This window comes from Flavobacterium sp. CSZ (assembly GCF_015350725.1).
Taxonomy (GTDB): Bacteria; Bacteroidota; Bacteroidia; order Flavobacteriales; family Flavobacteriaceae; genus Flavobacterium.
This window is the reverse complement of record NZ_JADKPQ010000022.1, coordinates 57,672-115,342: the sequence shown is the minus strand read 5'-3', so window position 1 is coordinate 115,342 and position 57,671 is coordinate 57,672. Positions and strand designations below refer to the sequence as shown.

At 33.6% G+C, this 57,671-nt stretch carries 59 protein-coding genes and 1 tRNA gene (1 of these 60 only partly in view); 30 read left to right on the top strand and 30 right to left on the bottom strand.

Going from position 1 to position 57,671, the window contains the following annotated elements; genetic code table 11:
* The 3 genes from IRZ78_RS21875 to IRZ78_RS21865 all read left to right on the top strand — a co-directional run.
* Positions 1-1,368, top strand: partial view of a M1 family metallopeptidase gene (locus IRZ78_RS21875; RefSeq protein ID WP_194618813.1) — the 3' portion only. It extends 870 nt beyond the left edge of the window; 1,368 of the gene's 2,238 nt are visible here — the last part of the coding sequence; the start codon falls outside the window, past its left edge; its stop codon occupies positions 1,366-1,368.
* Positions 1,369-1,471: 103 nt separating this feature from the next.
* Positions 1,472-1,831, top strand: a complete 360-nt coding sequence (locus tag IRZ78_RS21870; RefSeq protein ID WP_194618811.1) for a twin-arginine translocase TatA/TatE family subunit — start codon at positions 1,472-1,474, stop codon at positions 1,829-1,831.
* The gene (locus IRZ78_RS21865) at positions 1,831-2,394 is read left to right on the top strand and encodes a phosphatase PAP2 family protein (protein WP_194618809.1); all 564 of its coding nucleotides are present in this window, start codon (positions 1,831-1,833) and stop codon (positions 2,392-2,394) included. Before IRZ78_RS21870 ends, IRZ78_RS21865 begins: the two co-directional genes overlap by 1 nt.
* Positions 2,395-2,891: 497 nt before the next feature.
* Here IRZ78_RS21865 and IRZ78_RS21860 read toward each other — a convergent pair whose 3' ends face one another.
* The 7 genes from IRZ78_RS21860 to IRZ78_RS21830 form a co-directional block, all read right to left on the bottom strand.
* On the bottom strand, positions 2,892-3,635 hold the full coding sequence (locus IRZ78_RS21860; RefSeq protein ID WP_194618807.1) for a phytanoyl-CoA dioxygenase family protein: 744 nt from the start codon (positions 3,633-3,635) through the stop codon (positions 2,892-2,894).
* A gap of 89 nt (positions 3,636-3,724) precedes the next feature.
* Entirely contained in the window at positions 3,725-4,366 is a 642-nt protein-coding gene (locus IRZ78_RS21855; protein ID WP_194618797.1) for an O-methyltransferase, read from the bottom strand.
* Positions 4,367-4,476: 110 nt separating this feature from the next.
* On the bottom strand, positions 4,477-4,875 hold the full coding sequence (locus tag IRZ78_RS21850) for a hypothetical protein (RefSeq protein WP_194618795.1): 399 nt from the start codon (positions 4,873-4,875) through the stop codon (positions 4,477-4,479).
* A gap of 255 nt (positions 4,876-5,130) precedes the next feature.
* Entirely contained in the window at positions 5,131-5,682 is a 552-nt protein-coding gene (locus tag IRZ78_RS21845; protein WP_194618794.1) for a YceI family protein, read from the bottom strand.
* A gap of 8 nt (positions 5,683-5,690) precedes the next feature.
* Positions 5,691-7,073, bottom strand: a complete 1,383-nt coding sequence (locus IRZ78_RS21840) for a hypothetical protein (protein ID WP_194618792.1) — start codon at positions 7,071-7,073, stop codon at positions 5,691-5,693.
* A 7-nt stretch (positions 7,074-7,080) separates the two neighbouring features.
* The gene (locus tag IRZ78_RS21835) at positions 7,081-7,647 is read right to left on the bottom strand and encodes a YceI family protein (RefSeq protein WP_194618790.1); all 567 of its coding nucleotides are present in this window, start codon (positions 7,645-7,647) and stop codon (positions 7,081-7,083) included.
* 208 nt (positions 7,648-7,855) lie between these two features.
* Positions 7,856-8,422: a YceI family protein gene (locus IRZ78_RS21830; RefSeq protein WP_194618789.1), complete on the bottom strand. Its 567-nt coding sequence runs from the start codon at positions 8,420-8,422 to the stop codon at positions 7,856-7,858.
* Between the two features lie 319 nt (positions 8,423-8,741).
* Between IRZ78_RS21830 and rlmN the strand changes: the two genes are divergently transcribed.
* The 8 genes from rlmN (at position 8,742) to dnaG (ending at position 18,604) form a co-directional block, all read left to right on the top strand.
* Positions 8,742-9,791 carry a 23S rRNA (adenine(2503)-C(2))-methyltransferase RlmN gene (gene rlmN / locus IRZ78_RS21825; protein WP_121322813.1) on the top strand — a complete coding sequence of 350 codons (1,050 nt, stop codon included), beginning with the start codon at positions 8,742-8,744 and terminating at the stop codon, positions 9,789-9,791.
* A gap of 302 nt (positions 9,792-10,093) precedes the next feature.
* Positions 10,094-11,071: a polyprenyl synthetase family protein gene (locus IRZ78_RS21820; protein ID WP_194618787.1), complete on the top strand. Its 978-nt coding sequence runs from the start codon at positions 10,094-10,096 to the stop codon at positions 11,069-11,071.
* Between the two features lie 60 nt (positions 11,072-11,131).
* Positions 11,132-11,686: a LemA family protein gene (locus tag IRZ78_RS21815; protein WP_194618785.1), complete on the top strand. Its 555-nt coding sequence runs from the start codon at positions 11,132-11,134 to the stop codon at positions 11,684-11,686.
* A gap of 12 nt (positions 11,687-11,698) precedes the next feature.
* On the top strand, positions 11,699-13,615 hold the full coding sequence (locus IRZ78_RS21810; protein ID WP_194618783.1) for a DUF2207 domain-containing protein: 1,917 nt from the start codon (positions 11,699-11,701) through the stop codon (positions 13,613-13,615).
* A 321-nt stretch (positions 13,616-13,936) separates the two neighbouring features.
* Complete coding sequence (locus IRZ78_RS21805; protein WP_194618781.1) at positions 13,937-14,497, top strand: RNA polymerase sigma factor; 561 nt, start codon at positions 13,937-13,939, stop codon at positions 14,495-14,497.
* On the top strand, positions 14,484-15,200 hold the full coding sequence (locus IRZ78_RS21800) for a hypothetical protein (RefSeq protein WP_194618779.1): 717 nt from the start codon (positions 14,484-14,486) through the stop codon (positions 15,198-15,200). The genes IRZ78_RS21805 and IRZ78_RS21800 overlap by 14 nt, the downstream gene beginning before the upstream one ends.
* A 166-nt stretch (positions 15,201-15,366) precedes the next feature.
* Positions 15,367-16,410, top strand: a complete 1,044-nt coding sequence (locus IRZ78_RS21795) for a hypothetical protein (protein ID WP_194618777.1) — start codon at positions 15,367-15,369, stop codon at positions 16,408-16,410.
* A gap of 127 nt (positions 16,411-16,537) precedes the next feature.
* The gene (gene dnaG, locus IRZ78_RS21790) at positions 16,538-18,604 is read left to right on the top strand and encodes a DNA primase (protein ID WP_194618775.1); all 2,067 of its coding nucleotides are present in this window, start codon (positions 16,538-16,540) and stop codon (positions 18,602-18,604) included.
* Here dnaG and IRZ78_RS21785 read toward each other — a convergent pair.
* Complete coding sequence (locus IRZ78_RS21785; RefSeq protein ID WP_026730588.1) at positions 18,601-19,230, bottom strand: response regulator transcription factor; 630 nt, start codon at positions 19,228-19,230, stop codon at positions 18,601-18,603. The two genes, dnaG and IRZ78_RS21785, sit on opposite strands and share 4 nt — an antisense overlap.
* Before the next feature lie 93 nt (positions 19,231-19,323).
* On the bottom strand, positions 19,324-20,130 hold the full coding sequence (gene nadE / locus IRZ78_RS21780) for an NAD(+) synthase (RefSeq protein ID WP_194618773.1): 807 nt from the start codon (positions 20,128-20,130) through the stop codon (positions 19,324-19,326).
* Between the two features lie 99 nt (positions 20,131-20,229).
* Between nadE and gldB the strand changes: the two genes are divergently transcribed.
* Together gldB and gldC are read left to right on the top strand one after the other, a co-directional pair.
* On the top strand, positions 20,230-21,189 hold the full coding sequence (gldB, locus tag IRZ78_RS21775) for a gliding motility lipoprotein GldB (protein WP_194618771.1): 960 nt from the start codon (positions 20,230-20,232) through the stop codon (positions 21,187-21,189).
* Positions 21,189-21,524 carry a gliding motility protein GldC gene (gene gldC / locus IRZ78_RS21770; protein ID WP_065452158.1) on the top strand — a complete coding sequence of 112 codons (336 nt, stop codon included), beginning with the start codon at positions 21,189-21,191 and terminating at the stop codon, positions 21,522-21,524. The genes gldB and gldC overlap by 1 nt, the downstream gene beginning before the upstream one ends.
* A 689-nt stretch (positions 21,525-22,213) precedes the next feature.
* Here gldC and IRZ78_RS26345 read toward each other — a convergent pair.
* The 3 genes from IRZ78_RS26345 to IRZ78_RS21760 form a co-directional block, all read right to left on the bottom strand.
* Positions 22,214-22,342, bottom strand: a complete 129-nt coding sequence (locus IRZ78_RS26345; RefSeq protein WP_255552312.1) for a hypothetical protein — start codon at positions 22,340-22,342, stop codon at positions 22,214-22,216.
* Positions 22,343-22,540: 198 nt separating this feature from the next.
* On the bottom strand, positions 22,541-23,161 hold the full coding sequence (gene yihA / locus IRZ78_RS21765; RefSeq protein ID WP_194618769.1) for a ribosome biogenesis GTP-binding protein YihA/YsxC: 621 nt from the start codon (positions 23,159-23,161) through the stop codon (positions 22,541-22,543).
* A gap of 42 nt (positions 23,162-23,203) precedes the next feature.
* Entirely contained in the window at positions 23,204-23,968 is a 765-nt protein-coding gene (locus IRZ78_RS21760) for an alpha/beta hydrolase (RefSeq protein WP_065452161.1), read from the bottom strand.
* Between the two features lie 378 nt (positions 23,969-24,346).
* On the opposite strand from IRZ78_RS21760, the gene mraZ reads away from it, so the two are divergent.
* The 15 genes from mraZ (at position 24,347) to IRZ78_RS21685 (ending at position 41,331) form a co-directional block, all read left to right on the top strand.
* Entirely contained in the window at positions 24,347-24,820 is a 474-nt protein-coding gene (mraZ, locus tag IRZ78_RS21755; protein WP_065452162.1) for a division/cell wall cluster transcriptional repressor MraZ, read from the top strand.
* Entirely contained in the window at positions 24,795-25,703 is a 909-nt protein-coding gene (gene rsmH, locus IRZ78_RS21750) for a 16S rRNA (cytosine(1402)-N(4))-methyltransferase RsmH (RefSeq protein ID WP_194618767.1), read from the top strand. The genes mraZ and rsmH overlap by 26 nt, the downstream gene beginning before the upstream one ends.
* 16 nt (positions 25,704-25,719) lie before the next feature.
* A complete protein-coding gene (locus IRZ78_RS21745) occupies positions 25,720-26,067 on the top strand; it encodes an FtsL-like putative cell division protein (protein ID WP_089054919.1) in 348 nt (115 codons plus the stop codon).
* Positions 26,058-28,067 (top strand): penicillin-binding protein, encoded by a 2,010-nt coding sequence (locus IRZ78_RS21740; protein WP_194618765.1) that lies wholly within the window; start codon positions 26,058-26,060, stop codon positions 28,065-28,067. The genes IRZ78_RS21745 and IRZ78_RS21740 overlap by 10 nt, the downstream gene beginning before the upstream one ends.
* Entirely contained in the window at positions 28,064-29,527 is a 1,464-nt protein-coding gene (locus IRZ78_RS21735) for a UDP-N-acetylmuramoyl-L-alanyl-D-glutamate--2,6-diaminopimelate ligase (protein WP_194618763.1), read from the top strand. The genes IRZ78_RS21740 and IRZ78_RS21735 overlap by 4 nt, the downstream gene beginning before the upstream one ends.
* A gap of 80 nt (positions 29,528-29,607) precedes the next feature.
* Positions 29,608-30,834, top strand: coding sequence for a phospho-N-acetylmuramoyl-pentapeptide-transferase (mraY, locus tag IRZ78_RS21730; protein WP_194618761.1), 1,227 nt, complete (start codon positions 29,608-29,610; stop codon positions 30,832-30,834).
* Entirely contained in the window at positions 30,835-32,169 is a 1,335-nt protein-coding gene (gene murD / locus IRZ78_RS21725; RefSeq protein ID WP_194618759.1) for a UDP-N-acetylmuramoyl-L-alanine--D-glutamate ligase, read from the top strand.
* Positions 32,170-32,246: 77 nt separating this feature from the next.
* On the top strand, positions 32,247-33,566 hold the full coding sequence (locus IRZ78_RS21720; RefSeq protein WP_194618757.1) for an FtsW/RodA/SpoVE family cell cycle protein: 1,320 nt from the start codon (positions 32,247-32,249) through the stop codon (positions 33,564-33,566).
* A 46-nt stretch (positions 33,567-33,612) separates the two neighbouring features.
* On the top strand, positions 33,613-34,698 hold the full coding sequence (murG, locus tag IRZ78_RS21715) for an undecaprenyldiphospho-muramoylpentapeptide beta-N-acetylglucosaminyltransferase (RefSeq protein WP_194618755.1): 1,086 nt from the start codon (positions 33,613-33,615) through the stop codon (positions 34,696-34,698).
* Positions 34,699-34,850: 152 nt separating this feature from the next.
* Positions 34,851-36,200: a UDP-N-acetylmuramate--L-alanine ligase gene (murC, locus tag IRZ78_RS21710; protein WP_194618753.1), complete on the top strand. Its 1,350-nt coding sequence runs from the start codon at positions 34,851-34,853 to the stop codon at positions 36,198-36,200.
* Positions 36,187-36,909, top strand: coding sequence for a cell division protein FtsQ (locus IRZ78_RS21705; protein ID WP_194618751.1), 723 nt, complete (start codon positions 36,187-36,189; stop codon positions 36,907-36,909). The genes murC and IRZ78_RS21705 overlap by 14 nt, the downstream gene beginning before the upstream one ends.
* A 6-nt stretch (positions 36,910-36,915) precedes the next feature.
* The gene (gene ftsA, locus IRZ78_RS21700) at positions 36,916-38,337 is read left to right on the top strand and encodes a cell division protein FtsA (protein WP_194618749.1); all 1,422 of its coding nucleotides are present in this window, start codon (positions 36,916-36,918) and stop codon (positions 38,335-38,337) included.
* A gap of 84 nt (positions 38,338-38,421) precedes the next feature.
* A complete protein-coding gene (gene ftsZ, locus IRZ78_RS21695) occupies positions 38,422-40,524 on the top strand; it encodes a cell division protein FtsZ (RefSeq protein ID WP_194618747.1) in 2,103 nt (700 codons plus the stop codon).
* Positions 40,525-40,727: 203 nt separating this feature from the next.
* Positions 40,728-41,177 carry a GatB/YqeY domain-containing protein gene (locus tag IRZ78_RS21690; RefSeq protein ID WP_194618745.1) on the top strand — a complete coding sequence of 150 codons (450 nt, stop codon included), beginning with the start codon at positions 40,728-40,730 and terminating at the stop codon, positions 41,175-41,177.
* Positions 41,178-41,257: 80 nt separating this feature from the next.
* Positions 41,258-41,331: transfer RNA gene (locus IRZ78_RS21685), tRNA-Arg, on the top strand.
* A gap of 257 nt (positions 41,332-41,588) precedes the next feature.
* Here IRZ78_RS21685 and IRZ78_RS21680 read toward each other — a convergent pair.
* The 9 genes from IRZ78_RS21680 to IRZ78_RS21640 all read right to left on the bottom strand — a co-directional run bounded on the left by IRZ78_RS21680 (position 41,589) and on the right by IRZ78_RS21640 (position 47,660).
* Positions 41,589-42,077 (bottom strand): hypothetical protein, encoded by a 489-nt coding sequence (locus tag IRZ78_RS21680; protein WP_228520558.1) that lies wholly within the window; start codon positions 42,075-42,077, stop codon positions 41,589-41,591.
* Positions 42,078-42,405: 328 nt separating this feature from the next.
* Positions 42,406-42,873 (bottom strand): macro domain-containing protein, encoded by a 468-nt coding sequence (locus tag IRZ78_RS21675; RefSeq protein WP_347349841.1) that lies wholly within the window; start codon positions 42,871-42,873, stop codon positions 42,406-42,408.
* Entirely contained in the window at positions 42,870-43,139 is a 270-nt protein-coding gene (locus tag IRZ78_RS21670) for a hypothetical protein (protein ID WP_194618732.1), read from the bottom strand. Before IRZ78_RS21670 ends, IRZ78_RS21675 begins: the two co-directional genes overlap by 4 nt.
* 152 nt (positions 43,140-43,291) lie before the next feature.
* Entirely contained in the window at positions 43,292-43,750 is a 459-nt protein-coding gene (locus IRZ78_RS21665; RefSeq protein ID WP_194618729.1) for a DUF4262 domain-containing protein, read from the bottom strand.
* 171 nt (positions 43,751-43,921) lie between these two features.
* Positions 43,922-44,623 carry a hypothetical protein gene (locus IRZ78_RS21660; protein ID WP_194618728.1) on the bottom strand — a complete coding sequence of 234 codons (702 nt, stop codon included), beginning with the start codon at positions 44,621-44,623 and terminating at the stop codon, positions 43,922-43,924.
* A 185-nt stretch (positions 44,624-44,808) separates the two neighbouring features.
* The gene (locus tag IRZ78_RS21655; RefSeq protein ID WP_228520557.1) at positions 44,809-45,432 is read right to left on the bottom strand and encodes a DUF4375 domain-containing protein; all 624 of its coding nucleotides are present in this window, start codon (positions 45,430-45,432) and stop codon (positions 44,809-44,811) included.
* A 166-nt stretch (positions 45,433-45,598) separates the two neighbouring features.
* Complete coding sequence (locus IRZ78_RS21650) at positions 45,599-46,120, bottom strand: hypothetical protein (RefSeq protein ID WP_194618726.1); 522 nt, start codon at positions 46,118-46,120, stop codon at positions 45,599-45,601.
* A gap of 150 nt (positions 46,121-46,270) precedes the next feature.
* A complete protein-coding gene (locus IRZ78_RS21645) occupies positions 46,271-46,981 on the bottom strand; it encodes a hypothetical protein (RefSeq protein WP_194618724.1) in 711 nt (236 codons plus the stop codon).
* A gap of 178 nt (positions 46,982-47,159) precedes the next feature.
* The gene (locus IRZ78_RS21640) at positions 47,160-47,660 is read right to left on the bottom strand and encodes a hypothetical protein (RefSeq protein ID WP_194618722.1); all 501 of its coding nucleotides are present in this window, start codon (positions 47,658-47,660) and stop codon (positions 47,160-47,162) included.
* Between the two features lie 729 nt (positions 47,661-48,389).
* On the opposite strand from IRZ78_RS21640, the gene IRZ78_RS21635 reads away from it, so the two are divergent.
* On the top strand, positions 48,390-49,208 hold the full coding sequence (locus IRZ78_RS21635; protein ID WP_194618720.1) for a hypothetical protein: 819 nt from the start codon (positions 48,390-48,392) through the stop codon (positions 49,206-49,208).
* A 53-nt stretch (positions 49,209-49,261) separates the two neighbouring features.
* Here the strand turns inward: IRZ78_RS21635 and IRZ78_RS21630 are convergent, their stop codons facing one another.
* From IRZ78_RS21630 to IRZ78_RS21615, 4 genes are all read right to left on the bottom strand, one after another.
* Entirely contained in the window at positions 49,262-49,453 is a 192-nt protein-coding gene (locus IRZ78_RS21630) for a hypothetical protein (RefSeq protein ID WP_194618718.1), read from the bottom strand.
* Between the two features lie 249 nt (positions 49,454-49,702).
* The gene (locus IRZ78_RS21625) at positions 49,703-50,275 is read right to left on the bottom strand and encodes a helix-turn-helix transcriptional regulator (protein ID WP_194618716.1); all 573 of its coding nucleotides are present in this window, start codon (positions 50,273-50,275) and stop codon (positions 49,703-49,705) included.
* 364 nt (positions 50,276-50,639) lie between these two features.
* Positions 50,640-51,353: an ATP-binding protein gene (locus IRZ78_RS21620; RefSeq protein ID WP_194618714.1), complete on the bottom strand. Its 714-nt coding sequence runs from the start codon at positions 51,351-51,353 to the stop codon at positions 50,640-50,642.
* Between the two features lie 30 nt (positions 51,354-51,383).
* The gene (locus IRZ78_RS21615; protein ID WP_194618712.1) at positions 51,384-52,115 is read right to left on the bottom strand and encodes a YggS family pyridoxal phosphate-dependent enzyme; all 732 of its coding nucleotides are present in this window, start codon (positions 52,113-52,115) and stop codon (positions 51,384-51,386) included.
* Positions 52,116-52,327: 212 nt separating this feature from the next.
* On the opposite strand from IRZ78_RS21615, the gene IRZ78_RS21610 reads away from it, so the two are divergent.
* A complete protein-coding gene (locus tag IRZ78_RS21610) occupies positions 52,328-52,591 on the top strand; it encodes a DUF2024 family protein (protein WP_194618710.1) in 264 nt (87 codons plus the stop codon).
* A gap of 61 nt (positions 52,592-52,652) precedes the next feature.
* Here the strand turns inward: IRZ78_RS21610 and IRZ78_RS21605 are convergent, their stop codons facing one another.
* The 5 genes from IRZ78_RS21605 to IRZ78_RS21585 all read right to left on the bottom strand — a co-directional run bounded on the left by IRZ78_RS21605 (position 52,653) and on the right by IRZ78_RS21585 (position 57,351).
* Complete coding sequence (locus IRZ78_RS21605) at positions 52,653-54,065, bottom strand: PLP-dependent aminotransferase family protein (protein ID WP_194618707.1); 1,413 nt, start codon at positions 54,063-54,065, stop codon at positions 52,653-52,655.
* Positions 54,066-54,350: 285 nt separating this feature from the next.
* Positions 54,351-55,106: a hypothetical protein gene (locus IRZ78_RS21600; RefSeq protein WP_194618705.1), complete on the bottom strand. Its 756-nt coding sequence runs from the start codon at positions 55,104-55,106 to the stop codon at positions 54,351-54,353.
* Between the two features lie 322 nt (positions 55,107-55,428).
* The gene (locus IRZ78_RS21595; RefSeq protein WP_194618703.1) at positions 55,429-56,106 is read right to left on the bottom strand and encodes a hypothetical protein; all 678 of its coding nucleotides are present in this window, start codon (positions 56,104-56,106) and stop codon (positions 55,429-55,431) included.
* Between the two features lie 40 nt (positions 56,107-56,146).
* Entirely contained in the window at positions 56,147-56,878 is a 732-nt protein-coding gene (locus IRZ78_RS21590; protein ID WP_194618701.1) for a hypothetical protein, read from the bottom strand.
* The gene (locus IRZ78_RS21585) at positions 56,878-57,351 is read right to left on the bottom strand and encodes an Mpo1-like protein (RefSeq protein WP_194618699.1); all 474 of its coding nucleotides are present in this window, start codon (positions 57,349-57,351) and stop codon (positions 56,878-56,880) included. The genes IRZ78_RS21590 and IRZ78_RS21585 overlap by 1 nt, the downstream gene beginning before the upstream one ends.
* Positions 57,352-57,671 lie beyond the last annotated feature (320 nt).

The following is a 57,671-nucleotide window of genomic DNA, read 5'->3' as shown; positions in this document are numbered from 1 at the left end:
GTTGTAATTGTTACACAGGCAGAAGCTGAAGCAGCAGAAAAAGGATTCTCTGAAAAGAAAAAAACATGGAAATTTAGTGCAAAAAATGTACGTGATTTCGGTATTGCTTCTTCAAGAAAATTCATTTATGATGCAATGGCCGTAAAAATTGGCAACAGAGTGGTTATGGCAGAATCTGTTTATCCAAAAGAAGCAAATCCGCTTTGGGGAGAAACATCAACAATGGTTGTAGCACATACCTTAAAAAGTTATTCATCACACACATTTGATTATCCTTATCCAAAAGCAGTATCAGTTTCTGCAGAAGATCAAGGTATGGAATACCCAATGATTTGTTGGAATTTTGGTCGCCCGGATGAAAATGGAGTGACAAGTAAAGAAGTTAAAAACGGAATGATTGGTGTTGTAATTCATGAAGTAGGGCACACTTTCTTCCCGATGATTGTAAACTCTGATGAGCGCCAATGGAGCTGGATGGATGAAGGTTTGAATTCATTTTTAGAATATTTGGCAGAGCAGGAATGGGATGCTAATTTCCCTTCAAGACGTGGTCCTGCAAAAAATATCGTTCCTTATATGAGTGGTGATCAAAAGTTTTTAGAGCCAATTATGTCAAACTCAGAAACGATTCATCAATTTGGAAATAATGCATACGGAAAACCAGCTACAGGACTTAATATTTTAAGAGAAGTTGTAATGGGCAGAGAATTGTTTGATTATGCTTTTAAAACCTACGCCAACAGATGGAAGTTCAAGCATCCAACCCCTGAAGATTTCTTTAGGACTATGGAAGATGCTTCTGCGGTAGATCTTGACTGGTTTTTTAGAGGATGGTTTTACTCAACAGATTTTGTCGATATTGGCATCAAAGATGTAAAACAATATTATGTTTCTGAAACTCCAACAGCCGACCTTAAAGATGTAAAAGTGAAAAAAGGACGCTTTGGTTTCGAAAAAGGACCATTTGTTTATTTAGTAGCAGGAGATAATGCAGAGGTCAATGATTCGAGCAAAAAAGCCTTAAAAGTAGAAGATGTAAAATCATTGGCTGATTATGTAAGCCAGACTTTTACAGCTCAGGAAAAAGCAGAACTTAAATCGCCTAAATATTTCTATGAAGTAGAATTTAATAAGCCAGGCGGCATGATTATGCCAATTCTGGTAGAGATTACTTACGAAGACGGAACAAAAGAGAATTACCAATATCCGGCTCAGATCTGGAGAAAAAGTAATGATACCGCAAAGAAAGTTTATGCAACTTCAAAATCGATAAAAAGCATTCAGATAGATCCAAAATTAATGACAGCTGATATTGATGTGACCAATAATTCCTGGCCAAAAGTAGAAGTAAAGTCTAAATTTGAGTAATAATAAGCCTGAAAGACTCTGAAAAGAGTCTTTTTTTTTAAGTAAATTTTAAAACTCTCAGCTACAAAATTTAATATCTTTGTGGCACACAAAAATAAAAGATATGTTTGGTATAGGAGGAGGAGAACTAGTTTTTATACTGTTTATAGTACTAATGCTTTTTGGTTCAGACAAAGTGCCTGAAATTGCTCGTACAATGGGTAAAGCAATGGCGCAGCTAAAAAATGCAACCAATGATATTAAAAGTGAAATTCAAAAAGGGGCGGAGGCCAACGGTCTTGACCAAAACTCTTTAAACAGTATCACAGGTAATATCAATGCTCAGATTAACGATGCTAAAACAAATCTATTAGGAGACAGTACAAATTTAACTTCAAATATGTTGGGTGATACGGCCACAGAAATAGATAAAGTAAAAGAAGATATAGATTCTATCTCAGGACCCGTAAAACGCCAATTATAATGCTCGAAAGAATAAAAGAATTAGATACCAGTCTATTGGTATACCTTAACAGTTTAGGTTCACAAACATACGATAAGTTGTGGCTGATTATTACCAATCAGTTAAACTGGACACCACTTTTTTTATTAATGTTTTATCTTATTTACAAAAAAATAGGAGGAAAGCAAACCCTTTATGTATTGTTGTTTATAGCGGTTTTAATTGCTTTTACAGATCAAACCACGAACTTGTTTAAATACACATTTCAACGTTTACGTCCTTGTAATAACCCAGATATCAATACAATTATACGTGTTGTTCAGGTACGTAAATCCTATAGTTTTTTCTCAGGACACGCCGCCAATACAATGGCAGTAGCAACCTTTCTTTATTTGGTATTAAAACGTCATTTTAAATATTTGGGATTCTTGTTTTTATGGCCTTTAATTTTCGCCTACAGCCGAATTTATTTAGGATTACACTATCCTGGAGATATCCTTACAGGTTATTTCTTTGGAGCACTTTTCGGTTTCTTAATTTATTTAGTGTACCGAAAACTAAAACCACAATATTTTCCGGGATAATTTTCAGGAGCTATTTACTTGGTCAGTTCGCTGTCGCTAGTGTCCAGCTCTCCGCTATATCTTTTGTTTTTTAAAGAAAAAAACAAAAGGATGCCGCTTCCATCTGGGCTATGCCGCTCATTTTCAAAAGAAATTTTATTCTATAAAAAGATAAAAGGCTTTAACCAAAACATTATGTTTTGGTTAAAGCCTTTTTTAATTTAATTAAATTTTAACCTCAATATTGTCATCTCGACAGAAGGGAGAGATCACACGCGTAAATCTACAAAGATTGGTGAATTTCTGTTTTAATTTCCTTGCTGTTGAAATGACAAACTACACAGAAATATTATTATGAAAATGATTGCCCTAGCCCCGATAGAAGTGGAAATCCTCTTGTGTCCGCCGCGGCGGACACAAGAGATTGAAACGGATTGCTTGGCTCAGGCTCGGGTGCGGGATTTGCTCCTGAAAAAAAATTAGGTTTTTATTATAGAAATCGAAATGACAAATAACAACTAAATCATTTCACTAAAAGAAGAATTCTCAAGAATAGTTTTTTCGCTCCATTCTAATTCTTCAGGAAGTTGTTGTTTGCTCAGTTCAATATGAATAACCCTTCTTCTTTCGTTATTGGTAGTTTTGTTTGAGGCGTGAAACAGTAAAGGTTTCATGATCATAATACCGCCTTTTTCGACTTCGCAGATGGTTTCTTTTTCCTTCTCAAAATCTAAATGTTCGATTCTCAAAATTCCTTTAGAATGCGAATTATTGATCACCTTTAAAGCACCATTATCTTTCGTCGTTTTATCAATATGAATTCTGATTGTAAAGTTATCTTCTAGAATTTCTTTAGGAGGCTGAACAGCAAACTGATTTTGTTTTACAGTCCAGTTTTCAAAGTTTGCAGCTTCAGTTTTTTTATTAACCGAAATAGTTAAATCCTGATGATAAGCCACAAACCAATTCGACTTTTCAGGTTTATCAAAATAAATCGATTTGGTTATAAAGTATCCCTTGCCAAAATTTGAGGCTATAATATCTTTTAAGTTCTCATTAAAGATATAGGGTAGCGTTTCAGGAACTTCTTTGTGAAATTGTCTTATAGCAAATAAATCCTGGGATTTTCTAAAAGTGGTATTCTCAGTTTTATTTTCTGTACTATTTTCAATTAAAGAAATCAGTTTTTCGATTTCATTTTCAGAATAAATATCATTAATAATTGTAAAACCTTCGGAATTTATCTCACCCGTGTAATTCATTACTTATATTTTTGAGTTGCTTTTGCTTCAGCTGTTTTTATACTCCATTGCACAACTTGTATCTTAGTGCCTGGAACTCAGAATCTTTTTTAAAGTACTCTGCTAACCGTCAAGCCATCACGAATAGGCAATAAAACCGTCTCCACTCTAGGATCGTTTTTCAAAAGTAAGTTATATTCTAAAAGTACTTTTGTACTCACATCATTAGGGTGAACAGGTTCCAGGATTTTTCCGCTCCACAAAACATTATCAGATAAAATGATTCCGCCTTTATTCATTTTAGGAACAATCATTTCCCAATAATTTAAATAGTTTTCTTTATCGGCATCAATAAAAACCAAATCAAATTTTACATCCAGATTTGGGATAATATCAACGGCTTCACCTAAATGCTGAAAAATTTGTTTTCCCCAAGGCGATGCATCAAAATATTTACGCTGAAAATCAACCAGTTCTTCTTTAATATCAATAGTATGCAATTGTCCCTTTTCCTGCATTCCTTCGCACAGGCACAAAGCAGCATATCCTGTATAAGTACCAATTTCAAGAATATTTACCGGACGAATCAGTTTAGACAACATGCTTAAAACGCGACCCTGAAAATGTCCGCTTAACATTCTTGGTAAAAGTATTTTCTGGTACGTTTCCTTATGAAGTTTCGCTAATAATTCCGGTTCGTTTTCAGAATGTTGTTCGATATAATCTTCCAGTTCTTGTGATATAAAATGCATGTTGTAGAGTTCTAAATTTGAAAAGCAAAAATACAAAAATATCGCTTCGCTTTTTTGCATAAAAAAACCATCCGCGTGGCGGATGGTCTTAGTTTTAAATTCAAAAGAAACTATTTTTTCAAAGCTTCATTTACATCTTTAGCCGTTTTTACGGTTCCGTCTTTAGCGGCTTTTGCAGCTGCTTCGGCTTTTGCAGCTGCTTTTTTTGATGCCTCTTTTACGTCTGAAGCGGTTTTCTTAGCGGCGTTTTCTACATCATCTGCTGTTTTTTTAGTAGCATCTTTTACATCCTGAACGGCATTCTGAGAAGCTTCTTTAGCACTTGCAGCAGCATTTTCTGCCTTAACAACTGCACTGTCTTTTACTTCTTGAATATCTGTTGTTAGAGTGTCCACTTTGTTTCCAAGAGTTAATTCGTCTTCTGCTGGTTTTGTTTCTTTCTTTTCGCAAGATTGAACAGCGAATGCTAATAAAGCGACAACAGCTAAGCTTAAAATTTGTTTTTTCATAATGAATGATTTTTTTTAGGTTGATAAAATTTAAAGGTTATAAAGCTGAAAAATAAAGATACACATTTTAAAATCATTGAGCTCTTTGTAAGATTATTTTCCTTTTGACGTTAAGACAATTCTCGTGCCAAATTTTAACAGCTAAAAAAAATAGTATGAAATTTTTAAAAATAAAAAAGGTACCTCGCCACAAGATACCTTTAAAAACAAATTATACATGAAAACAAATTTAAAGACAAATTCTAAATTAGATTTTTAGTTTTTGTATAAACTAAAATTAACTACGATTTCATCTCTAACTTTTATTAATCCCGCCATTTTTACGGGAGGTTCTAATTCTATATCAGAAAAATTTAAATTAAGTGATCCCTCAACTTTATTATCAGAACTGTACAATATAAAATCCTTGTAGTTAAGAGTTTTGTTTGTAATCAAAAAAGTGAGATTGCATTTGTAATTTTTACCAAATTGTTGCACATCTGTGATCCTTACAGTACTGTTAGGGAACTTTTTTACTTTTACGGTTCCTTGGAGATCTTTAGTCATGATTTTGTTTCCACAATCAAAATCCGACATTTTAATCTCAGTGTTGAAATTGTTTTTTTTGTTCGAATTCAGGAAAACAGTATCCTTTTTTGAAAACGTATTCGAACAATTGTATTTACCTACAGTAGATATTCCGGTAATTTCTATTTTAATTTTATTTATTACCAAAGTTGTATTTTCTGCTGGAAAAGTGGGTTTAGCACTTCCGAAAAAAAAGAAAATTGCTAAACCCGTAATTAAGATTAAAAATCTTGTTTTCATTTTTTTTTTTAGAATGAAATTGTAGCTTCAAACATTAGTCCTTCAAATTTTCCGCCGTAGAAATCATTTGGCATAGATACACCACCTACGTTTGCGAATTGTTGGTAATTTTTATAATTCTGTTGCACGTATGAAAGTTTTGCCAGAATGTTTTTAGTCATAAACCAACCTGCAGCAGCTTCAAATCTATTTACCTGAACAGCTTCGGCATCAGAGTTTCTTAGTTTACCATCTACTAAGTTGTATTTGGCACCTACATATAGATTCTCATGACTTCCAAAACGGTATACTAAATCTCCAACATATTGGTTGACTTTACGAGTATCATCAGTTCCTTTATAATCACCTCCAGAAGCAAATTCTAAAGTACCAAAGAATTCAAAACCTTTATATTTTACAAAAGGGTTAACCATGTAAGAATTGGCCCAGTTTCCAAATCCGGGATTAAATCTACCCGTATCCTTATTGCTTTCAGAATCTAAGATGTTTGAAGCTGGGTAACCAATTGTTCCGGCATGTGTCATAACACTATAAAAACGGCTTCCTGCTCTGTCTGAAGAATATAAGTTTCCGCTAGAATTTGCTGTGTGATATAAAGATCCGGTAAGTCTGATTCTTAAATCACTATTAATTTGTTTATCCCAGCCTAGTTTAGCTAAAATCGTAGGGCTAATAGTCGTATTTTGATCCGGAGTAGCTTCAGTAGTAGGTCCTGGAATTACTTCTTGTACATTTTGATTTAATTTAGAGTTTGTTGCTCCAATCATACTTACAAAACCATTTCTGTTATAGTATATTTCAGCTCCCATTTCAGTAGTAAAAGCATCCATGATATTGTTCCCAATAAAGGGGTTTGTTATAGTATAAGCGTTGTTGCTTCGTCTAAAATGCGCATCACCATAGTTGTTCTCCATTTGACCAATTTTGATGGTCGTATATTTCATCACATCTTCAAGAAGACCTTTTTTAATGAAATCTAATTTGTCAATTTGCAAGTATCCGCCTTGCACCCAGGTTTCGTGGTGGTGTCTAGAAGCAAGATAGATGTCTAAGTTTACACGTACACCATCTGCTAATTGTGCGCCAATGGTCATATTAGCATTAGGTAAATTAAAATCGTTAGTCAGATTGTTTAATCGGTAAGCAGCATTAGCTCCAGTTAAATTTTTCTGATCGTTGAAGGAATTTATGGCCTGAAATTGTAATGCAAATGCACCACCTAAGTCAACACTAATACCTTTATAAGCAGTAGTATCTTTTCTAACGTCGAACACATTGATTGCTCTTTGGTCACGGGGAACCTGATTCTGGATATGTCCAAAGCTAAGTTGCTGCGCATTAGCAGCAAATGTGCCTGCTAGTGCTATAAATAGTAAATAGATTTTTTTCATGGTAGTATTAATTAAAGTTTAGATTAAATTTTACGGTCAAATCCTGACCAGTTTTAATAGTGCCTAACATTGCAGTAGGAGATTTCATTCCAAATTCTGTAAAAGTAATTTTGTTAGATCCCTGCAAGTTTAGTCCGTTTGCTGTAACAGTTGTTTTTACTGTTGTTTTAAGTAGTTTGCTAACTCCGGCAATAGTATAAGTTCCGGTTAACTCCCAAGTAGTTTCATTTACTTTTTCGGCAGATTTCAGCACATATTTGATGTTTTTGTTTTTATCTGTTTTCAAAGTTTCGTACGCTACTTTGTCCATGCTTTTTTTCTCGCTTTTTACGCTTTCTGCTAAAAGAGTTATCGATAAAGATTCTATATCTGTTAGTTTAGAATTTGTAATCGTCAGGTTTGCAGTTCCGGTTCCTGAGGCTGATTTCATTTCCCAGTCATGTAAGGTTGATGTACCTAAAACTGAAAAGGTAGATTTGCTGTCAAGGGTGTAACTTTTTTGAGCAGTTGCGAATGAAGTTATCCCTAAAAAGGAAATAACGAAGGCTAGTAATTTTATTTTTGTTGTTCTCATAATTATTTGTTGTTTAGAATGTTATTGTTTTTTTAGTTGTTTTATTGAGTATTAATGCTCTTAACTTTTGGTGAGTAGGCTATATGTTAAGAGCATTTTCTGGGGAAAAAAGGGGCAATATTTAGCCCATGGCCTTTACAGCCAGAGAGATAGTTAAGAATGTTTTGAAATAGATTTTAGTTTCGATTTCCTGAAAAACCGATTCAGGTTAGCTTAGAATGATGTTAAAAATAACCGTTAAGTCTTTTCCTGTTTTAACAACCCCAAGAGCTGCCTTAGGAGGAGTCATTTCAAAATCACCAAAAGTAATTTGATTAGAACCCTGCAAAATAAATTTTCCGTTATCAGACGTTACTTTTACCTGAGTTTTGTATTCTTTGCTGACACCGGCGATAGTGTAAATTCCGGTGAGATCCCAGGTTGTTTCGTTTATTTTCTCGGCCGATTTTAAAACGTATTCGATAGTTTGGTTTGTTTCTGTATTTAAGGCTTCGTAGGCCACCTTATCCATACTTGTTTTGCTGCTTTTTAAGCTTTCGGCCATTAAGGTAATAGTCAAACTATTTAAGCCTGCGAGTTTAGAATCCTTAACTGTTAGATTAGCAGTACCGGTTCCTTCTGTAGATTTCATTACCCAATCGTGCACGGTAGAAGTCCCGGCAACTTCAAATGTTGATTTATTTACCGTGTAGTTTTTTTGGGCGTTGGTGTGTAATGACAATGTGGTAAAAAGCATTGCCAATAAAATTGATTTTAGTGATGTAATTGTTTTCATTTTGATGATGCATTGGGTTATCATTCAAGTATGGAATTTAAATTTGTTAGTCTTGCTACAGACTAATAAGTGGTATTATTTCTTGGATCAAAAGTATTGTGCATACGCAGAAAATGACATGATAAAAATCATTGTTAAAATTTTATTAAAATCTTATTTATAGCTATAACGTTTTCATTTTCTTCTTTAGGAGCTAAAAACTTACAAGGGACTTATGATCTTTATTTGTTTAAGGTTTCTTTTTTTGTAATTGAATCATTTTTTAAGATTGTAGGGTACTTTATACCATTAGAAATGAACAAATACTTAAATTTGCACCATGCAAATTGAGAAAAAAGACATACGAGCCTTATCAAAAGATCAGTTACGCGATTTTTTTGTCGCTAATAATGACAAAGCTTTTCGCGGAAATCAGGTCTATGAATGGTTATGGAGCAAAGGAGCACATAGTTTTGAGGATATGACAAATGTTGCCAAAACAACCCGTTCTATGCTCGAGGATAATTTTGTTATCAATCATATAAAGGTTGATACCATGCAGCGCAGCAGCGACGGAACCGTAAAAAACGCAGTTCGTTTACATGACGGTCTTGTGGTAGAATCTGTTTTGATACCAACTGATACAAGAACAACAGCTTGTGTTTCAAGCCAGGTGGGTTGCAGTTTAGATTGTAATTTTTGTGCTACGGCACGTTTAAAAAGAATGCGAAATCTGGAAGCTGGAGAAATCTACGATCAGGTTATTGCAATTGATAAAGAAAGCCGTTTGTATCACAATCATCCACTTTCCAATATCGTTTTTATGGGAATGGGAGAGCCTTTGATGAATTATAATAATGTCATTAAAGCCATTGATATGATTACCTCGCCGGAAGGTTTAGGAATGTCTCCAAAACGTATTATGGTGTCGACATCCGGAATTCCTAAAATGATCAAGAAAATGGCCGATGATGATGTAAAATTCAAATTGGCGGTTTCTTTGCATTCTGCCATTGATGAAATACGTGCGAGAATCATGCCTTTCAGTAAAAACTTCCCGCTGGCAGATTTAAGAGAAGCATTAGAATATTGGTACAGAAAAACAAAAAATAAGATTTCGTACGAATATGTGGTCTGGAAAGGAATCAACGATGACAAAGCCTCAATTGATGCTTTGGTGAAGTTTTGTAAATATGTGCCATGTAAAGTAAATTTGATAGAATACAATCCAATTGATGACGGAGAATTCCAGCAAGCATCCGAAGAATCTATTTTGGCTTACATAAAAGCATTAGAAAATATTGGAGTTGTGGTAAAAGTTCGCCGCAGCCGAGGAAAAGATATCGATGCCGCTTGTGGTCAATTAGCCAATAAAGAAGCGGAAATGTAATTCCTTCAGGAATCATTCAACGTAAAACATGTTCCGTAGGGACATTTCATAAGTAAAGCATTAAAAACGAGATTGATTCTTGTTCTTAATGCTTTTTTTGGGCAAAAAGGATGCTGATTTTTTGGGGCACTCTTTTTTGAAAATATATTGGTGTTCAATTTTTTTTTAATTTGATGGATTCAAATTGGCAGGTAAATTGAGAATGTTTTGGACGCGTTTTCTTAATTATTCTATAAATTATTGATATACTAACCTAAAATACACAACGTTTTTTTATTTAAAATAGTATATTTGGGATCGAAATGAATATTACTTCTCAAATAAAACAGCCCATCTTTAACGAGATGGAACTTTTTGAAAAAAAGTTCCATGAATCGATGACTTCAAAGGTGGCTTTACTGAACCGTATTACCTATTATATAGTAAACCGCAAAGGAAAACAAATGCGTCCGATGTTTGTTTTTTTAACCGCAAAAATGGTTTCAGAAGGTACCGTAAATGAAAGAACCTATCGTGGTGCTTCGGTAATCGAACTTATTCATACCGCAACTTTGGTACACGATGATGTGGTAGATGACAGTAATCGCCGTCGCGGATTTTTCTCTATCAATGCCCTTTGGAAAAATAAAATTGCCGTTTTGGTGGGAGATTATTTATTGTCTAAAGGTTTGCTGCTTTCTATAGATAATGGCGATTTTGATTTACTAAGAATTATATCGGTTGCCGTTCGCGAAATGAGCGAAGGTGAATTACTGCAAATAGAAAAAGCCAGAAGACTCGACATTACAGAAGATGTTTACTACGAAATCATCCGAAAAAAAACCGCAACCCTTATTGCGGCTTGTTGTGCTCTTGGAGCAAAATCTGTAATTGAGGATGATGCTAAGGTTGAAAACATGAGAAAGTTTGGTGAACTTATCGGGATGGCTTTTCAAATCAAAGACGATTTATTCGATTATAGCGAGGAAGCCATTGGTAAACCAACCGGAATCGATATTAAAGAGCAAAAAATGACCTTGCCTTTAATTCATGTTTTAAATACCTGTACTTCGCAGGAAAAAAAGTGGCTGATAAACTCCATTAAAAACCATAATAAAGACAAAAAGCGCGTTAAAGAAGTAATTGCTTTTGTAAAAAATAATAATGGTTTGGCTTACGCCGAAAATAAAATGGTGCAATTTCAGCAAGAAGCACTTTCGTTATTAGAAAATTTCCCGGATTCGGAGTTTAAAGATGCCCTTACTTTAATGGTAAACTACGTAATCGAGAGAAAAAAATAATCTCACGCTCTATTCTTAATATTTTTATTGTTAAATTGGTATTTAATTTAATAATAAAATATGGTTATTTTACTCGTAATAGTTTCGCTTGTTGTCATTTTTGGTATTTACCTCATAGTACTTTACAACGGTTTTGTATCGAAACGCAATATGCTCGAAGAAGCGCTGAGCGGGATAGATGTTATTCTAAAAAAACGATTTGATTTAATTCCGAATCTGGTTGAAACCGTAAAAGGATATCTCACCCACGAAAAAGAAACATTGGCCAATATTGTAAGTCTGCGTAATCAAGCCCTAAATGCTGGTACTGCAGATGAAAAAATACAATTCGACAAGAAACTGGGGAATGCCGTGGGAACTATTTTTGCCCTGGCAGAAAATTATCCGGACTTAAAAGCCAATACCAACTTCTTGAGTTTACAGGAAGAATTAAGCGAAATCGAAACCGAAGTAGAACGATCAAAACGATATTATAATGCAACTGTCAGAGATTACAATATTGCCGTAGAATCTTTTCCGGGTAATATTGTGGCCAGTTCTTTTGGTTTTCCAAAGAGAAACTTCCTTGAAATAGAAGACGAAAAACAAAGAGAAACACCTAAAGTTCAGTTTTAATTGTAGTATAATATGTCCCTAAAAAAAATATTATTTGTTCTGTTTTCTATAGTTTTCTTTCAGGCCCAGGCTCAGGAAAGAATCTTGAATTTTGACGTAAAAATTAAAATAGAAAAATCAGGTACTATCAATGTAACCGAAAATATTACAATAAATGCCGAAGGTAATGATTTCAGGCACGGTCTATTAAGAGTTTTGCCGTTAAGCAGACAAGATAAAGACGGTCATCAAATCGATGTGAAATACACGATAAACTCCATCAAAAAAGATGGTGCCAAAGAAAATTATTTTACCAAAGAAGAATCCGGTGACTGGAAAATCTATATAGGAAATAAAGATATCGATCTTGAAAGAGGTATATATGATTATCAAATTAGTTATACCGTTCCTTTTCAGATAGGATATTTTGATCAATACGATGAGTTGTATTGGAATGTAACGGGAAATGGATGGAATTTACCTATCGATAAAGCAACCTGCGAAATCACTCTTCCGTCAGGTCATAAATTCGAAAATTTACATTGTTATACCGGATTATCTGGCTCTAAAGCATCAGATTGCATAAGTTCCTTAAAAACGGATCAAGCCATTGCCAGTTTTGCCACTGTAGAGCTTAAAAACTATGAAGGTTTAACGGTTGCTGCATCATTTCCTAAAGGAATTGTTGATCCGCCTACTTTTTTGCAGGAAGCAAGCTCATTTTATAAGCAAATAAAAGTAAACCTGTGGTCTGTTATTTACGGAATAGGAATGTCGCTTTTCTTCTTTTTTAGCTGGAAAAAATACGGCAAAGATCCTGTTAAGAAAACGTTGATGCCGGAATTTATGCCGCCTTTCGATTGGTCTCCTGCTAGTATAGGATATGTATACGACAGAAAAATTACGAGTAAAACCTACATGGCATCTGTTATAAATGCTTCTGTAAAAGGTGCCATTAGAATTTTGTCTACGCTAGAAAATGGAGTTTTTAAAAACAAACATACCTATGAAATTGAGGTATTAAATACTCAATCGCAAAAATTAAGTACAGAAGAATCAGATATAGTAAGTGGTTTTACGAAAAAAGACAAAATAAAAGTAGTTGATTCTAACTATAAAATTTTTGAAAAAGCCTATTCTAAATGGCTTAAAACCGTAACCAAACAAATAAAACTAGAAGATTTTTATCAAAACAATACAGAAAAAAAATGGCTTGGTTTTGCCATTTTTCTAATTGTAGGACTCACTTATGAGTTGCTTTCTAATAATAGAGGATATATAAATTATGCTTTTTATGCAGGTCTGATCGTTGCAGTTGCAGGATTAACCTATTGGTTTACAAAAAAAGATATAGGAGTTGGTATGCTTGTTTTAAGAGGTATTCTGGCCTTCTTTATTTTACCCACGGCACTATTTATATTTTTTGTTACGATTCCTTTTTTAACCACGATACAAATGGTGGTTATTGGTATTGTTTTTCTGATGTATATTTTTTACGCAAGAACTTTAGGAAAGTATACACAAAAAGGCGCTGACGCATTACACAGATTAGAAGGTTTTAAACTCTATATGCAAACGGCTGAGAAAGACCGAATGAATATGTTGAATCCTCCGGAACTTACTCCGCAATTATTCGAAAAATTATTCCCGTATGCCATTGCATTGGGAGTCGAAATAGAGTGGGGAAAACAATTTGCAGAAATTTTAGAATTAGCCAAATATGATCCTGCGTGGTATCAGGGGCAGGATACGTTTTACATGCAGCCGGCAATGTTCTTATCCAGTTTTGGAAATTCCGTGAACAGCGCAGCAGTAAATCCTAATCCGCCTTCATCATCAGGAGGATCTTCGTCTAGTTCCAGCGGGGGCAGTGGAAGCTGGAGCAGCGGAAGTTCAGGCGGCGGAAGCTCCGGCGGAGGTGGTGGAGGCGGTGGAGGCGGCGGTTGGTAGAAATCAGAAACCAGCAGTTGTCTTAAAAAATATCTTATTAAGGAAACCTTGTATTATTTATGATAGTACAAGGTTTTTTTATTTTCGATTGGGGCTGATTTAGATTATCTTGCCTGAGTGAAGAAAAAATAATGAGATAATCAGAAAATTTGTCAATTAAAAAAATATTTTTAATTGCTTGTAAAACAGTGGTTTTTAGTGGTTTTTTGGAATTTGGAATTTATTTTTTTAATTTTTTTTCCTCTCCGTGCAACCATTTTAAAACTTAACTCGTCTATGCTAATAGAAGACTATTGCTAAACTAAAACCGAAAGCTTATTAATGAAAATTATCTCCTTACATCAAGATGAAACCGAAATTATAAAGTTGGCTGTCGAAAATAATCGACAAGCACAACAGCAAATTTATAGTCGGTTTTCTTCAAAAATGTTAAGTGTATGCCGACAGTATGTAAAAGACATTCAACTGGCAGAAGATGTAATGATAACGGCTTTTATGAAAGTGTTTACCAATTTAAACAAATTTGAACATAAAGGAAGTTTTGAGGGTTGGGTTCGTAGGATAATGGTTAACGAATGTATATCCTATTTAAGAGTTCAGAAAAAAGTAAAGTTTGTTGAGGATGAAGTTTATATCGAAGAAAGTTTTAATGCAACCCAGAGTCAGTTTTCAATAGATCAGATTCAGTTTTTAATAGACGCTTTACCGGACGGATATAAAATGGTTTTTAATTTATACGCCATAGAAGGATACAAACACAATGAAATTGCAAAGATGTTAGGAATTAATGAAGGAACATCAAAATCGCAATTATCGCATGCCAGAAAGATGCTGCAAACACAGATTAATATTTTAAAAAAACAAGATAATGGAACCGAATAATTTTGAAAAGGATTTCCGTGAAAAACTAAACCAACGTAAAATTGAACCAAGCCATAAAGCCTGGGATCGATTGGATGCCATGTTAAGTATTGCTGAAGAAAAAAAGCAGCCTAAAAACAAAAAACGATGGATGTACATCGCTGCCGGTATTGTTGGTTTTTTATTAGTGGGAACACTCTTTTTTAATCAGAAGAAAAGTGTGGTTGAAATGCCAAAAGATACTGTAGTGATCAAAGAAAATCTACAAAAAGATTCCGTTGTAAAACCAGCTTTAAAGGTAATCAATCCTGTAAAGGCAGCAGTTGCGGTTTCAGAAAAAACAGCAAATCAGAATTCAGTAAAAGAAGAAAAAAGTCTAAATGTACAACCAAATAAAATCCTTAAAACTAAATCAAATCAAATAGCGGAGTCTTCAATCATCATCAAAAATAATCAAGAAAAACAATCTGTCAATAATCAGTCTTTAGCTGTTGAAACTTCTAAAAAAGAAACAGTAGATCAATTATTACAATCGGCCGAAAAAACTATTGTTGCAGAGAACTCGGTAAAACCAAAATCAAAAGTAAAAATCAATGCTAATGATTTACTCCATCAGGTCGACGGCGAATTAGAGCTTTCGTTTAGAGAAAAAATGATTACAAAAGTCAATAAAAACTACCAAACGGTAAAAGTGGCCTTGGCGAATCGAAATCAACAAGAGTAAAAGAATATAGAATATAGAGTATAGATTTTTAGTTCCGGAGGAACGATCCCTATTGTAGCGTCGGGTTTTAACCCGATGGGGATAGAATATAGAATTCACAATTAATAATTAAATAATCATCATCAATCACAATCATCAATCAATTTTAAAAAAAAATCAATCAATCATGAAAAATTTGACACTTTATCTCGTTGCCCTTATTTTTTTATTTGTTACTAAGGTACTGGGGCAGGAAACCTTTGAATCTAAAGCAAAAAAAATTGCGAATAAAATCGAGAAAATTACCAAAGACGAAAAAGCAGCTTTGAAAGAAGAAGTAGAAGTTGTGAACGTGCAATTGTCTGAAGGAAAAATTACCCAGGAACAAGCAGATAAGCGCAAAAAAGAATTGGCAGAAGCCAGAGCGAGAATTATTGAAGAAAAAGTAACAGTGGCACAAAACGAGCTTAATGATTTGGTTCAGCAAAAAGTAGACGGAAAAATCAAAGAAGATTCATTAAGCAAAAAATATAGTATTGTGTTTCATGTTAGAGACAGAGATCGGGATAATTCTAAAGATTCAATTCATGGAGAAAAAAGAACAACCTCTCAATTTGTATTTGCCATGGGGTTGAATAATATGATGGTCGATGGCAAACTTCAGGACTCTAATTATAGTTTTATGGGTTCGCATTTCTATGAGTGGGGTTTTACCTACAACAGCAGATTAATGAAAAACGACAATTTATTGCATGCAAAATATGGACTTTCATTAATGTACAATAACATTCGCCCAACAGATAACAGGAGTTTTGTAGTAAATGGAGATCAAACGGTTCTGCAGACCAATGCTATAAATCTTGATGAATCCCGTTTTAGAAATGTTTATATAGTGTTGCCGCTGCATTTAGAATTCGATTTTTCTAAACCTCAGATAAGTAACGGCAAAACATATTTTAAAACCCATAGAAGTTTCCGTTTTGGGATTGGAGGTTATGCAGGAATTAATGTAAAATCGAAACAAATCCTAAAATTTGATCAGGATGATTTAGATTATAAAACAACAATAAAAGGAGAGTATAATGTAAATAATTTTATTTACGGACTGAGTTCTTATATCGGTTACAGAGAATTTAGTTTGTATGCAAAATATGATCTAAACCCACTGTTTGAGGATAATTTAGTGAAAGAAAATAATATTTCACTGGGTATAAGAGTTGATTTAAATTAAGAATGCAGTTTAATTAGTTAGTAGAAAGCACCTTGAAAAGAGGTGCTTTTTTTATGTTAAATCGCCAAATTTCAAGATTCATTTGTGTACTTTTACAGACTTCAAATTTTTAAAAATATTTTACGTTTTGATTTCACAAGCTACTATTGATTCTGTTTTTGAAACTGCTCGTGTAGAGGAGGTTATTGGTGATTATGTTAATTTAAAGCGTGCCGGGAGTAACTATAAAGGATTAAGTCCGTTCTCAGATGAGCGCTCTCCGTCGTTCATGGTTTCGCCTGCAAAAGGAATCTGGAAAGATTTTAGTACAGGAAAAGGAGGGAATTCTGTCAAATTTTTGATGGAGCATTCGCAATTTACCTATCCGGAAGCCATTCGATATCTGGCCAGAAAATACAATATTGAAATTGAAGAAACAGAACAAACAGATGCTGAAAAAGCAATGACGGATGTTCGCGAAAGTATGTACTTGGTTTCTGAATTTGCCAAAGACTATTTTAATAAAACACTTTTAAATTCAGAAGAAGGAAAAGCAATTGGACTCTCTTATTTTAAAGAAAGAGGTTTTACCAATGAAACCATCAAAAAGTTTAGTTTAGGATATTCACCGGAAACCTGGGACGCCCTGACCAAAGAAGCTTTGGGTAAAGGGTATAAACTGGAATTTCTGGAAAGTACCGGTCTAACCATTGCAAGGGAAGACCGTCCTTTTGACCGTTTCAAAGGTCGTGTGATGTTCCCCATAGAAAGTATGTCGGGCCGTGTTTTAGGTTTTGGAGGACGTATTTTAACCAATGATAAAAAAGCAGCGAAGTACCTGAACTCGCCAGAAAGTGATATTTACCATAAAAGTAAAGTACTTTATGGTATTTTTCAGGCCAAACAATCTATAGCCAAACAAAACAATTGTTATCTGGTTGAAGGTTATACCGATGTGATTCAGTTTCACCAGGCCGGAATCGAGAACGTTGTGGCTTCATCAGGAACTGCTTTAACGCCAGATCAGATTCGTTTGATCAATAGGTTAACAAGAAACATTACAGTGCTGTTTGACGGGGATGCTGCAGGATTACGAGCTTCTGTTCGAGGAATCGATTTGATTCTGGAAGAAGGAATGAACGTAAGGGTTTGTGCTTTTCCTGACGGAGAAGATCCCGATAGTTTTGCCAGAAAAAATTCGCATGATGATCTTGTTGCTTATTTGGAAGAAAACAGTAAAGATTTTATACAGTTTAAAGCGTCTCTCTTAATGAAAGAGGCCAAAAACGATCCTATAAAAAAAGCCGATTTGATTCGCGATATGGTCGTTAGTATTTCGAAAATTCCGGATCGTATTCAGCGTGAAATTTATACTCAGGAATGTGCCAGAATCATGGATATTTCTGAGCAGGTATTAGTGAGTACTTTGGCTCAGCTAATTCAAAAAGATCTTGCAGAAGTTAGTAAAAAGCAACAGAAGGAACAAAAACCGTTTGAAGTTTTTAGAAACCAAACTCCAAAACAAGGCAGTTTTTCAGGAGGAGATCCTGAAGATCCAAGAAATGGTCCTCCTGAAGATTATTATCCGGGAGAGCCTGGATATCCGGTAGCAGAACCTGCAGAAAAAGTAGATATTTTGTATCGTTTAGAACGAAAAGTAATTGAGATTTTATTGCTTTACGGAGATAAGACAGAAGAATTTGAAGATGTACTTTTAAAAAATAACGATGAAGGTGAAGTTGTAATGGTCTCTGAAATGAGAGCTTACAAAGTATACCAGCGTATTTATCTGAGTTTGCAGGAAGATGAGGTAGAGCTTTCTAATAATTTGTTCCGCGATATTTTTACAGACCTAATTGGTTTTTATAACCAACATGAAAAATTTAGTCTCGAACAGTATTTAATGCGTTTGCAGCCTGATTTTGCTCAGGAAGTTACCGATATTTTAATGGAAGATGAAAGGCTGACGCTTCACGATTGGGAAGGGCAGAATATTTTCTCGAAAATGAAACACGAAACGATAGCGCAATACGTTACAGAAACCATTATGTCTATGCGTTGGTTTTTGGTGGGTAAAATCATCGAGGAATTAAAAAGCTCTATACAACCTGATAATTCAGATAATACAGAGCTTTTGTCTATGGTTGTCGATTACTCAAAATTAGTTAATGCATTCTCGAAAAAACTAGGAAGAGTAATGTCGAGGTACCATTAAATAATTTCTAAAGTCTTCGCTTTGTTAACTAAGTCAACTAAATTAGTAACATTTAATTTAGTCAATAATCTTAATTTGTAAGTACTGATCGTTTTTTCGTTCAGGTTTAAGATTTTAGAGATTTCATTGTTTTTCTTACCATCACTTAAGTAACGTAAAACTTCGATCTCACGATTGGAAAGTTTTCTGTACAAACGCTCGCTTTTGCTTTGTTTAGCAATAAGAGCCATGTTTTTACGTACAGTTTCGTTGATGATAATTTTTCCTTCGTGTACTTTAATAATAGAAAGACCTAAAGTTTCAAGTTTTTCTGTTTTGTGCACATACCCGGAAACTCCTGCTTTAATTGCATTTGGAGCATACATTTGTTCAGCGAGGTCACTAAAAATTACAATTTTTGTTTTTGGGAAATTTTTCAAAATCGACTTCACTTCGAAGATGCTCGAGAGGCCTTCGAGCTCTAAGTCGAGGATTAGGATGTCAATTTCCTTCGTTTGAAGGATATCTCTAACCATTGAAAAATTGCCTACGTTGGCAACAATTGAAATTTGATCGTGGTCTTTAAAATAAGACTTAACGCCAAAGTGAGTCACAGGATGATTGTCTGCAAGACATACTTTAATCATAATTTTTACCTTTTTTAGAATTGTTCATGTTTTTGGAACTGTAAAATTAATAAATAAATTCTGTAATTAATTGCAGACAAATGTTAAAATGTTTTATTTTAACGTTTTTGGTATTATACAAACTGGAATTGGATCCATTTTATGCTTGTTGCTGGTGTTTAAACGTTTATAAATTTCAAAGACAGATTTTTCTCTCCCAATGAAGTCAGCTGGCGTTTTTCCTGACTCCGCGGCTAACATCGCCCATTCAAGTTCGTCGTAACTTGCGCCCAATTGATCTTCATCAGTACGATTATCACCAAATAATCCATCGGTTGGTGCGGCTGTTAAAATTGACTCGGGAATCGTTAAAAATTCTCCAAGAGCATAAACATCTGATTTCATTAAGTCGGCAATTGGACTTAAATCAACTCCACCGTCTCCATATTTAGTATAAAATCCTACACCAAAATCTTCTACTTTGTTTCCAGTGCCTGCTACTAAAAGCCCATGAATTCCGGCTAAATAATATAAAGAGGTCATTCTCAGACGTGCACGAGTGTTTGCTAAGGATAAATTAACTTTTGTTGAATCTTTTGTAGTAGGCACAGCGCTCTTAAAAGCTTCAAAAGTGTCAGTTAAATCTGTTTTTACATCCAAAACGTTAGGAAAACGCTTTTTTAATTGGTCAATATGTTCTCTTCCTCTTAAAACTTGATTTGGCGCCTGATGAATTGGCATTTCTACGCATAAAACCTGTAAACCCGTCTGAGCGCACAGGGTAGAAGTTACCGCAGAGTCAACTCCGCCTGAAATTCCAATTACAAATCCGTTTGCTTTTGCATTGTTAGCATAATTTTTTAGCCACTCTACAATGTGGATATTTACTTTTTCTGTCTGAATGGTACTTTTTTTAGCCATAATAGTTCAAGTTTTAAGATACAGGGATGTATATTTGCAGAATTATTTTTAAGTATACATTTACTTAAAATCCAGCAACACAAATCTAATTAAAATAAAATGAAAATTTATCGCTTTGTAGTGGTTCTGTGCTTGTTTTTTTTGTCCTGTGAGCAAAAAACCAAAGTAGAAAAAGCAGTCGAAGAAATCCCGGTTGATATAAAGGTAGAACGTTTTGATAAAGTGTTTTTTGAAACAAAACCGGAAGATTTGGAGAAAGTAAAAAAACAATATCCTTTCTTTTTTCCGGCAGGTAATGATGATGCTATCTGGCTTAAAAAAATGCAGGATCCTTTATGGAGAGAAGTATATACTGAAGTGCAAAAAAAATACGCCAATTTTGAACCTGTCCGTCAGGAATTTAATAAGTTGTTTCAGCACGTAAAATACTATTTTCCAAAAACTAAAACTCCTAAAGTAATTACCGTAATTGGAGAAATGGATTATAATGCTAAAGCGATTTATGCTGATAGTCTTGTTATTGTTGCTTTAGAACTATATTTAGGTAAAGAACATAAGTTCTATGAGTTCCCAAATTATCTAAAACAGAATTTTGAGGAAAGACAAATTATGCCGGATGTGGTGTCTAGTTTTGCTTTTAGAAACATTCCTGCCTTTCCGGATAAAAATTTAGTTTCGCAAATGATCTTTGAAGGAAAGCAATTGTATGCAAAAGATTTGCTTTTACCTGAATATACAGATGCTGAAAAAATTGGTTATACCCCGGAACAAATAAAATGGAGTCAGGAAAATGAAGCCTATATGTGGCGCTTTTTTATCGAAAGTGAGATGTTGTACAGCGAGGATCCAAAATTAAATACCCGATTTATTGCGCCTGCTCCGTTTTCTAAATTTTATTTAGAAATCGACAATGATTCTCCAGGACGAATTGGCGCATGGCTCGGATGGCAAATGGTACGATCTTATATGAAGAATAATACGAATGTTACCTTGCCGGAATTATTAAAAACAAATGCAAAAGAAATTTTTGAACAGTCAAAATATAAACCTAAGAAATAATGTCAGATACAATAAACTCAGAAATTAAATTCAATATAGAATTAGACGAAAACCGCGTACCGGAAAAATTAACCTGGAGTGCGCAGGACGGCGGTGTGCAGGCAGAAGAAGCAAAAGCTATTATGTTGTCTATTTGGGACAGTAAAGCCAAAGAAACGATGCGTATTGATCTTTGGACAAAAGATATGCCGGTAGATGAAATGAAAATTTTCTTTCACCAAACATTAGTAGCCATGTCAGATACTTTTAAACGTGCTACAGACGACGAGAAAATGTCAGACACAATGAAAGATTTCTGTGATTATTTTGCAGAGAAACTCGAACTAGCAAAATAGTTAAATTCCAATTTTTAAAATTCCAAATTCCAATATTGGAAAGAAATTTTAAAAAATATAAAAAATCCCAAATTCCAATAGTAAGGTTGGATTTTGGGATTTTGCTTTTGAAATTTTATTTAAATTGTTGCGTCATCTTGAGTGAAGTCGAAGGTTTGGAATTTGGAATTTTAAAAAAATGGAATTTTTTTACTTAACAGATCTTTTATCTAAATCTTTAAATATTCGTTTTAAAGCACCTTCTACTAATTGATCGGTGTTTTTATAAAGCATAATGTTGTCTGCAAGTTTACCTGATTTTTGGGTGTTTCCGTTCGGTGGATCGGTTACTTTTGAAGTAGTTCCAATTACATTTTGAGAATAAATAATCTGTTGTAAATTTAGATCCTAAATTTCGACAATTACAGATCCTTCATTTCTTCCTCGGTCGTAGTTATTTTGATAAAGTTCTAGAGAAGAAAAATCGCTTTTGTTTTTTCTGGTCGAAATATTAATGAAGAAATCAAAACCTGTTCCGTCTTTTAGTTCCTTCAGTTTTGTTTTGCCCGGGTTTAAACTAATTTTTTGGGTAACAAGTAATCCTTTAACATCGTGAATGTAAAATAATCTTTCACCTAAATGTTTTTTAAAATACTGTAAGGACTTTTCGGTTAGTCTGTCTTTAGAGCTGCTCGGGCAATCGAGCTCGTTTAAAAGTCATTTCCCAGAGGTGAAATCAACTCCTGTTCGTTGTCCTGTAGCAAATCTGTAGGATGCTGTAGTACATGATGAAAAGCAAAACGATATAAAAATAAAAAGAGAAGCGTGGTATTTTTCATGAATTACAAATTGATTCGTTTCAAATGTAATATAAAATATGCTGTCTTTGAGTTTGCTGTAAAATATCTTTAAAAGGTGTGACTACGAATAAAAAAATTCCAAATTCCAGTTTAAAACTGGAATTTGGAATTTTTTATATTCTTTAAAATTCCCTTCCAATATTGGAATTTGGGATTTAAAATTTGGAATTTATTTTTTTAAAATTGCGAGTTGTTTTTAAAAACTTCCTGATTCACTTCATCAATGTAGCTTAAAACATCATCTTTTCCTGTTTGTTCTGTGGCAGAAGTCACAAAATAATGAGGCATTTCTTCCCAGTTATTGGCAAACATTTGTTTTTTGTAAGCAGCAATGTGCGAATCGATTTTTACTTTACTGATTTTATCAGCTTTAGTAAAAATAATACAAAACGGAATTTCGCTTTCGCCCATATACGACATAAATTCGATGTCGATGTTTTGAGCTTCATGGCGAATATCAATCAAAACAAAAGCGCAAACTAATTGTTCTCTGGTTTCAAAATAATCTGTAATGAATTGCTGGAAAACCGATTTTGTTTTTTTAGATACTTTAGCATAACCGTAACCAGGTAAATCGACTAAAAACCAATTATTGTTAATCTTAAAGTGATTAATCAATTGAGTTTTTCCAGGTCTTCCTGAAGTTTTTGCTAAATTTTTATGATTGGTAAGCATATTGATCAACGAAGATTTCCCCACGTTTGATCTTCCGATAAAAGCATATTCCGGCAAAAAATCCTGCGGACATTTTGCAACTTCAGAATTACTGATAATAAATTCGGCGGTATTAATTTTCATGTTTTTTGTGTTTAAGACCTCCTTAAAGTCGAAAGTTAGGTGCTATAAATTCGTTTTAACGAGCCATTCTTCAAGAATTGTGTTGAATTCCTGAGGATGTTCCATCATAGCAGCGTGTCCACATTTGTCTATCCAATACAAAGTTGAATTAGGTAATAGTTTGTCAAATTCTTCGGCCACATTCGGCGGAGTTACGGCGTCATTTTTACCCCAAATAATACAGGTTTCCACTGTCATTTTTGGTAAATCTTTGGCCATATTATGACGAATTGCGCTTTTGGCAATCGTTAGGGTTTTGATCAGTTTGATACGATCATTAACCGTTGCATAAACTTCATCTATTAGTTCCGGAGTTGCAATTTTAGGATCGTAAAATACATCTTCAGCTTTCTTTTTGATGTATTCGTAATCGCCTCTTTTAGGGTAGCTGTCTCCCATTGCGCTTTCGTAAAGACCAGAACTTCCGGTAATTACAAGTCCTGCAACTTTTTCGGGATATAGTTTTGTGTGATAAAGTGCGATGTGGCCTCCTAATGAGTTGCCTAGTAAAATGACCTTATCATAACCTTTAAAAGTGATAAAATCTTTAACGTATTTAGCAAAGCTTTTTACGTTCGTTTTTAAAATACTCTGAGTATATATTGGCAAATCCGGGATAACAACTTTGTATCCTTTCGTTGGGAAATATTCTGCTACAGCATCAAAGTTACTAAGGCCTCCCATTAAGCCATGTAAAATAACGATAGGAGTTCCTTCTCCAGCTTCATAATAGCTGTATTTGCCTTCTTTTTTGTAGTGTTTGTCCATTTAATTTAATGCCAATTTCAATTGGGACAAATATAGGGTTTAATAAATAAAAATGAATTTTTGCCACCGTTTTTTAACTAGATAATTTTAGTAGAACTTGTAAGTGGTTAAAAATCAGCTTTTATAGGTGTTTTTGGTGTGTTTCCTAAATGTTAAGAAAACTGCATTATAACTAATTTTTTAAGAAATATTATGCATTATTTTTTTGATGTCGAAGTGTTATTGAGTTTTCGTTAATTATAAGTTAAAGTATTGATTGTCCATAAATTAAGGATAGTGGTAAGAAAGTGGTTAAACTTATTAACAAAGTGGTATATTGTGGTAAAATGTGGTAATATTTTTTATATTTTTGCTGTATAACATATCAATGTATTTTTCTTGAACACAATTGTTGGAACATATGAGTGTAAAGTCGATGCTAAAGGGAGGCTAATGATGCCTGCACCCTTAAAAAAGCAATTGGCTTCTTCTCTTCAGGACGGGTTCGTTTTGAAGCGCTCTGTTTTTCAGCCGTGTTTAGAATTGTATCCAATGGATGAATGGAACTTGATGATGCAGAAAATCAACAAGCTGAATCGTTTTGTAAAAAAGAACAATGATTTCATTCGAAGATTTACTGCCGGTGTTAAAATGGTAGAGATTGATGCATTGGGAAGGTTATTGGTTCCAAAGGATTTGGTAGCTTTTTCAAGTATTTCTAAAGATGTGGTTTTTTCATCTGCGGTTAATATTGTGGAGATTTGGGATAAAGATTTATATGAAAAATCAATAAGCGGCGAAGATATGGATTTTGCAGATTTAGCCGAAGAAGTAATGGGAAATATTAATGACGACGACAATGGAATATCATAATCCGGTTTTGCTTCATCCTACAGTTGATGGTTTAAATATTAAACCAGATGGTATTTATGTAGATGTAACGTTTGGTGGCGGTGGTCATTCAAAAGAAATTTTGAGACGATTAGGGCCAAACGGAAAATTATTTGCTTTTGATCAGGATGAAGATGCTCTAGCAAATGCGCTGCCAGACGAACGGTTTACCTTGATTAATGAGAACTTTAGATTTATAAAAAGATTTTTACGTTTTCACGGAGTTAAAAGTGTAGATGGGATTTTGGCTGATTTAGGTGTTTCATCGCATCAGTTTGATGTTCCAGAAAGAGGATTCTCGACAAGATTTGATGCTGAACTCGATATGCGGATGAGTCAAAAAAATGATTTAAGTGCTTATCGTGTGGTTAACGAATATGAAGAACAGGATTTACGTCGTGTTTTTTTTGATTATGGGGAGTTGAAGAATGCACCGCTTTTGGCCAGAACAATTGTAGAGGCCAGAGAGCATTACCCAATTAAAACAACAGACGAACTGAAAGATGTTTTGGCGAAATTTTTACCTGAACGAATTCGAAATAAAGTATTGGCTCAGATTTATCAGGCGATTCGAATTGAAGTAAACCAGGAAATGGATGTTTTAAAAGAATTTATCGAGCAATCTCTTGAAATTCTTAATCCGGGCGGAAGATTCTCAGTAATCTCATATCATTCTCTTGAAGACAGACTGGTAAAAAGATTTATTAAAAACGGAATGTTTGAAGGAGAACCGGAACGCGATTTTTTTGGAAATTTTTCTGTTCCTTATAAAACAATAGGAAAATTAATTGTTCCCGATGATGCTGAGATCAAAATCAACAATAGAGCAAGAAGTGCAAAATTAAGAATTGCCGAGAAGATATAATATATATAGGTAGAAAATGAAAAGTGGAGTATTTGGCATATTAAAAGCAAGATTTCTGTTAAACGATGACGCGGTGAAGAACTGGAGGTTCATTGTTTTTATCATTCTGCTTGCTATACTGATGATTGCCAATACACAACGATACGAACAAAAGGTTTTTGAAATAGCAAAACTAAACAATGAAGTAAAAGAATTACGATCTGAATTTGTAGATCGTCGTTCAGAATTAATGAAGTTGAAGATGGAATCAACGATATCGGATAAAATGCTTGAAAAACAAATTTTCCCGTCAACGGTTCCTCCGGTTAAGATAGAAGTAAAAAAAGAAGAAGAAAAAAGTTTCTTTAAAAGAATATGGCAGTAGACGATAAACATATATCCTACAGAATTTACCTCGTAGCAGTTTTCATCTTTGTGATGGCAATTGCTATTGTTGTTAAGTTAACCAATATTCAATGGGTTGAAGGAGACTATTATAGAAAACTGGCCAAACAGCGTACGGTTAGAAATTTTGTAATTCCGGCAAACAAAGGAAATATTTATTCTGCTGACGGAAGTTTACTGGCAACATCGATCCCTAATTATGAGATTCGATTTGATGCTAAAGCGCCAAAAACAGAAACTTTCGAAAAATATGTAAAATCGTTATCAGATTCATTGTCCACAGTTTTAGGCAAACCCGGAAGTTATTTCGAAAAAGAATTACGAAAAGCCAGAGCCAATAAAAATCGTTATTATTTGATTGCCCGTAAGTTGAGTTATACTGAATATGTGAAAATAAAGGGATTTCCATTATTCAATTTAGGAGCGTTCAAAGGAGGGATTATAATTGAGCAGGAAACGGTAAGAAAACATCCGATAGGTAAAATTGCTGAAAGAACTATTGGTTATGATAAAATTGATCCCGCAACTGGAGTAGAAGTGGGCAAAGGAATCGAGTGGGCTTTTAAAAATTATCTGAACGGAAAAGACGGTAAGATTTTAAAGCAAAAAATTGCAAAAGGACAATGGAAACCGATTCGTGATATCAATGAAGTCGATCCTATAGATGGTTATGATGTGATCTCGACAATCGATGTTTTTATTCAGGATATTGCACACCACGCTTTGTTGAAACAATTAGAAGAATATGAAGCAGATCACGGTTGTGTAGTGGTGATGGAAACTGAAACAGGTCATGTAAAAGCAATTTCGAATCTGGGAAGAGCAGAAGACGGGACGTATTATGAAACTACCAATTATGCTGTAGCAGAATCTCATGAGCCGGGATCTACTTTTAAATTAGTTGATTTAATGGCGATTTTAGATGATAAAGTTGCAGATACAAGTACGGTTTACGATAGTCACAACGGACAAGTTAAATATTACGGACGTTCTGTTACTGATTCGCACAGAGCTGGTTACGGAAAGGTTACATTGGCGCGTGGTTTTGAACTTTCATCCAATACGGTAATGGTTCAGGCGGTGTATGAAGCTTATAAAAATAATCCATCCAAGTTTGTGAATCACATTAAAAGTTATGGATTAGATAAACCATTAGGATTGCATTTTAAAGGAGAAGGAAGACCTTATATACCACAACCTGGCGACAAACACTGGTCAGGTGTTTCACTTCCGTGGATGGCATTTGGATACGGAGTTTCGGTTACGCCAATGCAGACCTTGGCTTTTTATAATTCAGTAGCCAATAATGGGGTAATGGTAAAACCTCAATTTGTATCAGAAATTAAAGAGTGGAATAAAACCATCAAAAAGTTTGATGTTGAAGTGATAAACCCAAGTGTTTGTTCACCGGAAACCATTAAAAAACTAAAAGCAGTTTTAGCCAATGTGGTTAAAAAAGGAACAGGATCAAAACTGTATTCGAAAGATTTTTCGATGGCGGGTAAAACAGGAACGGCTCAGGTAAATTACGGAGGAAAAGAAGGAAAATCGGCGTTGTATTACGCGTCTTCTTTTGTGGGGTATTTTCCGGCAGATCATCCTAAATATTCTTGTATTGTAGTGGTTCATAAACCTAATACATCAAAGAATAATTATTACGGAGCAGACGTTGCAGGGCCGGTTTTTAAAAGAATCGCCCAAAAAATATTTACAGACGCACCTTCTACCAATAAAATAAAAAAACTGGATTCAAGGATTCCAAAACAAGAAGACAGTTATAATAAATATACGGCAGAGGCGAATAAAAAATTAAATCAAATTCCGGATTTAAAAGGAATGCCGGGAATGGATGCTATTGCTTTACTGGAAAATTTAGGTTTGAAAGTAAAAGTAAACGGAGTAGGAAAAGTAAAAAAACAGTCTTTGCAGGCTGGACAAAATATTAGTAAAAACACAACAATAGTATTAGAATTATCGTGAAGATACTGAAAGACATATTATATAAAGTAGCTATTGAGTCTGTAACAGGTTCAACAGAAATCGATATACATAAAATTGATTTTGATTCAAGAAAAATTGAAGAGAAAGATGTTTTTGTAGCGATTCGCGGATCACTTTCTGATGGTCATCATTATATAGAAAAAGCGATTCAATTAGGCGCAGTTGCGATCATTTGCGATACGTTGCCCGAGCATGTCGAAAAAGGAATCACTTATATTAAAGTAAAAGATACCAATACCGCTTTGGCTTTTATGGCGGCTAATTATTTTGGAAATCCTTCTGAAAAGTTAAAATTAGTTGGCGTTACTGGCACAAACGGAAAAACTACAATTGCTTCATTATTGTTTCAATTGTTTCAAAAAGCAGGTTTTAAAGTTGGTTTATTATCAACGGTAAAAATCATGGTTGATGAGGCTGAATATAAAGCAACCCATACAACGCCGGATTCAATTACAATCAATCATTTTTTAAACGAAATGATCCAAGCAGGTGTAACGCATTGTTTTATGGAAGTGAGTTCACACGGAATTCATCAAAAACGCACAGAGGCTTTGCATTTTGTTGGAGGAGTTTTCACGAATTTGTCGCACGATCATTTGGATTATCATCCAACTTTTGCAGAATACAGAGATGTAAAAAAGTCATTTTTTGATTCGTTGCCAAAAACAGCTTTTGCTTTATCTAACATCGATGATAAAAACGGACCTGTGATGTTGCAAAACACCTTGGCCAGAAAATTTACATACGCCTTAAAATCGTATGCCGATTTTAAAGCTACAATATTAGAAAGCCAATTGTCGGGTTTATTATTAAAAGTAAATGACAATGAAGTTTGGGTAAAACTAATTGGAACTTTTAATGCTTACAACGTTTTGGCAATTTACGGAACCGCTGTAGAATTAGGAATGGATAGTCTCGAAGCATTACGATTACTGTCTGATTTGGAGAGTGTTTCAGGACGTTTTCAATACATTGTTTCAGAAGGAAATATTACAGCAATTGTAGATTATGCACATACTCCGGATGCTCTGGATAATGTTCTAAAAACGATAGGTGATATCCGTACTAAAAACGAACAGCTAATTGCAGTTGTGGGTTGCGGCGGAAACAGAGACAAGACGAAAAGACCAATTATGGCCAAAATTGCTACAGATCTTAGTGATAAAGCGATTTTAACTTCTGATAATCCAAGAAACGAAGATCCTGAAGTGATTCTGGATGAAATGGAAAGAGGTGTTGAAGCTCATAATTATAAAAAAGTATTGAGAATTACCGACCGAAAACAGGCTATAAAAACGGCTTGTCAATTGGCTCAGCCAAATGATATTATTTTAATTGCCGGTAAAGGTCATGAAACCTATCAGGAAATAAATGGTGTTCGTCATCATTTTGATGATATGGAAACAGTAAAAGAAATTTTAAATCAACTAAATAAATAATAATCAATTTTAATTCTAAAATACCACACATTAAAATTGGAGTTTGGAATATCAAGATTGGAATTTAAAATAAAAGATATATGCTATACTATTTATTTGAATACTTGAGAAAAACATTAGACATGCCGGGGGCGGGGGTTTTTCAGTACATCACTTTTAGGTCAGCTTTAGCATTTATGCTTTCCTTACTATTATCAACAATTTACGGAAAAAGAATTATCAATTTTTTACGTAGTCAACAAGTTGGTGAAACAGTTCGTGAGCTTGGACTTGCCGGTCAGAATGAAAAAGCAGGAACGCCAACAATGGGAGGTCTGATTATCATTTTTGCCACTCTTGTGCCAGTGTTGTTGTTTGCTCGTTTGCAAAACATCTATATCGTATTGCTTATTGTGACCACATTATGGATGGGAACAATTGGTTTTGTAGATGATTATATCAAGATATTCAAAAAAGATAAGCAAGGTCTTAAGGGAATTTTTAAAGTTATTGGCCAGGTAGGTTTAGGGCTTATTGTAGGAACAGTACTTTATTTTAATCCTGCAGTTACCGTTAGAACAGATACAGGTTATAATGGAGGAGTAAAAGCATCTTCTTCGATAGTTATGCCTGCACAAATTGAAGAAAAATCGACAGCAACGACGATTCCTTTTGTGAAAAACAACGAATTTGATTATGCTGAATTGCTTGCCTGGACAGGTGAAGGATACGAAAAATGGGCCTGGTTGATTTTTATTCCGGTTGTTATTTTTATTATAACTGCCGTTTCAAACGGAGCAAATCTAACTGATGGAATTGATGGTCTTGCTGCAGGAACTTCGGCAATATCGGTACTCGCGCTCGGGATATTCACATTTGTATCGGGAAATATTATTTTTTCTAATTATCTCAATATTATGTATATCCCCAATTCCGGTGAGATGACCGTCTTTATATCGGCTTTTGTGGGGGCGTTGATTGGTTTTCTCTGGTACAATTCCTATCCCGCATCCGTTTTTATGGGAGATACAGGTAGTTTGACTATTGGAGGAATTATAGCAGTTTTGGCAATTGCAGTTCGTAAAGAAATATTGATTGTTTTATTCTGTGGAATTTTCCTTGCAGAAAGTGCTTCGGTAATTATTCAGGTAGCTTATTTTAAATATACAAAAAGACGTTTTGGCGAAGGCCGAAGAATTTTTCTGATGTCACCGTTGCATCACCATTATCAAAAGAAAGGATACCATGAGAGTAAAATTGTAACTCGTTTTTGGATTGTTGCCATCATGTTAGCCATATTATCAATTGTTACTTTAAAATTAAGATAGATGAAGAGATTGGTAGTACTTGGTGGAGGAGAAAGTGGTGTTGGAACCGCTATTCTCGGAAAGAAACAAGGATACGAAGTTTTTGTATCAGATTTTGGAAAAATAAAAGAGAGCTATAAAGAAGTTCTTATCATTAATAAAATTGCTTGGGAAGAAGAAAAACATACCGAAGACCTGATTTTAAATGCCGAGGTGGTAATGAAAAGTCCGGGAATTCCAGAGAAATCTCCCATAGTACAAAAACTGATCGCTGCCGGAATTAAGGTGATTTCAGAAATTGAGTTCGCTAAACCATTTACAGAAGCATTGACTATCGGGATTACAGGTAGTAACGGTAAAACTACCACAACGATGTTAACACATCACTTGTTGAAATCAGCAGGTTTAAATGTTGGTTTAGGAGGAAACATCGGAAAGAGTTTTGCCTGGCAGGTAGCCGAAAATAAGTACGATGCCTATGTGCTTGAACTTAGTAGTTTTCAGCTCGACGGAATTATAGATTACAGGCCGGATATTGCCATTATTACAAATATTAGTCCGGATCATTTAGACCGGTATGAATATAAATATCAAAATTACATCGATTCTAAGTTTCGAATAACAATGAATCAGACCGAGAGCGATTATCTTATTTACGATGCAGATGATCAGGCAATTGCAGAATGGTTAAAAAACAACAAAACAAAAGCAAAATTAATTCCTTTTTCATTGACTGAAAAATTTGATGAAGGGGCTTCTATAAATAACAACAAAATGGAAATAAAGATCAACCAAGAAGAGTTTACAATGGAAACAGAATACATTGCGTTAGAAGGAAAACATAACATGAAAAACGCAATGGCAGCAAGCTCTGTAGCGAAATTGATGCAAATTAGAAATGCAACAATCCGCGAAAGTTTATCTAATTTTCAAGGTGTTGAACACCGTTTAGAAAAAGTTCTAAAAATTCAGAATGTACAATACATCAACGATTCGAAAGCAACCAATGTAAACGCTACTTTCTTTGCCTTAGATAGCATGAATGTGCCAACTGTTTGGATTGTTGGAGGTGTTGATAAAGGAAACGATTACAACGAATTGATGTCATTGGTTCGTGAAAAAGTAAAGGCTATTATTTGCCTTGGAGTTGATAATCATAAAATCATCAATGCTTTTGGAAATGTAGTAGATATCATGGTTGAAGTAAATAATATGAACGATGCGGTGAAAACAGCGCAACGTCTAACAGAAAAAGGTGATGCAGTTTTATTGTCTCCAGCCTGCGCAAGTTTCGATTTATTCGAAAATTACGAAGACAGAGGAAAGCAGTTTAAGCAAGCCGTTCATAACTTGTAAAAAATAGTTTCAAGTTTCAGGTTTCACGTTATGTGGGAATCTGAAACCTGAAACAAGAAAAACCTGAAACTAAAAACATGAAGGAATTAGTAAACAAATTAAAAGGAGATAGGGTAATATGGTCATTCGTGGCTTTATTAGCGCTGTTTTCGTTTATGCCTGTTTTTAGTGCGAGTAGTAATTTGGCTTATATAGGTCACGGGACGGGGAATACATTGGGTTATTTAGTAAAACATCTGGCTCACGTTTGTATTGGTTTTCTAATTATATATTGGGTTCACAGAATTCCATATCATTATTTTAGAGCAATTTCAAAAGTAGCGTTACCTGTTGTTTGGTTTTTACTTTTGTATACATTGCTAAAAGGAACTGTAATTGCCGGAGCAAATGCAAGTCGTTGGATTCAGGTACCTTTTATTGGTATTACGTTTCAAACCTCTACTTTGGCGGCTAGTATATTGTTTATTTATGTTGCACGTTATTTGTCAAAAACAAGAGAAGAAAATGAGCCGTTTCAAACCTCGTTAATACAGCTTTGGATACCTGTCTTTATTACATTGGTTTTGATATTACCAGCTAACTTTTCGACCACAGCGTTGATATTTTCGATGGTAATTATGTTGACATTTATTGGCAGATATCCGCTTAAATATATTGGCTTTATCATTGGTTCAGGAATCGGGATGCTGTTGTTTTTCCTTTTGGTAGCCAAAGCATTTCCGGATTCAAGATTCTTCAGTAGGGTTTCAACCTGGGAAAGTCGTATTACGAACTTTACCACAGATAAACCAGATGAAGATGATTATCAAATAGAGAAAGCAAAAATTGCCATTGCATCAGGAAAATTAGGAGGATTAGGACCTGGAAAAAGTGTTCAGAAAAACTTTTTGCCCCAATCATCTTCAGATTTTATTTATGCAATTATTGTCGAAGAATATGGTTTAGTGGGCGGAGTAGCCATTTTGGTTTTGTACTTATTGCTGTTATTCAGATTTGTAATTGCATCGCATAAAGCCAATACACTATTTGGGAAGTTAGTGGTCGTCGGGCTCGGTTTTCCGATGATATTTCAGGCGATGATCAATATGGCAGTTGCAGTAGAATTATTACCGGTAACGGGACAGACTCTTCCGCTGATAAGTAGTGGAGGTAGTTCGATCTGGATGACGTGTTTCTCTCTTGGGATTATCATTAGTGTAACGAAAAAAGAGGAAGAAATCGCCGAAGAACAGCAAGAAAAAGAAAGAAGAAAAGAAGCGCTTCAGAGATTAATCGATAAAGAACTGGCCGAAGAAGATTTGATTAGTAATGAAAAAGAACCAGTTTATGAAGAAGAAGGAATGTATTCGATAGAAGATAATTCCAGAAATCCGATGAATGCAGTTTTGAATAAGTAAAAAAAAGAATACAAATAGTTTTTTAAAGCGAATAACTTTTAAAAATATGACAAATTATAAATTCATATTAAGTGGTGGCGGAACAGGAGGGCATATCTATCCTGCAATCGCTATTGCCAATGAATTAAAAACGCAATTCCCTGATGCTGAGTTTCTTTTTGTAGGAGCTCAGGATAAAATGGAAATGCAAAAAGTGCCTCAGGCAGGTTATGAAATCAAAGGGCTTTGGATCGCAGGTTTGCAAAGAAAATTAACCTTGCAAAATTTGATGTTTCCGCTAAAATTGGCAACAAGTTTGCTAGAGTCAAGACGAATTATCAAACAGTTCAAGCCAAATGTGGTAATTGGTACAGGCGGTTTTGCAAGTGGGCCTTTATTGCAGGCAGCTGGAGGAGCAGGAATACCAACGGTGATTCAGGAACAAAATTCATTTCCGGGAATTACCAATAAATTGTTGAGCAAAAAAGCCAATGCAATTTGTGTGGCGTACGGAAATTTAGAACGATTTTTTCCTAAAGAGAAAATTGTCTTAACAGGAAATCCGGTTCGTCAGGATTTGATCGATATCGAAAGCAAACGTGATGAAGCAATTGCTTTTTATGGTTTAGATCCTAATAAAAAAACATTGCTGGTTTTGGGCGGAAGCTTAGGTGCAAGAAGAGTCAACCAGTTAATTGAGAAAGAATTACAAAATATGCTTACGCAAGATGTTCAGATCATCTGGCAGTGCGGGAAGTTATATTTTGAAGAATATAAAAAACACAGTCAACAGCACGTAAGAGTCGTTGATTTTATTGAAAGAATGGATTTTGTATATGCTGCGGCAGATGTGATTATTTCAAGAGCAGGAGCATCATCAGTATCTGAATTATGTATTGTGGGTAAACCGGTAATTTTTATTCCCTCGCCAAATGTAGCCGAAGATCATCAAACTAAAAATGCTCAGGCAATAGTAGATGCAAAAGGGGCTATTTTATTGAAAGAATCAGAATTAGACAGTCAGTTTAGTATTGTCTTTGAGGCCTTGATGAAAGATCATGGCAAACAAAAACAATTAAGCGATAATATCAAAAAGCTGGCAATGCCAAATGCAACCAAAGAGATTGTAGATCAGATTAAAAAGTTGTTATAATATAACTTTTTACGAAAATTATAGAACAGAATAAAAATTTAGAACGCTATTTTTAAGCGTTTTGAGTTATTAAAATAATAAAATTACAAAGGCCTAAGTACTAGTTTTTTATAGCGTAAAGCAACTTGTAAATAGCTCAAAATTAAATAGAAATGAATTTAAATCAGATACAGAACGTTTATTTTATTGGCATTGGAGGCATCGGAATGAGTGCTCTGGCCCGCTATTTTAAAAATATCGGAAAACAGGTTTCTGGTTACGACAAAACGCCATCAATGTTAACAACTGAGTTGATTGAAAGCGGTATTGATATTCATTTTGAAGATAATATTAATCTGATTCCTTCTGATTATTTTCTAGAAAATACTTTGGTGATTTTTACCCCCGCAGTTCCTGTTACGCATTCTGAGTGGCATTATTTTATCGAGAGAAATTACGAAATAAAAAAACGTGCCGAGGTTTTAGGAATTATTACCAAAGACACTTTTAGTTTTGCTGTTGCCGGAACACACGGAAAAACAACAACGTCAAGTATTCTGGGTCATATTTTATACGAAAGCGGAGCAGATGTTACTGCCTTTGTGGGTGGAATAGTAGAGAATTACAATTCTAATTTAATCGGGAACGGAAAAACTGTAACAGTTGTTGAAGCAGATGAATTCGATCGTTCGTTTTTGCATTTACACCCCAATATTGCCTGTATTACCTCGATGGATGCAGATCATTTGGATATTTACGGAACAAGTGAAGCAATCGAAGCCTCGTTTGTTGAATTTGCTTCGAAAGTAGAAGATAAAAATAAGTTGTTTATAACAAAAGAGTTGCCACTTGAAGGTGTGCAATGTGCTATAAATGAAGATGCTGTATATAAGGCTTTTAATGTTCGCATAGAAAACGGAAGTTATGTTTTTGATGTGCAGACGCCATCAGAAATTATGAAAGATTTGCATTTTGGATTGCCTGGAAAACACAATTTGATGAATGGATTGATGGCTATTGCAATGGCTAAGACTTTTGGCACCCCGACCGACTTGATTGCAAAAGCTATTGCTTCATTTAACGGAATCAGAAGACGTTTTTCGTATCAGATTAAATCAGAAAAATTAGTATATATAGATGATTATGCACATCATCCAACAGAAATAAATGCTGTACATCAAGCGATTAGGGAGTTGTATCCGGATCGTAAAGTGTTGGCTATTTTTCAGCCGCATTTGTTTAGCAGAACAAGAGATTTTGCTGAGGGGTTTGCTGAAAGTTTATCGCAGTTTGATGAAGTGTTTTTAATGGATATTTACCCTGCACGTGAGTTGCCGATGGAAGGGATTACATCGCAATGGCTGTTAGGGAAAATGACAAATTCGAACAAAAAAATTGTTGCAAAAAATGATTTATTAGCGGAGATCAAAGCCAGTGATGCGCCAATAATTGTGACAATAGGAGCTGGTGATATTGGAGAGATGGTTCCGTCAATCAAAAAAATGCTAAATGAAAATATTTAATTGGACAAATATTAGATTAATTCTCATTTTAGGGCTTGTTTTATTTTTATATTCTTTTGCTCAACATCGAAATGGGGATCGAAAATTGAAAAAATCGATGGTTGTTTTTGTAGGAGAAAATACGCTTTTTGTGAAGCCGGAAACGGTTAATAAATTGTTGATAGAAAATAAAAGAGACGCTTCCAGTATCCGAAAAGATGAACTAGATTTGAATAAGATTGAGAAAACCCTTGATACGCAAGAGATGATTGAGAAGTCAGACGTTTTTGTAAGTATTGATGGGGTTCTAAAAGCAGTAGTAAAACAGAAGACACCAATAGCAAGAGTTTATGATGGTGACGCTTCTTTTTATATTGACTATGAGGGTAATAAAATGCCTTTGTCAGACAATTATACTGCTCGGGTTCCACTTGTTTCTGGGGCAATAAATAAAAAAAATAACGAAGATTTAGCTACTTTATTTCGCACAATTTATGACGATGCGTTTTTGAGAAAAAACATCATTGCAATTCAAATTATGCCGAATGGTAGCCTAAAAATGTTTAATAGAAATTATAATTACTTCATCGATTTTGGCAGAACGATGAATGTTGATAAGAAATTTAATAACTATAAGGCCTTTTTTCAAAAAGCGGTTTTAGATAGTTCGTTATATAAATACAATAAGATTGACCTTAGGTTTACGGAACAAGTAGTTTGCACAAAATAATAGAAAATGGAAAAAGATAACATTGCAGTAGGTCTAGATATTGGAACGACAAAGATAGTTGCCATGATCGGCAAGAAGAATGAGTATGGAAAGTTGGAAATTTTGGGTATTGGAAAATCCAAAAGTTTAGGAGTTGCGAGAGGAGTTGTAAACAACATTACGCAAACTATTCAGTCCATTCAGCAAGCAATACTTGAAGCAGAAAACAATTCGGGTTATAAAATAAAAGATGTTGTTGTAGGTATCGCAGGACAACACATCAGAAGTATTCAGCATACAGATTACATCAGCCGTAATAATCCGGAAGAAGTAATTGGCGAAAAAGATATTCAGCTTTTGATTGACCAGGTAAATAAACTGGCCATGTTACCGGGAGAAGAAATTATTCACGTTTTGCCACAGGAATTTAAAATCGACGGACAATCGGAGATCAAAGAACCAATCGGAATGTACGGCGGAAGATTGGAATCTAGTTTTCACGTTGTAGTTGGGCAGGCATCATCTATCAGAAATGTTGGAAGATGTATTCAGAGTTCAGGAATCGAATTGTCAGGTTTGACATTAGAACCGTTAGCTTCGGCAGATGCAGTTTTAAGTCAGGAAGAAAAAGAAGCAGGTGTAGCCCTGATTGATATTGGTGGGGGGACAACAGATTTAGCCATTTTTAAAGATGGTATTATTCGTCATACAGCAGTGATTCCTTTTGGAGGAAATGTAATTACAGACGATATCAAAGAAGGTTGTTCGATTATCGAAAAACAAGCAGAGCTTTTAAAAATAAAATTCGGATCAGCCTGGCCCGGAGAAAATAAAGACAACGAGATTGTTTCTATTCCCGGGTTAAGAGGCAGAGAGCCAAAAGAGATTTCGCTTAAAAACTTATCTAAAATTATTCATGCCCGTGTGGTTGAAATTGTAGAGCAGGTTTTTGCAGAAATTAAAGCGTATGGACACGAAGATCCCCGTAAAAAATTAATTGCGGGAATTGTTCTGACCGGTGGAGGGGCTCAACTAAAACATATCAAACAATTAGTAGAGTACATTACAGGTATGGATACCAGAATTGGATATCCAAATGAGCATTTAGCAGGAAATTCGAGCGAAGAAATTTCTAGTCCGTTATTTGCAACCGCAGTTGGTTTAGTGATGAACAGTATCGAAAATAGCACGCAAAGTGCTGTTAGAATGGAGATTGTAAATGAGCAGCCAAAAGTGGTTTACAGAAATGTTCCTCCGCAAGTGCAACAACCTGTACAGCAACGATACGAAGTAGAAGAAAACTACGTTGAAAGAGTAGAAACTATTGAAGAATCCAGAGATCTCAGAAGTAATGCCGCTAAGGAAGAATCTACTGAAACTAAAATTAGAAGATCATTTTTTGACCGATATGTCGATAAAATCAAAGATTTTTTAGACAACGCAGAATAAAATAATAAAAGAAAAGGATTACTTTTTTGGCCCCAAGTCAAGAAGTAAAAAATGTATTAAATAAGAATTTCAAAAACCAAAAAGATGATGAGCAACTCAGAATTTGGAAGTATTTCATTTGATTTACCAAAAAACCAATCAAATGTTATCAAAGTAATAGGTGTAGGTGGAGGTGGTAGTAATGCTATCAACCATATGTTTAAACAAGGTATTAAAGGCGTTGATTTCATCGTTTGTAATACCGATTCACAGGCACTACAGAACAGTTCGGTACCTAATAAAATTCAATTAGGTATGAATCTAACAGAAGGTCTTGGAGCAGGAGCAAATCCTGATGTAGGACAGCAATCTGCTATTGAGAGTATCGCCGATATCGAAAAAATGTTAGACCGTGGTACTAAGATGGTATTTATTACCGCTGGTATGGGTGGTGGTACAGGTACTGGTGCAGCTCCGGTAATTGCACAATTGGCCAAAGAAAGAGAAATCCTTACGGTTGGTATCGTGACTATTCCTTTTCAGTTCGAAGGAAAAGTACGTCAGGAGCAAGCGCTTTTAGGAATCGAAAAATTGCGTAAGCAAGTCGATTCGCTAATTGTAATTAATAATAATAAGCTAAGAGAAGTATACGGAAATCTTGGTTTTAAAGCAGGATTCTCGAAAGCGGATGAAGTTTTAGCAACAGCCTCAAGAGGTATTGCTGAAGTAATTACGCACCACTATACTCAAAATATCGATTTACGTGATGCTAAAACTGTTTTGTCAAACAGTGGAACAGCGATCATGGGATCTTCTGTTGCCGAAGGCGAAAACAGAGCCAAGGATGCTATTGTTTCTGCATTGGATTCTCCATTGTTAAACGATAACAAAATTACAGGAGCCAAAAACGTATTGTTGCTTATCGTTTCTGGATCAAACGAAATTACATTGGATGAGATTGGAGAAATCAATGATCACATTCAGGTAGAAGCAGGTCATAATGCCAATATTATCATGGGGGTTGGTGAAGACGAAACTCTTGGTGATGCTATTGCCGTGACTATTATTGCAACAGGTTTTGATGTTGAACAACAAAATGAAATTGTAAATACAGAGCCTAAAAAAATCATTCATACGCTAGAGGATGAGCAAAGAAGTGTTCATAATTTATCGAATAAATCAGTTACTTCTTTTGATGTAAATGCAGAAACACCTACTGCAAAATCTGAAGAGAAAATTGTTTTTGATTTAATGGATGATGAAGATACCGAAATGCCGTTTACAGCTACGCATGTTGCTCCAGTTGAAGTTGCTCCAATTGAAGTTGCGCCAGTTGCTGTTACTCCGTCAATGAATGTTGTAGGCAATCCATCAATGAATGTTACAGGAAATCCGTCAACGAGTGTTGCAGGAAATCCGCAAATGAATAAGGAAGAATTAGTGGTTATGTCTGAGTTTATCAAAAATCTTGACGTAACTTTCGAAATTGTTTCGCCTATTAGCGATATTGATTTTACTATTTCGGCTGCGGAAACTCCAATTTTTCAGGATGTAAAACCAATTCAGCAGGTTCAGCAAAGAACTTTTGAAAGAGAAGAACAAACGACTTTCTCATTCGATTTGCCTCTTTTTAGATCAGAGCCAGAAGTTAAAAAGGAACCGGTTGCAGAACAGGAAAATAAAGTTTTATTCGAATTATCGAATGAGACCCGTAATATAAAAGTAAACGATCCGGTTCAGTTTGTTCCGGTAACAGAGCTTTCAGATAAAGGAATCATCAAATATTCTCTGGAAGAATATATGGAGGTAGAGAATGAGTTAGTAGCGTCAAAACCTGTGGATAAAGTGGTAGAAGATGTAATTCCTGCGGAATTAAATATCACGATGAAGCAAAAAACTGATTTTGCAAGTGAAGCTCATTTTACAACAACTTCAGAGGTTTCTCCGATGGAATTGACAATCGAGGAAACTTTACGTTTGAGAGCTGAAGAAAGAAGAAAGAAACTAAAAGAATTTAATTATAAATTCCATAATAATGTTTCAAGAATTGATGAACTTGAAAAAGAGCCTGCTTACAAAAGATTAGGTATCGATTTATCAAATTCTCAATCAAATAATAACAATTCGAGAATATCAGTTGGAACAGATAGTAACAACGATTTGCAGTTGCGTTCAAACAATTCATTTTTGCACGACAACGTAGATTAATTTTACAATCCTAATAATAAAGATAGCCCGAAAATTGGATTTAATTTTCGGGTTATTTTTTTTATCTTCGCACAGAATTTAAAATTTGACTTCTATACTTAGCTTTTAAAGTTAATCTTGTTGTCAGTTCGGGCGAAGTCGAGATTGCAATTTCAAATATGCATATCAATTATAGGTAGTACCTATTTAAATAAAAAAATAAGATGAGTTTACAAACATTAATCATGGACGAGATTAAAACCGCCATGAGAGCAAAAGATACAGTAGCATTAGAAGCATTAAGAGCCATTAAATCTGAAATGCTATTAGCTGCAACATCATCAGGTTCTAAAGAAGAATTAACAGAAGACGATGAAATTAAATTACTTCAAAGATTAGTTAAAACCCGTAAAGAAAGTGCTCGTATTTTTACAGAGCAAAATCGTCCTGATTTAGCAGAGCCGGAATTGGCTCAGGTTGCTGTAATCGAGAAATTTTTACCTGCACAATTAAGTGAAGAAGAAGTAGAAGCTGTAGTTGCAAAAATTATCGCTGAAACAGGAGCTTCAGGAATTGCCTCAATGGGAAAAGTTATGGGATTAGCTTCTGCACAATTAGGCGGAACTGCTGAAGGAAAAACTATTTCTGCAATTGTAAAAAAATTATTAGTATAATAAAATTCCAATATATAAATTCCAAATTCCAAATGTAAAAGTTGGAATTTGGGATTCAAAAAATTGAAATTTAAGTTTTTGACCACGTAGTTCAACTGGATAGAATATCAGATTTCGGCTCTGAGGGTTGGGGGTTCGAACCCCTCCGTGGTCACTATAAAAATTGAAAGCCTGCAAAGTGTATATTTTGCAGGCTTTTTTATGGTTCGAAAATTTTCAAAATTTTCTTTTAGTTTTGAAAATGTCTAGATTTAAAGGAAATTTTGGTTCGAACCCTATTAATGGATCTGTTACGTTTTAAGATTCTCTTTCAGCTTCTAATGCTATTGTTTATTTTCCAACTTGAACTCCATGCTCAGTTAGCGGATTAATTAAGCAAATTGCCAAATACTTGTAATAGTTGTAAGGTTACTAATAATCATATCTATATGTTGAATATTCTCCTTTTTCAACAATTGTTTTATATTCTTTGTCGCCCTTGTTTTCAAGCTCTTGTTTTATTTTTTCCGACTTGTAGTTGTAATGTTTCTTGTTTAAAAAGCCTACTGTTCGTAGTGTGGGATGCTCAAGAATTGGTTTTAGGTTTCCGTCCAAAATGTTGGTATTTACAAATCGAAAGTCAATGAGATTTGGAAAACTATTTAAAAAATTAAGGTTTTCAATGGGTGCGCAGGCATTTAAGCATAAAACTTTTAGCTTTTTTAACTTTAAAAGCTCATCAGTAAACTTGAGTTTTTTAGATTGATTAATATGTAAAAACTCTAGACTGTTTCTAATTTGATTTAATCCTCTGTCTTCTTGAAGTTTTACGCAGTAATGAAGTTCAAGTCTTTTGAGATTATTAAATTTTTCAAGCCCAGTAAAATTTTTGATGTTTGCGCAATTTAGTTCTAGATACAAAAGTTTGTCAGTTTCTGATAAATTGTCAAATGAATTTAGTTTTTCTTTTAGATGCCATATAATTGCGTATTCAGAGTTGTCAAAATTCTTGTTCTCTGTTTGAATAGAATTTTCTTTAAAATCCTTACTAAAGATTTTGCTTTGCTCTAACTCTTCAAGCCATATTGTGTTAAACCTCCAATCCATTTTCTGTCCTATGTTCTTATTTAGCGATAATTATTAAAATCAAAAAGATTCTGTTGCTCGACTTTGCGTTTAAATATATCTTTGCGGATTTGAAAACCATCAAAAATACAGAACAATTTTTCGATTATTTATATCACTTAATTTAAATGAAGTCATAAACATAAGTTTCGATTTCGTTGTTCAACAAAGTTTTTTGTATTAACGGTTCTATTTTGTTCCACGTTCCACCTGCTAATCCACAACCAATTCTGGGCATATGTACAGATGATTTATTTTCTGTTGCAAATTCAGCAACTTTCTTAAGTCCAATTTTTATTGCATCATAACGGATTGGGGCATTACCATTTTCATCCTTGTTTATTTTGTGCTGTCCAATTAAATTTGCAATCCAAATATCGTCTTCTACTTTTATAAATTGAACTTGCCCAAGTAAGAAGTTGTCTTGCAATTTAAACCACTCTCGATATTTTTTTTCTGGTTCTTTCCAACGTTTAGAAATTGCCATTACAAATCCTTTTCCCCAACCTCCAATATCATTACAAATATGGACAATGATTTTATTACCGATTATTTTCGGATTTGTAGCATCGCCTATAATATAATTTATCACTGTTCCCATTGATATTCAAAGTCTTTTTTGTTTATAATGAATTTTTCAAATTCTAAAAGGTCAATTTTTTGATCTGAAAGAAATCCAAACTCATCTTCTAATATTTCTTCACTATATTTTAATCTTCTGCCATTTTCATAAACTTCAATTTGTCGAAGTATTTCTCCTTTTTGATTTGATTCAAAATAAAAGCCACAGGTTCCCCAAGTTTCGAATTTTTCAATCCGGCTTTCGTTAAAATGTCTTTTGTAATATAATTTTGTCATATGATTATTTCTAACGTTCTGTTACTACAGCGGGTTTGGGACTAAATTAAGCCCTATTCTCGGATTTGCCAAATCCCCAAATACAACCCAATTTTTCAATTGAGCCTAATACCCAAATTGCTTGTAGCGTGTGTTAGCGGTTGTTTCTTTATTTAAGCGTAGAATTCTCCAATTATTTTTTGGTCGTAATCATAGTTACTCTCATTCGGAAAATTTCCATTTAAGTCTGGAAAAACGAGTTGCAAATATTCATAATTACGATTTTCATAAAATTTAATTGAAGTTAGAGTATATTCGGTCAAGTGTTCATTATCAACTTTTATTAAGTAAACTGGAAACTTTTTGCTTAAATTATCAAGTCTTTCATTTAAAGGGACTTTTCCAAATTTAAATTTTTCGACATAGTTTTTTATAAGCTCACCTGATAGATTTGGACCAAGTCCAGAAATGAATAATTCAGGTATTTTAAAGTTTTCAAATATTCCAGTAGAGTACGCAAAAGGAGTGAAGTTTTCTTCTTCCATTATTGCTGTTGTATGATATCCAATATTTTTAATATTGTCATAAACTCCTTTAAAATATACTTGTTTTTTATCTTCGTTTTCTTCCATTATGTTTCTTCTACTGCGAAATAACGTTCCCGCGCTACACGCAGTTTGGGATTAAATCAGCGTTATCTTTCGGATTTACCAAATCTTCCAAATACAAACCAATTTTTCCATTAAGCCAAATGCCCAAATTGCTTGTAGCGTGTGTTACCAGCTGTTTTTTTTTACTGAATATTAATTAAATTTTTCGTAATATGTTTTTTCTTTACCCAAGTATACTTCTTCGGGTTCAAAACTTATAGGAAACAATTTCCGCCCTTTAATTAGTAACAATTTTGTCATCCAGCTTGACATTGCTAAATCAATTCCTTCATCACTTTCAGACGTGAGTAATTCTATATAATTTTTGTCAAGTTTGGGATAAAAGATTGTTTCAGTTAATTTTACTAAAGGTTCGCTTTTTAATTCTATTTCGAAAATATCTTTTATTTGGATTTTGTTAATTTTCATTTTAGGAATTACTAATGTCCCATTTTGGTCGGTTTTTAAATATTTTTCGTCATTTATTGACAAATAACATTCAAAATTTTCCGTTTTTTCTTCTCCTTTTTTTGATGCTCTTTGATACTTTACAACTATTTTAGTAATTTTTGAATCTGAATTTTCGGTTTCAATTATTTCTGTTGGATGCGAAAAAAACACTTTATCTGGAGTTAATTTAAGTGTATCTTTTACTTTTACATATTTACCTGTTAAAGTTCCACTTCCTAAAATATCTTGACTATAAATAAATTCAAAAGTACCGTTTATGTCAAATTTTAAAACAAAACAATTTGGTCCGTATTTACATATTTTATGTTTGAATTTGCCTTCTACTTGAGCATTTAAATTGAATGAAATCAAGAATATTGTTATTACTTTAAATACGTTCTTCATAATTCTTTTGTCATTCTGTTTTGGTAAACTAGCTGGTAACGTTCTGGCGCTTGGCGAGTTTGGGGAATAAGGATGCGGGATTTTTCGGTTAAACACAAATTTCCTAAGTACAAAACCATCTTTAAATTCAGCCTAAAACCCCAATCTCGCTAAACAGCTGTTAGCGGTTTGGGCTTTTTTACGTTTCAGTTGTCGATAAATTCAGTTTTATGCTTTCTAATAAAATCTACTTGTAATTGTTGTAAATTTTCTGTTTCGTAAAGTTTATAAAATTCATCGTCAAACTTATTTAATGGATTGTCTTCATAAGATTTACTAAAACCTTCTATTGTTCCATCCTGATGTTGTGTGATTTTTGGATTTTCTTTTTCAAAAGTTTCATTAGCTCGTTTAGTTAATTCGGAATATTTATTTGCTCCAACTAATTTTAAAGCATCTGGCAAATATTTATAAAACTGTCCACTTGAATTAAAGTAAAATTGATTATAACCACCATTATTAACTTCTGATTCTAAAACCCAAATTATATAAATTGCTTGTTTTGATTTGTTCCAACTCATTACATTTGCAAATTCATTTTCATAATGTTCGGAATTCTTTTGCGATAAGTTGTCAAAAACTAATTGTAATAATTTATCGTCAGAAGTATTATCAAGTAGTTCTTCAGTTAGTTTTGTATAGATCTTTCTGTTATTAAATTCTTCAATTGATTGAGTGATTTTTTCGTCATTTTTTTTCCCGTTCGGCGAACATCCAAATACACTTAATATTGTTGATATAATCCCCATAATTACTAAATTTCTTTTCATTCGTCTGTTTTTTTCAGCCTGACCGCTAACGTCCTGTGGCTTTGCGACTGTTGCGGCAATTGAAACTGAGTTCTCTAGGCTGGACAAAACGAAGTTATGAAAAAAGCGCGTTCCTGCAACAACAAAAACAGCAATAGCGCAAAACCGCTGTTATAAGCCGTTTTGATTAATCGTAAGTCCATTCTGTAAGGGTTAATCTCTTTGATTTTCTGTCAACTGAAATAATGAGAAAGTAAAAAATGTAAATCAAATTTTCTGGTTCAGTCAATTTTTTATTTTCTTCTTCGAACCAATCTTTCGAAATAATATAGAAATCGTTTTTTTCGTAAGGATTGTGAATTTCAAAATATTTGTTAAGTAATCTTTCAAAATTAATTCTATCATCTCCCCAATTTGGTTCATTTAAAAAATCTACAAGAAATTTTATTAAGCCTTCGTTATTGCATTTTTTGAAATCATTAATTTCTATATGTTCCATATAAAAGGCTCTACGCAAATATCCTTTTTTAGGCTCTCTTTTTACGCAATCTGGAAGACTGTCATAACTAAAACTTTTCGACTTGAGAAAAGTATTGACAATTTGGTCATTGCTTACAAAATCATCTGCATCAAAAGAAAATTCAGTCAAGTTAATACCTTGATAGTTTTCGTTAATTTCTATATGTTTTATTATCTCTAAGATTGTCATAAAATGGCTTATAACGTTTCGCGGCTTAAACGGCAGTTGCGGACTAAAGAACAGAGTATTCTTCGCTACCGTAAATGAAGTTAGGTAAAATAAAGGTTCTATCTACCGAAATGCAGCAATTGCGTTTAGCCGTTGTTGGGCGATGGCAATTTATTCTTTTACGTTTAGTTCTTTAAATATTCCAATATTAGAAAAAGCATTTATATTTGTTTCTGCTTTTGGTTTTAAATGATAGGTAATATTAGATAAAATTTCATCATTTTTAGATAATTTTAAATCTTCAATCTCAATTTGTAAAACATTATTTTGTTTCGTTTTTCTAATTGTAATGTTCGTTTTTTTAAATTTTAAAGTATTCAAATGTTCTGGTTTCATACTTTCTACGTCATTTAAATTATAGAAGATTATACTATCGTGAGTTTCTTTAAATTTTTCAAATTCGTATCTTCCCAAACCGCCACTTCGATTTGCATAACCTTTATATTGAAATATTTTAGTTTTGATTTTAAACTCTCTTCGATTATCAGTTGTAACTTCTACAGGCTTGTGAATTTCATTTTTGGTATTCGTATAATCAGAATTATCACTTTTAATTCCAAGTATTAATTCTTTTGTTGGAATTGTTTCTAATAGATTAAAAGGTAAAGGCTCAACGCTATTAATGTCGAAATTTTCAGTCGAATCTAAAATTACAATTCCAAATATATGAGAATCTCGTCCACCCCAAGCGTCATATTTATAAATTAGTTTTGAACAATTTTCAATTTTCTGAACATACAATTCTGATAAATCCCAATTCGGATTACAACTTATAATTGTAAAAAGTAAAAATATATAAAATGTGAATTTGATTTTTATCATTTGTTTCTTTTTTCTCCATTCGGTGTGTTGCTGTCGACCAACGTCCCGCTACTACAGCGGGTTTGGGACTAAATTAAGCCCTATTTTCGGATTTGCCAAATCATTCCAAATACAAAACCATTTTCCCATTAAGCCAATTGCCCAAATCCGTTGTAGTTGCTGTTACCTGCCGTTTTTTTTATTCCCATTTCTCTTTAAATCCTCTTTTCGTAAAATTAATGTTTCCAATATGTTCAAACTTTTTATTGTCAATTGTAAAGTTTCCCATTTCGCATCCCCATCCTTCACCATTCGAAGTATATTGCGCCCACATAATCATTTCCATATTGTCTAATATATATGGTTTGTCTTTTCCTAAATAAAACTCATAACTATGATTAACGTTTAAATTATTTTCAATATGAGCCCAATAAATTTTGTCTTCAATACGATTCAAATTATTTTCTTTATCAGCATGGAAGAAGAATGTATTTACTTTTTTGGAATTGTTTTTCTCGACAACTTTAACTGAATCAATTTCATCAAATTCAAAACCCGTAAAAGATATTGGGTCAGGTTTAAAATAAATCGTTTTTGAATATTTAATTTTAAAATCTTGTCTTTCTTTTTCGGTCCATTCGTTCGATTTATTGCAACTAATAAAGGATAAAAAAAGACAAATAAATATTAAATACCTCATTCTCGTTTTGAATTTCTTGGTTAAGTAAAATGGCAGGTAACTGGTATATACTACTGACAACATTAGACTTATCACCCCAAAATTGGGTAGATATGTCTGATAAAGGTCAGGGTTTATTTATTATCAAATATATAATAATAAACTTATAAATAATCAAAAGAGCTTTTAATTCGTTGAATGCTTTTCGTGCAGATATAGGTATAAAATTCAGTGGACTTGCTGCTTTATTGAATCAGCACAAACACGATTAATCAATAGTAATATTAACGTCGAATCAAAAAATTAAGAATCATTTAAAATTTTCAAATCTTCCATTAAATGGTTCGAATTCTGTACCGCCAAGGTCACTAAAGAGGAATAAAAGCCTGCAAAATATGTTTTTTTGCAGGCTTTTTTGGTCGACAAAATTATCAGCAATTTTGTTTGATTCAGTTGTTAAGTTTAACATCTGAAATCCTTCAGTGTAAAACTATTTTAAAATTTGTGGTTTTTAAAGTTGTTTTATTTGCATATTTAATGTTCGCATATAAAATCGTGTATCTTTACCCGTGATTGTAATAAAGAGTTTGTAGATGATTGCCTGGCTCTCCATTTAATATCGTAGAATTCTTTTTTGCAGGCATCAAGTTATAATTAACAAAATTTCCTGATAAATAATAATCATTACTAGTGCCAATTCCTTTTAGGGGTTTTATTAGTTTTTACACTCAACCTTAATAGTAATAGCATATGACATTAATATCCAAAGAAAAATTTTCTGAAGCTGCCGGCCTTTCTAAAATTCCTATCCCCGGATTATCCTCTTATTTAATGAAAGTAATGAAAATTAATAATTTAAATACCATTGTAAAAGAGGGAGGTGATCTTGAGGGTGCAGATTTTGCAAATTACGTTTTAACGAAAATTGGAGTGGAAGTCCAATTTGATGATACGGAATTATTAAATATTCCTAGTAAAGGCGCCTTTATTGTTATTGCAAATCATCCTTATGGCGGTATCGAATCGTTAGCTTTGTTAAGTACAATTGCTAAAAGACGCCCTGATACGATGTATATGGGCAATTTTTTATTAAAGGAAATTCCTAATCTTGCAAAATGTATTATTGCAGTAAATCCATTTGAGAACGTACAAAATTCGGCAAGTATTACGGGATTAAAAATGACGCTCAAAGCACTAAGCGATGGTGTTCCCGTTGCAATATTTCCTGCAGGAGAAGTTTCATCTTATGATTTTAAGACAAGTCAGATAACAGACCCGGAGTGGCATCCTGTAGTAGGCAAGGTTATCAGTAAAGCAAACGTACCTATATTGCCTATCTATTTTCACGGAAATAATGGTTTTTTCTTTAGTATGCTAAAATCAATTCACCCTATGCTGCAAACTTCAAAACTAATTTCAGAGTTGTTTAATAAACAAGGACATGCTCTAAAGATGACTATTGGAAAAACAATATTTTTAACAGAGGTAAGTAGTAAATCTTCGGATCCTTTATTGTTAAAAAATCTTAGAAATAAACTATACGCTCTAAAAAATCAATTGCATAATTAGTACCAATAATTGAATATTTATAAGAAGCTTCAAATAAGGGTAAGAGTAGTTTTTTATTTTTCAGAGCTTTTCTTTGGCTTTTTTACCAGAAAGTAAAGTGATGCCAGAAAAACAATGATGTAAAGAATTGCCAGTGCAGGTTTCTCAAATTTTAGGTTCTCGAAGTCAAACTGTTTATATAATGTTACTCCTAAAATGATTACTACAACCATCAAAGGAAACGATAATGATTTTTTATTTTCCATTTTGTTTAATGTTTTATAAGTATGTCAATTATGTTTATTTTATAATTATTTCATGAATTAATTCGTTGCTATAAATTTAATAAAATTGTTGTAATTTTAGTTGTACCACTTGTGAAGTAGTTAAAAATTTATCGATTTAAGATATGTTTTTGTGATACGATTAATTTTTGTTAAGCGTATATAGGCTAGAAGTAGGCTTTCTTGTGGAGTTATATTTAAATCTTGCTTAGGCTAATTTTGTAGTATATTTTATTTCTCTGGTTTGTAGAGAATTTCCCCATAGAATAAAACGCCAATAAATATCAATATACACGAAAAGATCCACGATCTAAATCCAATTCGGCATCCACCAATAAAACCTTGTACGCACATAAGTAAAAGGAGGTAGGCCGCAAAACCAATTCCAAATTTTAAAAGACGTTTGGTTGCTCTTATTTTTTGTGTAAAATGGACAATGAAAAAGGGAATAAAAAAACTTAAAAGAATTGCTCCGACTTTACTATTTGTATTTGCTTCAATAGGCAAAGTCAGATAGCCAATAGTTCCCACTATAATTATGTTTAAAAGAATTAAAAAGATGCCATTTATAATATAAGATGTCATTGTTTTATTCTCCGAGAGCTGATTTAATCCTTGTAAATCGGCTTTATCGATTTGAAGCACATCACAAATCAGGCTCAAAGTTTTTCCGCGAGGTTCATTATTGTTGTTTTCAATTCTTTGAATGGTTCTCAGATTCACTTTTGATAGTTCTGCGAGTTCTTCCTGAGTAAAGCCTTTTAACTTTCGCGCATCGCTAATTTTTTTCCCTATAGAATTCATGGTTTATATCATTTATTTTAAGCCAAAATTATTTAAAAAAGGATGATTTGATAACGGTTATCTTATGACATTTTTATGACATTTGATGTAATTGCTAATGTAAAACTAATTTTAATGGTAAAAGGGAGTAGCTATCTTAAAAAAGTATTTAAGATTAGTTAATGATACAGGGAGAATTATATGTTTTTCTTCTGAATGTTGTTTGTTTAAACGAAAATAGAATAAAATGATTCTTTGGATGATATGCTATTATAATTAGCTGTTTTTTTATATTTAATTAATTGAATCTATTAATTAATGCCAAAAAAAAAGTCTGCACAACCAATTGATTTTGCAGACATATTATTGTAAATATTTTCAATTTTTACAATAATTCTTTAACTTCCAACTCTGCAATAATTTGCTTTTTCATTATGGTATGAATATAATCTTTGGCTTCGGCATAAGAGATAGCATACTTACGCGGAATATCTTGTAAATGAACAGGGAAGTTTGCCAGTAATTTATCATAATAAAGATCTAATTCGCTTTCGTTTGGCATTTCGAATTGTAAACGCAATTGAAATCTTCGCAATAAAGCAGTGTCAATGGTATGGTAATGATTGGTAGCACAAATAAGCAAGCTATCTGTTGGGAAGTAATCAATCAATTGAATGATGGTATTCACCAGACGTCTCATTTCACCAACGTCTTTATCATCGCTATCACGGCTTTTACCAATCTGGTCGAATTCGTCTAAAAATAATACTGACTTTTCCCTAATTGCTTTATCGAATATCGCTTTTACATTTTTCGAAGTTTCGCCAATTCGGGCATTGATTAATGTACTGAGATTAATGATTACAATATTTTTATTCAACGCAGTCGCAATAGCTTTTGCAGTTGTCGTTTTACCACAACCGGAATGACCGTGAAGTAATATTTTGTTATCTATTTTAAGATTGTACTTTTTTAATTCTTCAAGATATTTATGCTCTTTAATGGTTTGGTTTAAAGCAGCTTTGTTTTCTTCGCTAAAAAGTAAATCGGCTAAAGCTATTTTTTCGGTATCGTTTACGGTAAGTTCGTATAGATTCATCTGAATTTTTATTTGGTGCAAAATTAGATTTTATTCTGCAATATTTTCATTCCATATCTCTTTTCCCAAAAAGCGGTTTCCAAAGATCGAAGTCCCAATTCTAACCAGATTAGATCCTTCGGCAATAGCCAGTTCCAAATCCTGAGACATTCCCATAGAAAGTTTTAATTCGTTTATTCCTTCTATTCTTGCCCTGTAAATTTCATCCCTGATTTCTCGCAGTAATCGTAAAGAAGGCTGCATTTTTTCTTTTTCGACATCTAATAAACCAATGGTCATCAGGCCTTTTATTTTTAAAGTCTCGTATTGTTTTATGTCACCAATAAAAGATATAGCCTCATCTGGTTTAAGTCCAAATTTACTTTCCTCGAGTGAAGTATTGACCTGAATAAAAACATCCAGATTTCTTCCTTCTTTTTGTAATTGTCTGTCAAGTTCCTGCGCAAGACTCAATCGATCAAGAGATTGAATGCAAGAAGCATATTTCAGGACATCTTTTACTTTATTGGTTTGAAGATGTCCAATAAAATGACGTTCTATATGTAATTCTTTTAATCCAGGATCTTTATCCCGTAACTCCTGCATTTTGTTTTCGCCAATTAAGGTTTCTCCAGCTTCGATTGCAATCCTGATTTTATCGGTAGGAACAGTTTTAGTGGCCAATAACAATTGTACATCTAACGGATTCCTGCCTGAAAGTTTACAGGCAACTTCAATTCGATTGTGAACCTCTTTTAAATTAGATAATATAATCTCTTTCATGTTGCAAAATTAAGACTTGCCCGACTTAAAGCTGCGATCCAGTTTTTGCTATTTAAAGTAGTCCAGTTTTTGCTTTGTTTTAAAATTACAACCAGACCAGTAATATGTAATAAATGAAAAAACTGGATTATGCCGCTTCTCAATAAGCAAAGTAAATTTGTACTATTAAAAAGATCAATATTTAATAGTAAATAATTAAGAGATAACAATTTATGAAAGTAGCAGTATGGGATACTTATGTAACCCGAAAAGACGGAAAAATTATGCATTTTGATATTCTGGTAGACGAGAATACAAATGATGAAAATGAGATTTTTGAATTTGGTAAAAGTTATTTAAAAACAGTTTCGCAAGAAGGTCAGCCTTTAAGTTCAAAAGAATGCAGATTTTGCCATATAGATAAAGCTCCTGAGGCAGTAGAAAACCAAATTCGTGAAAATGGTTTTTCTATTATTGAAATGGAAAATTGCAGTTAATTATTCTCCAAAAATAGAATCGAAGAGTTTATAGACTAAAAGTGCTTTAGCTTTCAGTTTTTTATAGGTATTCTGAAAGTGCTATAATTCCCTGTTCCATTTGTTGTTCTGTCAGCGATGCATAACCTAATCTAAATCCGGAGGCAGAATTTCTAAAACTAAAATTCTCAGGATTCATGATTTTAATGCCTTTAACCAATAATTGCTGGCAGACGAATGCGATGTCAATTTCTGATTTTGGAACAATCCAAAAGGCCAAACCTCCTTCGGGTTTAGATAAAGTAATTTTGTCTTTGAGATGTTGCTTACAGAGGCTTTCAAAATAATCTCTTTTTGCTTTATAAATTAAGTTCGTTTTTTTAAGATGCCTTTTGATGATACCTTCATTGATAAGATGCAATACCGCTTCTTCCATGATATTATCGCCCTGTACATCGATTATTTTTCTATGTTCACCTACTTTCTCAATACTTTCAGGAGTACTTACCAAATAACCAATACGCAATGCCGGAGCCACAATCTTACTTAAAGTGCCAATATAAATAAAGTTTTGGGTACTTTCGTAACTCGAAATAGGTAAAATAGGACGCTGACCAAAATGAAATTCATGATCATAATCGTCCTCGATAATCATAAATCCGTATTGATTGGATAGTTCGATAAGCTTTAATCTTTTTTTAAGGCTCATTGTTACTGTCGTCGGAAATTGATGGTGAGGCGTAACGTATATGGCTTTTATAGCGTTGTAATTTTTTAGATACTCTTCGACTTCATCTAAATTCAAACCATCAGAAGTAATACTTACCGGGAGCAAAGCTGCACCGGCATTTTCAAACGCTTTCCATGCCGGTTTATACCCCGGATTTTCGATCATAACATAATCTCCCTTCGAGAATAAAGAATGTGCAGCAAGATACATTGCCATTTGGCTGCCGCGCGTAATGCAAATTTGATCGTGTGAAACATTCATTCCCCTTTTAAAATTCAGCATTTGGGCAATTGCTTTTCTAAATTCAGTATTTCCAAATTCATTGCTGTAGCCCATGATTTGCCAACGCGATTTTCTGTTGAATATTTCTCTGTACGCACGCGCCAGATCTGTCATAGGAGCAAGTCGGCTATCCGGGAGACCGTCATCAAAAATAAGATGTGGTTTTGCCTCATCCTCAATACTAATCGCTTTCTGTTGCTGTTTTTTTTCAAGGCCAATTTCGGGTAATATATCGGCTACGAATGTTCCTTTTCGGTCCATTGTAATTAGCCAGCCTTCGGCAATCAATACATCCAGGGCTTCAATTACGGTATTGCGGTTTACATGAAGTAAACCTGCCAATTGCCTGCTTCCGGGTAAAGCATTACCACTGGATAATTTACCTGATTTTATAGCATTGATAATCGCATTGGCAATTTGCAGATAAAGTGCCGTATTCGATTTTTTGTCTAACTGAATTTCTAATGGCCAAGGTCGTAACATCTGGACTGGTTATTTGTATTAAAACTGTGTTATATTGACAGACCAAAGTTAAGATGTTTTTATGAAGCAATACTGCAGGAACTTAAATTATATCAAGATGTAAACAACAGAATAAAAATCTCATCAAAAGATTTCGTGAGACTTTCGCACGTTTAATAGGGGATGCCTACTAACATTATTGTATGTAATTGAAGGTTTAGGCTATACATAAATTTAGAAAATGTAAAAATGAAATTTGCTTAATATAAGAAAATGCTTTTTTTAAATTTATTGGTTAAACCGATTTTATTCTTCCAATATTTTTTCAGTATCAATGGCGTTCTTTTCCTGATAAAGTGTCTCACCTGTTATACCACTATCTCCTAATGCACGCCCTTTTATTAACCAGGCAATCCCAAACGCAAAAAGAGACAATGCTTCGAGAACCAAAGTCGAATATTCGAACCGCTCTAGTTTCTCTGATATTGGCACCAAAACAACAAATAGAATAATTGAATAACCACAAGTTCTGTAAATATTATTTTCGTTTAAGATGCTTTTTGGAGTTCTGGTTTCGTTTTTTTGTCCTATCGTAAAAACATTAATGGCCAGTAGAGCCATGATCAGGAATAGGAGCGCAGCAAAACCATAATGAAGCCAGCCCAGCCATTCCTGATTAGAAGGAATCAGTGTGTAAATTTTGGTTTCTATTTCATTTTTTTCAGGAGTAGTGGGAAAAAAAGCAACGCCCAAAGCCATAATTCCGGCAATATTGGTGAGTAAATTATCGTTTTTCCAGATCGAAACATTTCCGTGACCTTTATACCGAATTAAAAATAAACCAACAGCGCATAAAGTTCCGGTAAAAAACTCTCGTAGATGCGTATAATAATAATGACTGATAGAATGCTGAATATCAGTTTGAAAGTAAGAAATCAAAGAAAAACCGACTAAAAATATCGGAAGGCTTATACCCAGATAGCCAATGGCACGTCTGATTCTTCTGTAGGTGAAAACATCGTAACTCTCCATTTTAATTTCATTGTTGATATCAATTTTCATATTATCGATGTATTTGTTTGATAATGATAAAGTTAGTAAAAATTGAAAAAAAAATGAAAAAAGCTTATTTGAATAAAAAACACCTAAGAGAATGGGATTTTTTTAGAAGGTTTTATTGTCAGACTGAGGCGAAGTCGAAGTCCTTGTTAATCAGGTGTATATTTTTATCAAGGATATTTTTTGATTGTTATTTTTCGTTTTACAAATACAATTGTATCAGTATTTTTCGGATGATCCCATTCTTTATCATTTTTGAAATTAAATCCTTGTACTATAATTTTGATCGAGTCATTAAGTTTTCTCAGATAAAGTTCTTTATATTTTATTTGACTGCTTGATCCTCCAAATTCATTTGTAGAATCCAGCGCTTTAAAACTAAAAGGAACATTTCTTTATGTCGAGTAGTGAAATAAATTGTAAAGCTCAGGTCTTTTTCAAAAGTCTTTTTATTACTATAATAATCAATGCTCGAAATTGCCGAATCTATTTTAAGGGTTGAATTATCTAACAAAGTTTTATTATTCTCAATAGGTAAATAGGTATAGATTTTAGAATGTATTAAATACTTATCGTATGCATTTTGAGGAAAGTAATTGATTACGATATAAACTAAAGAAACAAAATACAGCAATATAATTAATATTTTATATCCTTTTATGAAGGACTCTTTAGTGTTTTTATAAAAATATTTTAAAATGTAAAATGCCTGAATCAGAAATAAAATTAAGAAAAATAAAGCGTAAAAAACTTTCTCGACTAAGTCATTTTTTCTACTGAAATTATTGATGTAAATATTTAGTATAAAGCTGATGATATAAATGCCTATTAACGTTCCGTATAATGATAAATTTGATTTTAGCACTTTTGAAAAACTAATGACACTCCATTTTCTGGCAATGGTTATTACTAAAATAGAAATAGCCAATGCTGTAATAAAAAAACGTATAATTTCTATAAATAGACTTATTTTGGTATCAATATGAGGCTGGCCGTATAACAATTTGAATTATTTAGTTGTTGATTTTTTCTATTCTTAATTACTACTCAGTCAAAGGATTGTAGTTTTTATATCTTGTGTAAACTTCTAAATCCTTTACGAATTCTTTTTTTACCGTTTTGCGTTTTCCTTTTTTGTCGATGGTATAAATTTCTCTATTATCATTGTCTAGCGAAACGCCCGCAAACTCTCTTAAGCTATCTTTTTCTATTTTCAAAAATACCGTTGAACTTCCTCCGTAAACCAGCCAGGCATCTACACAATTTAAGAGTTCGTTATATTGTAAGTTAGGGTAATGATCGGAGTTTTTCATCAGAACGAATTCCTTTTTTGACAGATCGAAAATAAGTAGTTTTCTAATTTCATTCGCGCCTCTTGCAGCAACCGAAGATTGAAAGGTAAGGTCATTGAATCCGTCGTTATTGAAATCTGTAAGTTCGGCATCACAATTTGTTATGCCATCTTTCAGGTATTCCAGTTTTTGTTTGACCAACCATTTGTTGTTTCTTTTTTCGAACAAATTAATTTCAACATAAGTGCTGTCATCAGATTTAAATTGGTTAACGGTTAATTTAAATTTTCCTTTTGTTCCAACCTGAGTGCTATCTGTAAAAGCTTCTTCTAAAACAGTTTTGGCGGTATCTATTTTAGTTTCAGGTTTAATGCTCTCTTTTTTTGTGCTGAGTTTTTTAGACAGAGATACGCTTTGTTCTTTGCTTTTTTGCGAGCAGCTTACTATCGAAAATAATAAAACGAGAAGTATTAATTTTGTCATTATTGGTTTACTTTCTTAGAAAATAAATTCTCTACCACCCATGCCGGCCCAATCATCAGGAACTGAAGATCTTTTAGGAAAGATGGTTTTTTGCCTTCGATATTATGACCGTAAAATTGCCCGATCCAGGCGATCACAAAAACACCTATAGAGAAAATCCATAAAGGTACAAATTGACCTATATAATAATTTACAACAAAACAGATCGCCGATAAAATCGCAATCTTAAATGCCATTGAAACAGATAAGCGAATATAGAAAATGAGCACAAAAATAAGCACCACGGCAGCCCAATTTTCGATAATAGGGGCATGTAGTTTTAATATATTGGCAATAAAACCACTTGGAATGCTCATTAATAATCCTACTATAGAAAAGTAAATTGCAGGAACACATATATAATGTATCGCTTTGTTTTTTGGATTTTGATGACTTACGGCATATTCATCAAACCATTGTTGTAATGTTCTCATTATTTTGGTTTTGAGGTTAGTTGCGTAAATCTAATCAAATTTCTTTTTCGTTGATCGATTTATGAATTTGACTTAAAAATTAACCGAAGAAATATAAGGAATCAATTTTTAATATGGATGCAGCGGGACAAGTCTCCGGCTCTTTGAGTTTTTTAAAATGAGCTATTTATGACAATAAGAAGATAAGTTTTCTTCTAAAAACTAAGCCCTGATAGAAGTGTAAAACCTTTTGTGCCGGTCTTCGGCACAAAAGATTACTTTACTTAATTTTTATTTTATTTCGGAGTTCAGTGAACTTCGTTTGGAACTGATAGAAGGAT

Bases quoted from the DNA above. Each gene is read 5' to 3' on its own strand.
- IRZ78_RS21855 (WP_194618797.1), bottom strand. From the start codon at position 4,366: ATGCATTTTATATCACAAGAACTGGAAGATTATATCGAACAACATTCT.
- IRZ78_RS21845 (WP_194618794.1), bottom strand. From the start codon at position 5,682: ATGAAAACAAGATTTTTAATCTTAATTACGGGTTTAGCAATTTTCTTT.
- IRZ78_RS21850 (WP_194618795.1), bottom strand. From the start codon at position 4,875: ATGAAAAAACAAATTTTAAGCTTAGCTGTTGTCGCTTTATTAGCATTC.
- IRZ78_RS21630 (WP_194618718.1), bottom strand. From the start codon at position 49,453: ATGGAAAATAAAAAATCATTATCGTTTCCTTTGATGGTTGTAGTAATC.
- IRZ78_RS21720 (WP_194618757.1), top strand. From the start codon at position 32,247: ATGAAGGAATTAGTAAACAAATTAAAAGGAGATAGGGTAATATGGTCA.
- IRZ78_RS21865 (WP_194618809.1), top strand. From the start codon at position 1,831: ATGCTCGAAAGAATAAAAGAATTAGATACCAGTCTATTGGTATACCTT.
- IRZ78_RS21835 (WP_194618790.1), bottom strand. From the start codon at position 7,647: ATGAGAACAACAAAAATAAAATTACTAGCCTTCGTTATTTCCTTTTTA.
- murG (WP_194618755.1), top strand. From the start codon at position 33,613: ATGACAAATTATAAATTCATATTAAGTGGTGGCGGAACAGGAGGGCAT.
- murD (WP_194618759.1), top strand. From the start codon at position 30,835: ATGAAGAGATTGGTAGTACTTGGTGGAGGAGAAAGTGGTGTTGGAACC.
- IRZ78_RS21785 (WP_026730588.1), bottom strand. From the start codon at position 19,230: ATGATTAAAGTATGTCTTGCAGACAATCATCCTGTGACTCACTTTGGC.
- IRZ78_RS21600 (WP_194618705.1), bottom strand. From the start codon at position 55,106: ATGAAAATTGATATCAACAATGAAATTAAAATGGAGAGTTACGATGTT.
- IRZ78_RS26345 (WP_255552312.1), bottom strand. From the start codon at position 22,342: ATGAAAAATACCACGCTTCTCTTTTTATTTTTATATCGTTTTGCTTTT.
- IRZ78_RS21805 (WP_194618781.1), top strand. From the start codon at position 13,937: ATGAAAATTATCTCCTTACATCAAGATGAAACCGAAATTATAAAGTTG.
- IRZ78_RS21740 (WP_194618765.1), top strand. From the start codon at position 26,058: ATGGCAGTAGACGATAAACATATATCCTACAGAATTTACCTCGTAGCA.
- IRZ78_RS21870 (WP_194618811.1), top strand. From the start codon at position 1,472: ATGTTTGGTATAGGAGGAGGAGAACTAGTTTTTATACTGTTTATAGTA.
- IRZ78_RS21650 (WP_194618726.1), bottom strand. From the start codon at position 46,120: ATGACAATCTTAGAGATAATAAAACATATAGAAATTAACGAAAACTAT.
- gldC (WP_065452158.1), top strand. From the start codon at position 21,189: ATGTCAGATACAATAAACTCAGAAATTAAATTCAATATAGAATTAGAC.
- ftsZ (WP_194618747.1), top strand. From the start codon at position 38,422: ATGATGAGCAACTCAGAATTTGGAAGTATTTCATTTGATTTACCAAAA.
- IRZ78_RS21860 (WP_194618807.1), bottom strand. From the start codon at position 3,635: ATGAATTACACGGGTGAGATAAATTCCGAAGGTTTTACAATTATTAAT.
- rlmN (WP_121322813.1), top strand. From the start codon at position 8,742: ATGCAAATTGAGAAAAAAGACATACGAGCCTTATCAAAAGATCAGTTA.
- IRZ78_RS21705 (WP_194618751.1), top strand. From the start codon at position 36,187: ATGAAAATATTTAATTGGACAAATATTAGATTAATTCTCATTTTAGGG.
- gldB (WP_194618771.1), top strand. From the start codon at position 20,230: ATGAAAATTTATCGCTTTGTAGTGGTTCTGTGCTTGTTTTTTTTGTCC.
- IRZ78_RS21760 (WP_065452161.1), bottom strand. From the start codon at position 23,968: ATGGACAAACACTACAAAAAAGAAGGCAAATACAGCTATTATGAAGCT.
- mraY (WP_194618761.1), top strand. From the start codon at position 29,608: ATGCTATACTATTTATTTGAATACTTGAGAAAAACATTAGACATGCCG.
- IRZ78_RS21610 (WP_194618710.1), top strand. From the start codon at position 52,328: ATGAAAGTAGCAGTATGGGATACTTATGTAACCCGAAAAGACGGAAAA.
- murC (WP_194618753.1), top strand. From the start codon at position 34,851: ATGAATTTAAATCAGATACAGAACGTTTATTTTATTGGCATTGGAGGC.
- IRZ78_RS21830 (WP_194618789.1), bottom strand. From the start codon at position 8,422: ATGAAAACAATTACATCACTAAAATCAATTTTATTGGCAATGCTTTTT.
- IRZ78_RS21815 (WP_194618785.1), top strand. From the start codon at position 11,132: ATGGTTATTTTACTCGTAATAGTTTCGCTTGTTGTCATTTTTGGTATT.
- IRZ78_RS21655 (WP_228520557.1), bottom strand. From the start codon at position 45,432: ATGAAAAGAAATTTAGTAATTATGGGGATTATATCAACAATATTAAGT.
- IRZ78_RS21635 (WP_194618720.1), top strand. From the start codon at position 48,390: ATGACATTAATATCCAAAGAAAAATTTTCTGAAGCTGCCGGCCTTTCT.
- IRZ78_RS21620 (WP_194618714.1), bottom strand. From the start codon at position 51,353: ATGAATCTATACGAACTTACCGTAAACGATACCGAAAAAATAGCTTTA.
- nadE (WP_194618773.1), bottom strand. From the start codon at position 20,130: ATGGCTAAAAAAAGTACCATTCAGACAGAAAAAGTAAATATCCACATT.
- IRZ78_RS21795 (WP_194618777.1), top strand. From the start codon at position 15,367: ATGAAAAATTTGACACTTTATCTCGTTGCCCTTATTTTTTTATTTGTT.
- IRZ78_RS21605 (WP_194618707.1), bottom strand. From the start codon at position 54,065: ATGTTACGACCTTGGCCATTAGAAATTCAGTTAGACAAAAAATCGAAT.
- IRZ78_RS21745 (WP_089054919.1), top strand. From the start codon at position 25,720: ATGAAAAGTGGAGTATTTGGCATATTAAAAGCAAGATTTCTGTTAAAC.
- IRZ78_RS21585 (WP_194618699.1), bottom strand. From the start codon at position 57,351: ATGAGAACATTACAACAATGGTTTGATGAATATGCCGTAAGTCATCAA.
- rsmH (WP_194618767.1), top strand. From the start codon at position 24,795: ATGACGACGACAATGGAATATCATAATCCGGTTTTGCTTCATCCTACA.
- IRZ78_RS21665 (WP_194618729.1), bottom strand. From the start codon at position 43,750: ATGGAAGAAAACGAAGATAAAAAACAAGTATATTTTAAAGGAGTTTAT.
- IRZ78_RS21625 (WP_194618716.1), bottom strand. From the start codon at position 50,275: ATGAATTCTATAGGGAAAAAAATTAGCGATGCGCGAAAGTTAAAAGGC.
- IRZ78_RS21645 (WP_194618724.1), bottom strand. From the start codon at position 46,981: ATGATAAAAATCAAATTCACATTTTATATATTTTTACTTTTTACAATT.
- IRZ78_RS21670 (WP_194618732.1), bottom strand. From the start codon at position 43,139: ATGACAAAATTATATTACAAAAGACATTTTAACGAAAGCCGGATTGAA.
- IRZ78_RS21640 (WP_194618722.1), bottom strand. From the start codon at position 47,660: ATGAGGTATTTAATATTTATTTGTCTTTTTTTATCCTTTATTAGTTGC.
- IRZ78_RS21615 (WP_194618712.1), bottom strand. From the start codon at position 52,115: ATGAAAGAGATTATATTATCTAATTTAAAAGAGGTTCACAATCGAATT.
- IRZ78_RS21590 (WP_194618701.1), bottom strand. From the start codon at position 56,878: ATGACAAAATTAATACTTCTCGTTTTATTATTTTCGATAGTAAGCTGC.
- IRZ78_RS21660 (WP_194618728.1), bottom strand. From the start codon at position 44,623: ATGAAGAACGTATTTAAAGTAATAACAATATTCTTGATTTCATTCAAT.
- IRZ78_RS21800 (WP_194618779.1), top strand. From the start codon at position 14,484: ATGGAACCGAATAATTTTGAAAAGGATTTCCGTGAAAAACTAAACCAA.
- IRZ78_RS21690 (WP_194618745.1), top strand. From the start codon at position 40,728: ATGAGTTTACAAACATTAATCATGGACGAGATTAAAACCGCCATGAGA.
- IRZ78_RS21840 (WP_194618792.1), bottom strand. From the start codon at position 7,073: ATGAAAAAAATCTATTTACTATTTATAGCACTAGCAGGCACATTTGCT.
- yihA (WP_194618769.1), bottom strand. From the start codon at position 23,161: ATGAAAATTAATACCGCCGAATTTATTATCAGTAATTCTGAAGTTGCA.
- IRZ78_RS21820 (WP_194618787.1), top strand. From the start codon at position 10,094: ATGAATATTACTTCTCAAATAAAACAGCCCATCTTTAACGAGATGGAA.
- IRZ78_RS21810 (WP_194618783.1), top strand. From the start codon at position 11,699: ATGTCCCTAAAAAAAATATTATTTGTTCTGTTTTCTATAGTTTTCTTT.
- ftsA (WP_194618749.1), top strand. From the start codon at position 36,916: ATGGAAAAAGATAACATTGCAGTAGGTCTAGATATTGGAACGACAAAG.